Below are 57,671 nucleotides of genomic sequence, written 5' to 3'. Positions count from 1 at the left end.
GACCACCCGCTGGCTCAGCTTCTGAAAGAGGAATTTAACCGGAAGCGTCTGCGCGTCGATCTGGATGCCGTGGAGCTGGAGAGACGGATGGTGCATCTGTACCGTTCGGCCCGAGTCTCCCTTGAGGAAAATGGGGCCAATACGCTGTATCTGGCGCTGGGCCTTCTGAAATGGTATGAGACTCCGGTCAGCGAGCTGCCTCGTTACGCTCCGATTGCTCTAATTCCGGTGGATATTATCCGGAAATCCTCGCGGCAAGGCTATGTCATCCGGGCCAGAGACGAAGAGCCGCAGATGAACATTACGCTGCTGGAAATGCTGAAGCAGGATTACGGCATCGGCATTGACGGGCTGGATCCTTTGCCTCGCGACGAGAAAGGCATTGCCCTGAAGCAGGTATTCCATGTGTTCCGGCATGCGCTGATTCAGGTGCCAAGGTGGGATGTGGAGGAGACCGCCTACCTGGGCTTGTTCTCCTTTGGTCAATTCGTCATGTGGAACGATATCCGTACGCATGCCGATAAGCTTGCCCGCAATAAAATCGTAGCCAGTCTGATGGAAGGCCGGTTGAAGTGGGAGGAGCAGCCGGAGGAGACGACTCCGCTGGATCAGGATCACCCCACCCGGTTATCCATTCCGATCAGCGCGGATTCCTCGCAGTTAGCAGCTGTTCGCGCGGCGGCAGGCGGCCAAAGCTTTGTGCTTCACGGTCCTCCGGGAACGGGCAAATCCCAGACCATTACGAACATGATTGCGGGTGCGTTGGCTCAAGGAAAGCGGGTCTTGTTCGTCGCGGAGAAAATGGCGGCCTTGTCCGTCGTGCAGCGCCGTTTGGAGCAGATTGGGCTTGGTCCGTTTTGCCTGGAATTGCATTCGAATAAAAGCACGAAAAAATCCGTTCTGGATCAACTAGCTGCCGCTATTGAGGCGAAAAAAATCCCGGCCCCCGATTCCTGGAGCAGCCAGGCGGACCGTCTGTTCCAGCTCAGAAACGAGCTGAACGGTTATGTATCGGCCCTTCACCGCAAGTATCCCTCCGGCTTGACTTTATTCGAAGCGATAGCCGGGTACGAGCAGGCGGGAGACGCTCCGGCTGTCATGCGTTTCGACGATGCTTCCATAGAAGCCTTAACGCCGGAAAAGCTGATCCTCTGGAAGGATCTCGCGGCACGCCTGCAAATCGCGGGAGCGGATTGCGGAGAGCCGCATCTTCATCCATTAAGAGATGCCGAGCTTACTACCTACTCGCAAGCGATCAAATCGGAAGCCGATCAGGTGCTGAAGCGATATATTCCGATGCTGGCTCAGCTGCGTGAAGCCGCGAGCCAGGCGGCGGGACGTCTGAAGCTGAATGTGAATACGGAAAGTCTCAGCTACCAGCAGCTTCAGCTTTTAATGCAGCTCTGCGAGCTGGCGAGCCGGGTTCCCGAGATGAAGCCGGCCTTCTTTCAGGCTAAGGATATCGAAGAGGCTGGGGCGCAGGTGAGGGCAACGGCCGAGCAAGGCAAGCGCAGGGACCAGCTCCGGGCGAAGGTATTCGCCAGATTCACCACGGAGGTTGCCGTGCTGGACGCAAAGTCGGTTCTAGCGGAATGGGACCGAACGGAGCTGCAATGGTTCCTGCCGAAATGGTCGGGGCAAAAGCGTATTTTTAAAAAGCTGAAGAGTCTGGCGGCTAACGCCTCTTCCTTCTCTAAGGATCAGGTTAAGCCCGCTCTCGTGGAACTAACCGCCTGGCAGGAAGAAGAGTTGAAGCTGAAGACGATGAAGACAGCTGCATCGCCTTATCTTGGTCAGGCATGGGCGGATGCGGAGGATGGCAAATGGGAGGAGCTTGCTAGTGCCTGCGATTGGGTAGAAAAGCTGCAAGCAACGCTTGTTCAATGGTCCGGCAGCCGGACTGCGGCTCATTCCTCGAGACAGCAGATGGCGGATGTCCTTCTGGACGGCCGTCATGATCAGGCTCTGCTCACCCTCCTGCAAGGAATCGGAAGCCTTGATCAACGGATCAAGGCGGATGAGCTCGAGCTAGCCAGACAGCTGAGCATTCCGTTCGAGAAGCTGCGGACATCGGAGACCGCAGGGGAGTGGCTGGTCTATATCGCGGACAAAGCGAAGCTATGGTCCGCCCATATCGACCGGCTGCGCGAATGGAGCACATGGCGCAGAGTGCGCACGGAAGCGGTGGAAGCCGGGTTGTCGTCTCTTATTACGCCGTATGAGGAAGGGCAGGTTTCTAATGCCCAGCTGATTGCCGCCTATGAGAGAGGGCTGTACAAATCGATTGCCAACTACATGATTGCAAGGGATCAAAGCCTGCAAGCCTTCTCGGGCAAATTATTCGAGGATACGATCGAGCGGTTCAGAGCCGCGGATCAGCAGTATTTGAGCTTAACCCAGCAGGAGATTGCGGCACGTTTATCCGCCAAAATCCCGCAAATGACGGTGGAAGCCGCGCAAAGCTCCGAGGCAGGGATTTTGCAGAGGGCCATTCGCAGCGGCGGACGGAATCTTTCGATTCGCAAGCTTTTCGAGTCCATCCCGAATCTGCTGCCAAGACTGACGCCCTGCATGCTGATGAGTCCGATTTCGGTCGCGCAGTATTTGGATCCGAATGGCGCCAAGTTTGATCTGGTTATTTTTGACGAAGCGTCCCAGGTACCGACGGCCCAGGCGGTTGGAGCGCTCGCGAGAGGGCATCAAGCCGTTATCGTAGGCGATCCGAAGCAGCTGCCTCCGACAAGCTTCTTCTCGAAAAATTCGAACGAAACGGACGAGGAAGAAGCGCTGCAGGACATGGAAAGCATTCTGGATGACTGTCTGGCGCTTGGCATGCCGGAGCGGCATCTCACCTGGCATTACCGAAGCCGGCATGAGAGCCTGATTGCCTTCAGCAACGCTCATTATTACGAGAACAAGCTGATGACCTTCCCGTCTCCGGATGAGCCGGTCTCCAGCGTGACTCTTATACCGATCGAAGGCTATTATGACCGCGGACGTTCGAAGCAGAACCGGGCGGAGGGCGAAGCGGTTGTAGCGGAAATGATCCGCAGAGTGAAGGATCCGGTCTTGCGCCAGCGCAGTATTGGCGTGGTGACGTTCAGCTCCGTGCAGCAGACCTTGATCGAGGATTTGCTCGAGGAAGCGATGAAGCAGGATCAGGAGCTCGATCTGTTATTTGCGCAGCTGCCGGAGCCCGTCTTTGTGAAAAACCTGGAGAACGTGCAGGGGGATGAACGGGATGTTATTCTGTTCTCCGTTGGCTACGGTCCGGATGCTTCCGGCAAGGTCAATCTGAACTTTGGACCGCTGAACCGGCAGGGCGGCTGGCGCCGTCTGAACGTTGCCGTATCCCGTGCGAGATACGAGATGCTGGTCTACTCGACGTTAATGTCTCATCATTTGAACGCAAGCCGGATCAGCGCGCAAGGGGTGCTTGGCCTCAAAGCCTTCCTGGATTACGCGGAAAAAGGCCAGCGCGCGCTTCCGGCGAGCTCGGCCTCCGAGCAAATCTCGCTGGTGTCCAATCTACACCGCAGCCTGGTTGACGAACTGAAGGCTCTTGGTTATGAAACGGAGCAGCATGTAGGCGCGTCGGGCTACCGGATTGATCTCGGGGTGCTTGATCCGGTGAATAAAGGGCAATATGTGCTTGGTATTTTGCTGGACGGACCGATGTACCGGGATGCGGAGGCCGCCCGCGACAGGGATATTTTACGCGTGCAGGTGCTGGAGCAGCTTGGCTGGAAGCTAGTCCGGGTATGGAGTCCGGAGTGGTGGGAGAACAAGGATAACGTAATTCGACAGGTGGTCGGTGCGATTGAGCAAGCCAAGGAACAAACGCTTGTGGCGGAAAGGCTTTCTTTTTCTAAACCTGTCGTGACGATTCATTCCGAGCCGGCTCCTGTGGATGCTGCAGAGGTTCCGGAAGCTTCGGAAGAACCCGCAGCGATTGAGGAGACAGGTAAGCAGGATTCGTCGCTTTCGTATATACCGTGCCAGCTTGAGCCGGTCTCGCTTGGAACAGACCTTTTCTATTCTCCCGCATCGACGGAGCTGATCCTTGGACAGATCAGGCAGGTTATCCGCGAGGAAGGGCCAATCAGCCGCAGTTTGCTGGCGAAGCGGGTGCTGCAGGCTTGGGGCATAACCCGTCTTGGAGCTAAGCTTGATCAGCGCCTCGCCGATCTGATTGTACGGCTTAAGCCTGTGGAGACGGTCTCGGAAGGGGCTGTCTTCTACTGGCCGGAAGGCAGCGAGCCTTCCGGCTACGACCGGTACCGGGTTGCGACGGAAGAAGCAAGGCGGGCGGCGGAGGAGCTGCCTGCGGAGGAAGTCGCAGCCGCGGTGAAGGCAGTGCTTGCTGCGCAAATCAGTCTGCCGCAAGAGGATTTGATCAAGCAGGTTGTGAAGCAACTCGGCTACGCAAGATCAGGCAATGCTCTTGACCGGGTAATCCGGAGTGGCATACAGAAAGCCATTGAGCTCGATTACGTGCAGTCCGATGAACAGGAACGGATTGTTCTGAAATAAGTGGTGAGAATGACCGCATACATGATGTATGCGGTCATTTCTTTTTTGGATGATGTACGATAGTTCTAAATAGCAAGGAATACGGGAATACGGCATCGAATTGGTGATGGTTGTAATAATTCCAAAGAATTGAGGCATCCAAGTATGGAAGAAATGTATGTCAGGGAAATTAGGGTATCTGATTACCAAGATATTTATTTGCTAAATCAAGACTTCAACTCCAATCTACGTGCATTTTCTGAAGAGAAAGTAAGAGCTAAGATTGAAATCATAATAAAGAACACGAAAGATATCATATTTGTTTATGAACAAGACGCCGAGGTAATCGGATATATTCACGGAAGTCCATATGAATTACTTTTTTCCGACTCTTTAGTAAACATTCTGGGATTTGTTGTTAAGGAAGGTTATAGGAATCAGGGGATAGGAAGCACCTTGATTGATCGCCTTGAACAGTGGGGGCAGGACAATGGATTTTCCGGGATTAAGCTATTATCCCACCCAAGTCGAATACACGCTCACAGGTTCTATGAGAGACGTGGCTATAGGTTTACAAAGGATCAAAAAAATTATATAAAAAAATTCAACGACTAAACTTATGTTCGTAAATGAACCGCCTACGTAAAGGCGGTTTTATTTTGTCGAGAAACCAACATGATCGCTTTCCAAGAAAGTACTTGAACATTTCTTTTTATTATGTCATATTGATATTATCAAAACGATAATATGAAATACCGAGGGAGGTTCAGCGCTCTTGAACTTAAACGAAAACGAAACGAATTATTCCGCCAGCAACTATCGGACTCCGGACGGTGCGCCTACGGATATTGTTATTTTTACGATAACCTCTCAAGAGAAAGAGACGGCAAAAAAAACACTCCCTAACAGGGAGCTTCAGGTATTGCTCATTCGGCGGAAAGTGTGGCCATTTGCAGGCCAGTGGGCGTTGCCGGGCGGGTTTACCCGGGAGACGGAGACGGTGGAGGAATGCGCAATCCGGGAGCTGAAGGAGGAAGCCGGTGTCGAGCGTGTGCGCATGGAGCTTCTGAAGGTGTACAGCAAGCCCGGTCGCGACCCTCGGGGCTGGATGATCAGCCATGCATTTTGCGCGCTCGTTAATGAACGTTACCTGCGAGACCGGCGGGCATCGGACGATGCGGAGGATGTCCAGCTATTCTCGCTAAGCGAAGCGCTCGGGATGGATCTGGCTTTTGACCATCACGATATTATCCGTGACGCTTACCGGCGGATACAGCAGCAGATGGTGACCGAGCCAATCGCCAAGGAGTTTTTGCCGGAGGAATTTACGATCGGAGAGCTGTATCAGATCATTCAGACGGTTGTGCCAACGTTCGAGGAGAAGAACTTTATCCGCAAGGTGACCTCTACGCAAAGCCGCAAGGGTCTCATTGAGGAAGTCCGCCACGCGGACGGAAGTCTGAAGCAGTCCAATCAGTATTCGCAGCGTGCGGCGCAGCTGTACCGTTTTACCGGCTTTGTGCCGGAGCTTTCGATTTATAGTTAATGAATGCTTACGAAGTATGAATCATCACAAGCGGCCAGAATATAGCCATTTAGGTGACAATTCATTTTAGGAGGAGATTCTTATGAAGCAAAATCTATCGATGCTGGGATTGCTTGCGGCGATCTTGGCGGTCGCTTATTTTACATCGTCGAGTGCCATTGAGATTGCGGCTACAACTACCGGGCTGGCCGCCGTCTGGCTGACCGCGAAGGAGAAGCTGTGGACTTGGCCGATTAGCCTGGTCAACGTAGCCTGCTTCTTCTATATGTTCCTTGATGTGAAGCTGTATGCGGATATGACGCTGCAGGTGTTCTTTTTCGTGCTTAGCATTTATGGCTGGGTCGTATGGATGACCAAACGCGAAGGGGCGGCCGTTCGGCCAACGCGCACCTGGACTACACGGATGGCTGCGCTGCTAATTGGGTTCCTGATTGTTTTCACAGTGGTGTGGGGCTACGTTCTTGTGCGTTATACCGATGCGTCTATTCCTTATCTAGATGCTTTTATCGCTACATTAAGCCTTGTCGCCCAATTCCTGCTCTCGTACAAAATTCTGCAAAGCTGGTACTTCTGGATTGTAGTTGACGTTCTGTCGATTGGCATGTATTTCTACAAGGAGCTGTACGCGACTTCGTTCTTGTATGTTATTTTTCTCGGCATTGCGATTATGGGGCTTGTGGAGTGGAAGCGGGAATATGCGCGGAGAAGTACAGCTGTACAGTCGCAGCAGGATGAGGTGAACACGTATGTCGGCTGAAAAAGTCGGGCTGACGCTGGGCAAGTTTGCCCCGTTTCACCGCGGACACCAGCATGTGGTGGAGACGGCGCTGCGTGAAGTCGACCATCTGATTGTCGTTATTTACGACAGCCCCGAGGTGACCACGGTGCCGTTATCTGTTCGGGCACGCTGGATTCGCGAGCTGTATCCCGCCGTTGAAGTGCTGGAAGCTTGGGACGGTCCGTCGGACAGCGGGGATACGCCCGAGATCAAGCGTATACAGGAGAATTATATTTTGGGCCTTCTTGGCGGCCGGAAGGTAACTCATTTCTACTCCAGCGAATTCTACGGCGAGCATATGAGCGAAGCGCTTGGGGCGGTTAATCGTCAGGTCGATCCGCTCCGGGAGACGTTTCCCGTATCCGGGACCAAGGTTAGAGAGGCTTTGTTCGAAAATAAAAGCCTGGTAGCTCCGGTCGTTTATCGGGATCTCATCACAAATGCCGTTTTCCTCGGAGCCCCGTCTACCGGTAAAACTACAATGGCCGCCCGGATGGCCGAAGAGCTGCAGACGGTCTGGATGCCCGAGTACGGCCGGGAATATTGGGAGGAGCATCAGATCGAGCGCCGTTTGACGCTGGAGCAGCTGGTCGAGATTGCGGAGGGGCATCTGGAGCGGGAGGAGCGCTTGCTGCCCGAGGCAAAGGATGTGCTATTCGTAGATACCAATGCGATTACGACTTACATGTTCTCGCTCTATTATCATGGCAAGGCTCATCCCAAGCTGGAGGAGATGGCGGTCCGCTGCGCTTCGCGGTATGATCTCGTCTTCCTATGCGGGGATGATATTCCGTATGACGATACGCCGGACCGCTCGGGTGAGGTGAACAGGGCTATTTTTCAGAAGCGGATTGTGGCGGATCTGATTGAGCGTAAAATTCCTTTTATCCCGCTTCGCGGCAGCTTGGAGGAGAGGGTGCGGCAGGTAAAAGCCGTTCTAGGGCGCTATGAGAAATACAGAAATCCATAGGAATGGATGGGGGTGTTGCGATGATGCGAAATCGAATTCTTGGCGGTTTGTTTGGGGTTGCGGTTGGCGATGCGCTGGGCGGAACAACCGAGTTTATGAGCGAAACGGAAATCCGGCGCAAGCACGGCTGGCTGGAGGAAATCGTTGGCGGAGGCGTCTGGGGGCTTGAGGCCGGAGAGATTACGGACGATACGGCGATGACCATCGCGGTAGCGAGAGGTATTTTGCGCAATCCGCTTGATCCGATTGAGGCGATCGGGGAGTATTTTATGGCTTGGAAGGCTACCCATCCGAAAGATATCGGGAATATCATCCGAACGGTGTTGGGTCTCTATGCCGGAAGCTGGCCGGAGGCGGCCCGAAAGGCGGGCGTTCTGCTGAACGGAAAAACGGCGGGGAACGGCACGTTGATGCGTTGTTTGCCTGTTGCCCTAGCGTATAAGGATGCGGCGTTAATGGAAGAGGTAACCCGCCGCCAGTCGGAGATGACGCATGAGGATCCGTTGGCTGCGGAGGCTTGTCTCATTTATAACCGGATTGCCGCTCGACTGCTGAAAGGGGAACAGCTGGCTTCGGCTATCCGAGCCGAAACAACCGGAACCCGTTATGAACGGCTGTTAAACGGTGCAGCACCGGTATCTCCGCCGGACGGGTTTGTTGTCCACACGATGGAATGGGTTGTCCATCATCTGCTTGCGGCGGAGAGCTTCGGGGATGTGGTGCAGCGTGCGGCGAACAAAGGCGGCGACTCGGATACGATTGGCGCCATCGCAGGCGGACTTGCCGGTATCTGCTGGGGATACGACGGGATTCCGTCCAAGTATACGGAGAAAATCCTGCTGAGACAGGAACTCGCGGAGTTGGGAGACGCACTTCTCGCATTGCGAGAAAGTAAGAAGCTATAGGCGATAGGTAATTGCATGATTAGGGGCTTCCAATAGGTCATCATAGATGATCTTGGGAGCTTCTTTTCGTTTAATTAGGGCAGCTGCTTGCAGCAGGTAGTAAGGGGAAAACGCTCATCAGAATGGATATCCTCGAGTAAATTTACGCTATTCTGATGCTAGTCCACCATACGTTGGATTCCGTCCACGATTATGACTGAGTTTAAGGTCATCTGCGTGGGATTAAGCTCATTTTGCTGTACGCAGTTCAACGTAGGAACGCAAACCCGGGTAACATTGATCTATACGCTGGCGTGCATCCAACGTGGGCGGAGTTGCTGTGGAAGGCTTAACGATGTGCCACATCGTTAAGCCATCGGCTAGAGCCCGAATCCAGCCGCTTAACGATACGCGCCAGGAACGTTGTTGGCAATGACATCATTCATCGGCATATGAAGGTTATTCATCCGGATCCGCCCAATCATGCTATGTGCAATCAGGGGCCAATCGAGACCTTGAAGGCGGTTTTCCTTCGTGGCGCCCGGTTCATGCTCCAGCCAGATTTCGAATAGAATCGTTTTTTTCAATAATTCCAAATACATCTCTGCTGCTAGATTGCGCATAATCACAGTCCTTTGCATTCTTAGCGTTAAGGTAAGAATATGAACCTAGCATGAAAATGGATTGTGTATACGACCACCCGAGCGAAAAACTCAGCGCAAAACTCATAGTTTAATAGGATAAACGCGCCAGCCTTTTTTATCATTGACATAAAATTTAATATAGCATTATAATATATCCATTATAACAAATGTTAATATGATAAAGGAGTTGTTTTCATGAGCGCAATTCGTCCCCCTGCAGTCCCTCTCGTAACGGTAGATCCTTATTTCAGTGTATGGTCCCAAGCAGACCGTCTTACGGATGACTTTACCCGCCATTGGACGGGACAACGGCATGCCATGACGGGCCTGATCCGTATTGACGGAATGATCGAGCGGTTTGCGGGGCTGGTGGAGCCTAATGCGGAGCGGTACTACACGGAACCGCAGGCGATGGAGCAAAAGAGCGTATCCGTATCACCGCTCAGCACGGTCTACGTGTTCCAATCGGCAGGAATCGAATTGACCGTCCGCTTTACGTCCCCGCTGCTTCTGAATGACCTGGACGTGCTGTCGAGACCGGCTTCTTACGTGGCGTTCGAAGTGCGCTCGACCGATGGCGAGGAGCATGACGTTCAGATCTACTTCGACGTTACCGGCGAATGGTGCGTGGACCAATCGAAGCAAGCCGTGATCAGCAAGAAGCAGGAAACTGACGGCCTGATCTCGCTGCAGATCGCTCATGAGACGCAAGAGCCCGTGAACCGTTCCGGCGATGATCACCGCATTGACTGGGGCTACTTCTATCTGAACGCGGAGAAATCCGATCAAGTGAGCGGCTACATTGCGCCTGCGCATATCCGCAAAAACTTTGTTCGAAGCGAGAAATTAGCCGAATCTCCAGCACAGACGGAAGCTCAGGTTGTTGCGGACGTCCAGCCGGTTATGGCGCTTGTCTACAACATCGGCAGCGTAGGCGCCGTAACGGAGAAACGACTGGCCGTGCTCGCTTACGACGATGTGATCGCGATTGAATATTTCGGCGAGAAGCTGCAGGCTTATTGGAAACGAAACGGACAAAGCACGCAGGACATGATCGCGGCCGCATTCTCGGAATACGAGAGTCTGCTCGAGCGCTGCGCTGCTTTTGATAAGCAAATCATTGCCGAAGGCGAGCAATCCGGCGGAAGCCGTTATGCGGATCTGCTGGCGTTATCCTACCGTCAGGCTATCGCCGCGCATAAGCTGGTGCTTGATACGGAAGGCGAGATCCTGTTCCTGTCCAAGGAATGCTACAGCAACGGCTGCATGGCTACGGTTGACGTCAGCTACCCATCCGTTCCGATGTTCCTGCTATACGCACCGGAGCTGGTTGAAGGGATGATTCGCCCGATTCTGAAATATGCGGAGAGCGACGCGTGGACCTTCGAATTCGCGCCGCATGATATCGGTCAGTACCCGATCGGCAACGGCCAGGTATACAGCGAGAACCAGCGCGAAGGACAAATGCCTGTCGAGGAATGCGGCAACATGCTTTGCATGGCGGCATCCGTCGCTCTTGCAGGCGGCAACCGCGACTATCTATTCAGCCATATCGATATTCTTGGCGAATGGGCGGATTACTTGACCGAATTCGGCCTCGATCCGGAGAACCAGCTGTGCACGGACGACTTTGCAGGCCACCTTGCGCGCAACGCGAACCTGTCCGTGAAGGCGGTTATGGGCGTAGCGAGCTATTCCATCCTGAAGAAGCTGCAGGGCGATGAAGAAACGGCTGGCCGTTACATGGCCAAGGCGAAGGAAATGGCCGTGCAATGGGAGCAGCTTGCGTCGGATGGCGACCATACGAAGCTGGCTTTCGGCTCGGAGGGCACGTGGAGCCTCAAGTACAATCTGATCTGGGATGTGCTGTTTGGCACGGAGCTGTTCTCCAAAGAGATGATTAACAACGAAATCAGCTGGTATAAGAAGATGAAAAACGACTACGGCACGCCGCTAGACAACCGTGCCAACTATACGAAGAACGACTGGCTTGTCTGGTCGGCCGCGCTGTCGGATAACCAGAACGATTTCGAAGAGCTGGTAAGCCCGATCTGGGATATGCTGAACGAGACCGATGACCGCGTACAGTTCTCCGACTGGACGGATACGGTTACGGCCCGCCAAATCGGCTTCCAGCACCGGACGGTCGTCGGCGGCATCTTCATGAAGGTGCTGAAGGACAAGGGCATTATGAAGGCTTTCCAAGCGGTTTCTTCCGTCAACGGAGGAAAGTAAAATTCATTAACCTGAGACGGACAGGGGCGCATGTGAAGTGCGCCCTTGTTTTTGCTCTACACGGGAAAATAGACAATTGTTTAAATAACTGCTTTGTTAACAAACCCGATCATGGTATATTTGTTATAACCAATGAATTGCGGTCCGGATAGGAGGATTATTTGTGAGTCAAGATAGAGAGCCTCTGTATATCAAAATACAGAATCATTTCAAAGATCTGATCATTTCCAGGGAGCTCGTAGAGGATGATAAAATCCCGACGGAAAAAGATCTGATGGACGAATTCGACGTCAGTCGGATTACGGTCGTGAATGCACTTGCGGAGCTAGCGAAGGACGGGTGGATTTACCGGATTCCGGGAAGAGGAAGCTTCGTCAAAGGCATCCCGGAGAAGCAAATGGCAGTCAGTCCGATCAGCGACGCCCGTGGCGGGGAGCAGGCAGGACCAAAGGTGAAGATTGGCCTCGTGTTTCCCGTGCTTGGCGACTATTTCGCCATTCGCCTGATAGCGGGGATAACGGACGGCCTTAAGGCCAAAGGATACTCGCTTGTGATTATGCTGACCAACAACTCCAAGGAGAAAGAGAAGGAAGTTATCCGGGAGATGAAGAACACCGTTGACGGGCTTATTATTTTCCCGGTCGACGCCGAGGTGTACAACGAAGAGATTATCGCGCTCAAAATGCAGAACTACCCGTTTGTCCTGATTGACCGGTACCTGCCGGGCGTGGAGACAAACGTTGTTGCTTCGGACAGCGCGCTTGCCACGATGCTGGCGGTTGATCATTTGTGGGAGCTTGGGCACCGCAATATTGCGATCTGCTCGGATTCCCCGCTGATGACCGTCTCCGTGGACGAACGGATCCAGGGCTACCAGGAAGCCATGAAACAGAAGGAAGCGTTGATTAATCCGTCGCTTATTCTGAATGACATTCATATTAACGGCGGCGGCATGAGTGCCGAGCATCCGTTCTACCGCTTCGTGAAAAATCAAATGGCAACCGCCTATATCGCGCTCAACTGCTCGCTTGGCGTCCAGATTTTATCGATTGCCAAGGAGGTTGGCCTTCGCGTTCCGGAGGATATCTCCATCGTGACGTTCGATAATCCGACGCCGCTGCTCGAGGAATTCAGCCTGCTGACGCATATCGACCAGTCGGAATACCAAATGGGGGCCGAAGCGGTGCAGCTGCTCCTTCAGGTCATCGAGAACAAAGGCAAGCAGCCTAAATTCGAGAAGAAAATCCTGAAGCCTACCCTCATTGTCCGCAAAACAACGGCAAAAGCGAAAGCCTAAGCGCCATCCCGGCAAAAGCATACGAGAAACCCGATACCCTTGCAATTTTGGGGCGTCGGGTTTTCTTTTTTTATTTGACTAATTTAATATAACAAATATAATTAATACATAGGGTGTTTATAGCATTTGAGGAAGTCTAAAACAAGCAAGGAGGAAGATGATTATGAACGACAGGAAAGTTGTAGAAAACGCATCTTTGCATCTGCCAGTCCAAAACGCATCAACAAAGTCCTCTCTCAAAAAGTTTGCGGTCAGACACAAAGATGCATTAATCGCGGCGGCCATCTTGAGTCCGATGATTCTGTGGTGGCTTGTCTTGTCGGGGTTCCCGACGCTATTTGGCTTTTTCCTTGGCTTTTTTGATTGGATCGGCATTGCGGCCCATCCGAAATTCGTCTGGTTTGACAACTACGTTCGATTTTTTCACGATCCGCTTTATTACGAAGCTTTATGGAGATCGATCTGGCTTGGGGGACTTGTCACAGCGATTACCCTGATTGCCGGCTTTGGGGCAGCTCTGCTCATGAATATGCCGCTGTTTGGCAAAGGGATCTACCGGTCCATCTGGTACATTCCGGCGGTTACGTCAACGGTTGCGACTACGCAGATTTTTAATCTCCTCCTCGATACCAACAACGGCGTTATTAATAACTTTCTGAAATCAATCGGCAAGGAACCGATCGTATGGCAATATTCCGTCTTCTGGGGCGTGTTCTGGATCGTCGTTTACTCCGTATGGAAGGGCGTGGGCGGCGCGGCGCTGATCTGGCTCGCAGGCCTGCAGTCCGTTGACGTTTCCTTGTACGAAGCGGCGGAAATCGACGGAGCGGGACGCTGGGGCAAGCTGTGGAACGTAACGCTGCCAGGCTTGAAGCCGATTGCGACCTACATTGTCATTACAAGCTTGATCGGCGCGATTCAGATCTATGAGCAGGTGCTGTTCATGACGGGCGGCGGTCCTTACGGAAAAACGGAAGTGCTGGTATTCCGGATTTACCGCGATGCGTTCTGGGACTTCAACCTCGGCATGGCTGGCGCATCGTCGCTTATTATGGCCGTTATCGTCTTTATTGTCACCATTGCGTACTACCGCTGGTCGACCAATTCGGACAGAAGCACAACGATCAAGATCAAAGGAGTAAAAGGAGGTCCTAAAGCATGAAAGAAGCCTTTTCCAAAAAGCTCGCGTTCCAACTAAAGCCGGGCAATCTGTTCGCTCACCTGGTTCTGCTTGGTGTCGGACTTGTCCTGTTATACCCTTTGGTCTTTATGATTCTGGCCGGTTTCTTCACGAAAGACGAGTTCACAAGCTCCATCATCGGACTACTCCCGATTGCGAAAGCGCCAACCCTTCATAACTTTACGGTCCTGTTTTACGGCTCCACCGATGCAGGCATACAGAAATATTTCATTAATTCCGGCTACCGCACGATTTACAACACCTTCTGGGCGCTTCTGACTTCTTTGCTGGCCGGTTATGTGTTCGCAAGGCTGCGTTTCAAAGGGAAAGACCAGCTGTTCCTCGTTCTGCTCGGTACGCAAATGATTCCGGGAACCATTGCCCTCATTCCGACCTACTTGGAATTCGCGCGCTTTCCGTTTGCCGGGGGCAACCACATTTTTACCGGGGGCTCCGGGATTCTCGACACGTGGTGGGTGTACTTCATCGGCGGACCAAGCTTGAATATTATGGGGGCATTCCTCGTTAAGCAGTCCATTGAAAAAATACCGTTCGAGCTCGATGAAGCCGCGAAGGTGGACGGAGCGGGAACCATGCGCATTATCTTTCAGATCATGCTGCCGCTGCAGCTGCCGATTATGGCGTTTATCGCGATTACGACAGCGCTGGCTACCTGGAATGACTTTGCCACGCCGTTCTTCTATACCTCTTCGGATAAGCTGCAGACGCTGCCTGCCGCGATCACAAGGCTGTCCTCGGCTGCCGTGAGCCCGGGAGCTATTCCGAACTGGCCGCTTATCATTACGCTTGGTCTTGGCATGACGGTTCCTGCTCTGCTTATTTTCTTCTTCTTCCAGAAATACATCGTGCAGGGTCTCGCCAATACAGGTATAAAAGGTTAAGTGAAATTATTTGTTATAACATATTGAATATAACAAATAGTCATGATATATTAATCGCAAGAAGTCAGTTATCCTAATCTGGAGGGGTTCCGTGTGAAAAGGACAAAGATCACATCCTTGCTTGTAACTGCACTATTAACGGTCTCATTATCAGCTTGCGGCGGTAACAATAACGGTAATAATTCGGCAGCCACCAACTCGCCGCAAAATTCGGCGACACCGACTGAATCCGCTTCTGCTTCACCGTCTCCGTCGGAAAGCACGGACACCGGGGCGGGCAATCCGGTAACGATTACGGTTCTGAACGAAGGGGCCGTTGGCATCGGCGTTGGCAAGCTGGACGATCTGTTCGCGCCGAAAGAGAAGGAATTGAAGGGCAACGGCATTGACGTTACGTATACGCCGGGCAATCCGGTAGCGGCATTCCCGCTTCATTACCAGAAAATTATCGCAGGCAAGCTGCACGAGAAAAACATCAGCGTTAAAACCGAAGACTGGGGCTGGGGCGAGCCGCTGATCCAGAAAGAAACGGCAGGCTTCCTCGCTAAAAACGTTCCGGATATTATCGTAGGCGAGACTCAAATGCCTGGCTTTGCGCAGCAAGGGCTGCTTGAGCCGTTCCCGGACGATATGGCTGCGGATATCCGAGAGAATGTATCGCCTGCGGCATGGAAGCCAATGGAATATGACGGCAAAATTTACGGTCTTGCTTCGCAGCCTGGGGTAAGCAGCCTGTATTGGAATAAGAAGCTGGTGAAAGAAGCCGGCATCGACCCGGAGAAGCCGATTACTTCCTGGCAAGAGCTGGCCGATAACGCGAAGAAAGTAACGGAAGCGGGCAAAGGCAAGTTTTATGGCGGCGGCGTTTACGCCGGTCCTAACTTCGGCGGATACCTGCGCTACGGCGCTCTGATCGGAATCAACGGCGGTTCTTATGCCGATGCGAACGGTCAGCCGACCTTCAACTCCGACGCCAACGTAGAAACGGTTAACTTGCTCCGCGAGCTTAACGCGGATCATCCGGCGGGGCTGATGGTCAACAATACGGAAGGCACGTATTTCGACGCTTGGAACAAAGGGCAGATTGCTTATCTGATCGATGGACCTTGGCAGGTGCAGCAATGCAAAGACAACAAGCTGGAATGCGGCATGTCGCCGATTCCTCTGTCTCCTAACGGCAGCGCGGCTAACGTAACGATCGGCGCGGCTTTTCACTCGGTGCCAAAAGACGCGAAGAACAAAGACGCGGCATTCGAGTACATCAAAGCGATGTACAGCAAGGAAATTCAGCAGCTCATTGCGGACTCCAACGTTCGTTCCCCGATTCTGAAGGAAGTTGCCGAGTCTCCTGAGTATCAACAAAAGCATCCGGAAATGTACCTGCATTACCAAGCGATGAACGGCAATGTCCAAGGTCTTCCTACCTTTGCGAAAGATAACTCCAAGGTATGGCAGGTATGGGGCGACGCGGTGGTGAAATCGCTGATGACCAAAGGCGACGTAAAAGCCATTCTGGACGACGCCCAAAAGAAAGCGGAACAAATCACCAAACAATAAAAATCAAAAAAGAGGACTTTCTTAACGCGTCCTGTACGGCCGGGAGTGTTGATAACGTGGCTGAGCTCTAAGAGGAGAAGGTGTATGCTCTGGAGGAGCGTAAGCGTTCGCCTTTGCCTGAGGGAAAATTCATATAACAAATCTAATTCCATTTTTCCCTCAGGCAACAGCGGCCGGAAGAGGATACCCTTTTCCCCTAGTGCTCATAGCCAGTTAATCCAATCCTTCCGGCCACAGGACTGTTAATCAGTCCTCTTTTTTTCACAGGAGTGACTTTATGCCATACGAAACGAAACGAATCAAGCTGCAGAAAGCGAAGGAGCTCCTTCCTCGCATACGCGAAGCCATCTACCAACCTGTCTCCGCGCTGAAAGTAACCGCCTGGGTAACGAAGGAGCCGGTGTCTTACGCGGAGCGGACCTCCGGAGAGCTTGTCGAGCTTACGCCCGGCGCGAAATGGGGCAACCTGTGGGATTGCGCCTGGTTCCGGTTTGAAGGAGTTGTGCCTGAGTCTCTTAGCGGGAAAAAGGCCGTAATGTTAATCGACGTCAACGGTGAGTTGTGCCTTGTCGATAAGGAAGGCTCGCCGATGCAAGGGCTGACTAACATCAACTCCGAATTCGATTTCAGCCTTGGACTGCCGGGCAAACGCGTCGTTGATCTCGGGTATGAAGCCGCGGGCGAGCGGATTGATCTGTGGGCGGATGCCGGCTGCAATGACCTGTTTGGCAAATATCGAAGCGGCACCTTGAAGGAAGCCGATATCGCGATCTGTCACGAGGAAATCCGGCAGCTGTATTTCGATTACGAAGTGCTTCTCGAGCTCGCCGAGCATACGCCGGAGAACGGTGCCAGAAGAGAACGCTTGATTCAAAGCCTCTATGACGCGGCGCATAAGCTGCAAGTGATTAATGAAGAGACGGCTCAGGAGGCGAGAGAAATTCTGGCCAAGGAGCTAGCCAAAAAAGGCGGCGATCCCGTTGTGACGGTCAGTGCGATTGGGCATGCGCATATCGACCTTGCGTGGCTGTGGCCAATCCGCGAAACGATCCGCAAAGGCGCACGGACTTTCTCTACCGTTCTTACGAATATGGAGAAATACCCGGATTACGTATTTGGCGCAAGCCAGCCGCAGCTCTATCAATGGATGAAAGAGTATTATCCGAAGCTCTACGACCGGATCAAGCAGCGTATTGAGGAAGGACGCTGGGAAGTGCAGGGAGCGATGTGGGTTGAGCCGGATACGAATATTTCCGGCGGCGAGGCATTGGTTCGTCAGATCCTGTACGGCAAACGGTTCTTCCAGCAGGAATTCGGCCAGGAGATGAAGGTGCTGTGGCTGCCGGACGTATTTGGCTATGCAGCCAGCTTGCCTCAGCTGCTAAGAAAGTCGGGCGTCGATTATATGATGACCCAGAAATTGTCTTGGAACGTGTACAACACGCATCCGCATCATAGCTTTGAATGGGAGGGTATTGACGGAAGCAAGGTGCTGGCGCATCTTCCGCCGGAGGATACGTACAACAGCCCGGGCGCGCCAAGATCGCTCGCCAAGATCGAGAACAGCTATCTCGACCGCAACGTATCCGAGTATGCCTTGATGCTGTTCGGGATCGGCGACGGCGGCGGGGGACCGGGCGAGGAGCATCTGGAACGGCTATCGCGCGAACATAATCTGCTTGGACTGCCGCCGGTTGTTCAAGAGTTTTCCTTGTCTTTCTTCCGTAAGCTTGAGGAGGAGAGATCACGCTTCCAGACGTACCGCGGAGAGCTGTACCTGGAGAAGCACCAGGGGACGCTGACCTCTCAGGCCCGTAACAAATGGTATAACCGCAAGATGGAGAAATCGCTCCGCGAGCTTGAATTTGCGGCCTCCCTATTGCTCGCAATGGGAGAGAATGCTTACCCGTCCGAGGAGCTTGAAGCCATTTGGAAGGAAACGCTGCTCTACCAGTTCCATGATATTTTGCCGGGCTCTTCGATTACTCGCGTCTTTGAAGAATCGCTGGAGCGTTATGCCGCGATGCACGGCCGCACGCTGGAGCTCATTGCGCAAACCTATGCCAGAGTGGCGGAGCTCGCGGGAGCCCGTGATAGTCAGGCCGTTGTCTTTAACTCTTTGCCGTGGGAACGCGAGGAGGTTGTCGAGCATAAGGGCAGCCGTTATGCCGTTAAAGTGCCGGCAATGGGCTTTGCGTCTCTTGCAGAGGCGGAGCTTCGTCAGGAGCAGACGGAACAATCCGGGCTGAGCGCAGGCGAGCAGCTTCTTGAGAACAAGAATCTGCGCATTCGCTTTGGACAGGACGGAAGTATCGAGTCCATTTACGATAAATCTGCAGGCAGAGAAGCGATTATGCCTGGCCAGAAGGCCAACGTGCTGACCGTGTATCACGACAGAGGCGATGCCTGGGATTTCCCTCGGGATTACCGGGAGACGGTGGCCGGCTTCATGAGGCTTGAAGAAAGCTCCTTCTCGGTTGAGAAGGGCCAGGCGGTGCTGGAGCAGCATTACGGCTTTGGCGAATCCACGCTGCTACAGCGGATTGTGCTGGATGAAGAAGCAACGACCGTAAGGTTCGAATCGAAGGCGGATTGGAAGGAATCGGAGAAGATGCTTCGCGTCTCCTTCCCGGTTCAGGTCATGTCCGACCATGTGAACTGCGAGATTCAATTTGGCTATCTGAAGCGTCCGACAACAAGAAACACGATGATCGAATTCGTCCGCGACGAAATATGCGCGCATCAATATATCGACCTGTCGCAGCCGGACTATGGCGTAGCCCTTCTCAGCGACAGTAAATACGGTTACAGCGCGGAACGGAACGTGCTGGACATCAATCTGCTTCGCAGCCCAAGCTATCCGGATCCGATGGCCGACCGTGCCGTGCATCAATTTGTTTATGCGGTTTATCCGCACCGCGGTGATTTTATCCAGGCGGAGGTATACCGCAAAGGGTATGAGCTGAATACGCCGCTGACGGTGGCCGAGCCTTCCGGGGCGCCTTCGGCCGCAGGACGTACGGCTCCGTTTGCCTCTCTGGTTCAGTTGAATCATCCGCATGTCATGATCGAAGCGGTGAAGAAAGCCGAGGACTCGGACGATCTGATCATCCGTCTGTACGAAACGTCCGGTACTTTTGCGGAAACAGCGGTTGGTTTCGGGATTCCGGTCTCGCTCGTCGAGGAAGTGGATCTGATGGAAAACACGATAGGAGAGGCTGGAGCGAAGCTGACGTTCCAACCGTTCGAGATCAAGACGCTTCGCGTGAAGCTTTAATAGGAATAGGTGATCAGGGGGGAAGGCGTAAAGCCCCTCCTGTTTTATTTTATGCCATTAGCTGATGGATAGAGGAGGATGTCGCAGTCATGATCAGAAAGAATCGGCAGGAAGAGTTAACAGGCTTTCAGGAGGGTGGACCCTATCATCCGTCCTATGATTTGCAGACAGACTTTGTAATGGTCTATGGCATTCACGGGGATTTTCAGGAACGGATCCGGACATGGAAGGAAAAAGGCTATGTGGTTCATCTCATGACGGGCGTATCCTGGGGCGGTTATCAGGACTATCTGAACGGCAAGGTCGACGGCCGGCCGCATTGGGACGAAGCGCAGAAAAACCGAAAATACGAAAATATCATTCACGGCACCTCCGTGGATATCCCTTATATGGTTCCTACGATCGCTTACGCCGATTTTCTGACCGAACGGATCCGAATCGCCGTAGACGCCGGCGTAGAGGCGATTCACCTGGAGGAGCCGGAGTTCTGGGTGGAGGGCGGTTATTCGGATGCGTTCAAGCGCGAATGGGAGATCTATTACCGAGAGCCCTGGCAGGCTCCGCATGCTTCGGTAGACGCGCAGTACCGCGCTTCGAAGCTGAAGGCTTATCTGTATACCCGCACGCTTGACCGGATTTGCAGCACCCTCAAGGAATATGCGATGCAGAAGTACGGCCGCCGGATTCGCTTTTACGTGCCGACGCATAGCCTTATCAACTATACGCAATGGCGGATCGTCAGCCCGGAATCCAAGCTGCTTGAGCTGCCGGGAGTGGACGGCTATATCGCGCAGGTATGGACGGGAACGGCGCAAACGCCAAACGTCTACAACGGTGTCCGCAAGGAGCGTACGTTTGAGACGGCCTACCTGGAATACGGCATTATGCAGGAGCTTGTCCGCGGCACCGACCGCAGAATGTGGTTCCTGCATGACCCGATTGCCGACGATCCGAAGCATACGTGGAAGGACTACCGCAGCAATTATATCCGCACGCTGGTCGCATCCCTGCTGCATCCGCATGTGAGCCGATACGAGGTATGCCCTTGGCCGAGAAGGATCTATCTGGGGCAATACCCAAGAGAAGGCGGGAACGGCAAGGAGAGAATTCCGGCCGCTTACGCAACGGAGCTGCAAACGGTGTTAAACGTGCTTGGCACCATGGATGGGCTGGATGCGGAATGGCTGACGGACAGCCTGCAGGTAGGTCTGCTGCTCGCCGATTCGGCGATGTATCAGCGTAATCACCCGGATTGGAGCGAGGAAGCTACTTCCTTCAAATACGATGGCACGGAGGTTGCGTCGGCGCTTGGCAGCGCGTTTATGGAGCTGCTGGACTGGTCGCCGTTTTACGGCCTTGCGCTACCGCTCCTCAAGCATGGCGCAGCCGTCCGGCCGGTTCAGCTCGACAATGCCGGAAGATTCCCGGGCTACCTGGACGATTACCGCGTCCTGGTGCTCAGCTATGAATATATGAAGCCGGAATCGTCCGGTCTGCACAATGCGCTGGCGGAATGGGTGAAGGAAGGCGGCACGTTGATCTATGTCGGCGACGGCAGCGACGACTTCCACGCCGTCCGCGAATGGTGGAATCAGGGCAGCAAGAAATTCGCTAATCCGATGGAGCATCTATTTGCAAGCCTTGGCCTTGCGACCTCTCTGGCGCCGGGAGAATATGCGGTGGGCAAAGGCTGCCTGGCTTACTTGGCTCTTCATCCGTCGCAATGCGCGACCCTTCCGGAAGCGGGCGAGCAGCTGAGACAGACAGTGGCCTCCGCGATTACAAAAGCTGAGGACTCTATCCGCTGGGAGAAAAAGAACGGCATGGCGCTGCGCAGAGGCCCTTACCTTATTGCGGCCGTGCTGGATGAGTCCGTGAGCGACGAGCCTTACCGAATCAACGGCAAGCTGGTCGATCTGCTGGATGCTAATCTTCCCGTAGTCGATGAGGTCACGGTTAAGGCAGGCGAGCAAGCGCTGCTCTATGACATAAGCAAAGCGGGGGACGGCGTACAGCTGATCGCGGCCGCTTCCCGTATCGACCGTGTGGAAGAAAACGATGACGGCTTTGGCTTTACGGCTTACGGTCCTGAAGGCATTCAAGCGTCCGCCAGATTTCAATGCCCGCGCAAGCCGAAGACCGTAGCGTTCAGCGCGGCAGGTACATCAATCCGGATGCCGCTGGAGTTCAAGTGGGATGAAGGCAGCTCGACGGTGCTTTTCCGTTACGAGAATGACCCGGCCGGCGTGTCGGTGAAGGTGATTTGGTAACGGGCTATTTATAAGAGGGAGGAAGATCGAGTGAAGGGCAAAGGTAAAATCATTAGCATTTCCCTGGCCGTTATCCTCGTCGCTGCCGTAGCCTCGTATCTGGCATGGCCGGAGAAGAAGGAAGGGGTCAGTTGGCCAAGCAAGCAGGCTTTGCCGACGTTCCAGACCCCGGCCAAAACACTGGATCTCATTTATACGACGGACAGCTATTACTATCAGGCGGAGAACGAAGAGTTTGGGCATGAGATCGGCAAAGCGGATGGAGACGGCTGGGTGGCGGAAGCGGGAAGTGACGCTGCGGACAAGGCGATGTTGGACGTGACGGGACGCAAGGAAATACCGGCGGGAGAAATAAAAGCTGCGTTTAATATGCAGGTCGACAATTTTGCCGATGAGGACGGCGTTGTCGCTACGCTTGAGGTTCGGGACCAGACGGCGGATGCCGTTCTCACTTCGATGGAAGTCCGCAACTGGGATTTCCGGCTGCCGAACGCGTCGCAAAGCTTTGAGCTTTCTTTTAACGCGCCGGGAGAAGGGCATGAGCTGGAATTCAAGGTGTTATGGACCGGCAAATCCACGCTGAAGCTGTTTGATGTTGGCGTATTCTGGCCTCTCCGCAAAGACGAGAATTTATTGTTCACCTCTTTGAAAGGCATCGTGAATCAGACGAAGCCTCGCATCTATTCGTATACGGACAATGTCCGGGGCTCTACCGGTACCGCCCTGCTGGATGACTTGGGGCTGAAATATGCCGAGGTGAAGGATAACTGGGAGCTGCTGAACAAATACCGGTCCGAACTGAAGGGGCTCATCGTCTACGATGACCAGCAGCCGGATACGATCAATCTGGCAACCACGATTGCAGGGTTAAAAAACGCCATTGTTGCTCCGCCATCCCTCGTGGATAAGCTGACAAGCGAACCGTATAATCTGCCGATCCTAGAGGACCTGCGCGGCAAATTCGGCTCCAAGCTGGAGGTCTACGGTTATTTGTACGACCGCTATTGGAAGCAGACCACGCATAAAGCGATTGTGGGTCTGGATCCAGGGATCCAATCCTATCTTCGCGATTATGCAATGGGAATGGATGCCGCGGTGGTGTGGCTGAACCCGGCGGATGAGGGCGAGTCATCGCTGCTGGATAAGTTTCTGCAGGATATGCCTTACGGGACGGGGCTCTATCTCGGCTGGTGGCCGGATGAAGGGATGGGCGTCAAGAAGACGTCGGATTACGGACTTGCGACGGTGGCCAGTGACTTCTCCTCGAACCTTAGCGTGCTTAGCGGTACCTCGCGGAAGATTGCGATGCCGAAGGCGCCGGAGAAGCCGAAGCTCGAGAACAAAGTGTATGTCTCGTTTATTTTGAGTGACGGGGACAACCTGCAGTACATGGAGCATGCCTTCTGGAACGTGTGGAATACGCCAAACCGCGGGGAAGTGCCGCTAGGATGGACGATCTCGCCGCTGATGGTCGATACGATGCCGGGCCTGCTCGATTATTTGTACAAAAACGCTACGCCTAACGATGCTTTTGTTTCCGGCCCGTCCGGCGTGGGTTACACGTACCCGAACTTCTGGGAGAAGGAAGACGGACTCGACCGCTTTATCGAACGTACGAACGATTACATGAAGCAGGCGGGACTAAACGTTCTGACGGTGTGGAACTACGTAAAGGGCGAGATTAAGCCGGAGGTTGGGGAAAAACTCGCCAAGCATGCCCCGTCGCTGCTCGGTTTCACTTCGCAATTCGGCACTGGTACCATCGGAGTCTACGGTAACTCGCTGCCGGGGCAGGAGTTAAACGTCGCCTACGGCAGCGCCGAGAGCGACTTAACTAACGGCATTGCCGACGGTCTCAAGAAATGGGACGGCAAGTCGCCTTCTTTTGTCTCCATTCAGGCCAATCCTTGGCAGGTGAGCTATCAGAACTTCGTGAATGCAATGAATCTATACAAGGATAACCCTGACGTTGTATTCGTCCGCCCGGATGTGTACTTCGAGCTGATGAGGGAGAGCAAGGGTCTTCCGGTGACGCCTTGAAAAAATCCATAGAGACAGCCATGCACCTTTGGGGTGCTTGGCTGTCTTTTTTATAAGGATGTTAAGGAGGGTCTAAGGGCGAGTAGGTACAGGCCTAATGCCACCTTGCTGAAAACGCTTTCGCTTGATAGACTGAACATATCTTTCCGGGCAGGAGGAGAGGCTTACTGAAGCTATCGATTAAGACCCAGCTGATCATCAGCTTTTTCGTCGTTATGATCCCCGGCGTGCTGTTCTTCGTCGGCAATAATCTATACGCGAAAAACGTCGTCCGCGACAAGGTTACCGAGACCTACCGGAACACGCTGGATATCTTCGCCGACCATACGGACCGGACGCTGAACGACATTACGAACTATTTAAACAAGCTTGGCGTCTACGATACCGACGTAGGCGTGCTCAATTCCTTCCCTCCGGGCAGCGACAACTACGTTCTGACCAAGGTTCGCATCCAGCTTAAAATCAACCGCGACATCGGCTTATACAATGTGATTGACACCATTTTTCTCTTTAACTCCAACGAACTCATCCTGAGCACCAGCTCCCAGAACCAGTACGGCATCCTCCAGAACGTCTTAAATGATAACGTCCGGCGTATCGTGGACGAGAGTACGCCGGGCCGCTGGCTGCTGTGGTACGACCCGAGAATCGAGGGCGGCAATTTTCTCGTGCAGGTAAGCGAGGTCCCTGATACCGGACTGTACGTCGGCGCGATTATCCGCATGTCGGAGATCGCCAACCAGCTGTCGATCCAATGGTCGCACGGCGATATCGGAGAAGCCGCCATCTACCGCTCGGACGGCACCCGTCTGGGTGGGCAGGGAGCGGACAGCCATGTACAATTGAATCGGACAGACCTGATTCGCGAGAACGCGCCGTACCGGTTCGTGAAGGACCAGGAGACCGGCAAGCGGTACCTGATGATGAACCGGCCCAGCGAGGTGGCCGACATGACGACCAGCATCCTTATTCCCGAGAGTTATATTTTGCAAGGTCTTCCCTATTTCCAATTGCTGACGTATGCGATGGCGGTTGGCGTCATCTTCATCTTCTCTCTCTACCTCTTCTTCATCCGGCGCACGCTGTTCAAACCCCTGCAGCAGCTGATCGGCGGCATGAAGAAAATTTCGCTCGGCATGCTCGACGTTCGGCTTCGGACGAACAACACGCTGGAATTCGTCTTTCTCGCGAACACCTTCAATAATATGGCGGAGCAGATCAAGAGCCTGCGAATCGGGATGTACGAGGAGCAGCTAAGGGCCCAGAAGATCGAGCTGAAGCAGCTGCAGGCGCAGATCAACCCGCATTTTTATATGAACAGCCTGAACATCATTTATAATTTCGCGGCACTCAAGGATACCGATTCGGTGAAAAAGATGGCGCTCCATCTAGGCGATTATTTCCGCTTCATCATGCGGACCAACCGGGAGCTGATTACTCTTGAGGAGGAGCTGAAGCATATCGCGAACTATCTTGAGATTCAGAAGTTCCGTTTCCCGCGCAAGCTTGGCTGCGTCTATGACATTCCTGACAACATGAAGGGCAGTCCGATGCCTGCCCTGTCGATCCAACCGTTCGTGGAAAATGCGATCATCCACGGCTTCGTCAATCAACGCAAGCCTTTTGAGATCAGGGTCCGCGGCGAGCTGCTCGAGAAGGAGGACGGGCCTTTTATGCAGATTACCGTGGAGGACAACGGTGACGGTTTTCCCGAGGAGGTGCTGCAGCGGCTAAACGAGGGACAAGGACTCCCTTCCGCGGATTCGAGTCGGCTCGGCATTGCCAACGTCATCCAACGGCTCAAGCTGCGGTACGACGGTGCCGCGCGTATCGATTTCCGAAATACAGACGAAGGCGGAGCGGCCGTCACGATCAGACTGCCGGTTTCGACAGAGCCGCCCGAGCTTCCGGAACCGAAAGGAGAATGACGATGTACAATCTGCTTGTAGTGGACGACGAGGATATAGCCATCCGAGGTATTGTCGAGGGGATCGACTGGTCGTCCCTCCCCTTGGCGAATATTTTTACCGCTTACGATGCCGAGGAGGCGCGGCAGGTGTTCAGGGGGTACCCCATTCACGTCCTGATCTCCGACATCGACATCCCGCAGGAGAATGGCATCCATCTGCTCACCTGGGTTAACGAGACTTCGCCTCAAACAGAGACTATTTTCCTTACCGGCCACGCCAACTTCAATTTCGCCCAGCAGGCCGTCCAGCTCGGCAGCTTCGATTATCTGCTCAAGCCGGTTGATCATGACGTGCTGAAGAGCTGCGTGGAGAAAGCCATCGAAGCGGTCCGCCTGCGTCAGCAGGAAGAGGCGTATCTCAAGACGTACGCCTACTATTTCGACCAGTGGAACCGCCAGCTTCCGCTGCTCGTCGAGCGCCTGTGGCAGGACGTGCTGGGACTGCGCATCCCGGCCTCCGCGGACAAGCTCGAGCCGCTATTCGAGCTGTATGGCATTCCGCTTGATATCGGCAAGCGCGTACAGCCGCTCCTGATCAGCGTGGAGCAGTGGACGCAGGAATGGAACGCGCGCGACGAAGAGATTATGACCTACGCGCTGAAGAACGCGGCGGCGGACATCTTGCTGAGAGACCGCTCTGGCCATGTTATTCAAGACGCAGGCGGCATACTCTTCGCCCTCCTCTACGAGCCTTCGGAGGAAGACGAGAGTACCCTTGAGGAGCGGTGCACGGAATATATCCGCAAATGCTCGGAATACCTGTACGCCGTCGTCTCCTGCTACATTGGCGAGGCAGCTCCCGTCGCTTCGCTGCGCCTCGGGGCTCAAAGCCTCGGAGAGCTGGAGCGCTCCAATGTCTGCCAGACCGGCCGGGTATTCCGTCTATCAGACTTTAAGCGGGAGAAGAAATCAATTACCGCCCAGCCTAATTTGCAGGACTGGTCGGCCCTCATCGAGCAGGGCAAGACATGCGAGCTGAAGCGCCACATCGAGGATCTGTTCGACCGTCTCCAGCTCGACCAGGTCGGCCATGCCTATATGGTCAGCTACTATTTCGGGCTTGTCCACACGGTTTTCCAGGTGCTGCAGCGGCGCTCCGTACCCGTGGAAACGGTGTATGCAGACGAGGAATGGCACAGCGGCGAGCACGCGATGAAGTCGCTCGGCGCCATGAAGACATGGACGATCCAGTTTGCCGCCAAAGCATCGGACTGCCTGGTTAAACAGGGAAAGGACGTGTCGAATACGATCGCCAAGGTACAGACGTACATCGAAGACAATCTGCAGCACGACCTGAACCGGGAGGAGATCGCGAGGCATGTCTATTTGAACCCCGCCTATCTGTCGCGGCTGTTCCGCAAAGAGACGGGAAAGTCGCTTACCGACTACATGGTTGATCGGCGCATGCTAAGATCCATATCCGAGCTCAAGCTGACGAACCATAAAATCAGCGATATCGCGATATCCGTCGGATATGCGAGCTTCTCCCACTTCTCCAAGCAGTTCAAGCGATCGACAGGAATGACGCCGCAAGATTACCGCAAGAAATACCAGAATATTCGGTAAAAATGTCACCGGAGCAATAAGGTGGTAACGACGCCGCTAGAGTGCGGCGTCTTTTTTTGTGTACGATTATAGCCATAGTCGATAGACAAGGAGGACCTAACATGGCCAATGCGGAAGCGGCCCCGCTGCAAGCGACGGGAGCCAAGACGCGGAAAGGAACGCGGAAAAGGACGCTCACCTACCTGATCCGAAACTATTGGATGTTCTATTTGATGCTGCTTCCCGGGGTGCTGCTGCTCATTTTCAACAATTACATCCCTATGCTCGGTATTGTAATCGCATTCAAGTCGGTCCGGTTCGATATCGGTATTCTGAACAGCCCCTGGGCGGGCCTTACCAACTTCAAATTTCTGTTTCAATCCAGCGACTCGTACATCATCATCCGCAACACGCTGCTGTACAATTCAGCGTTCATCGTGCTTAATCTGATTTTCCCGCTGGCTTTCGCCCTTATGTTGAACGAGATGAAGAACCGTTTTCTGTCCAAGCTGCATCAGACGATCATGTTCCTGCCGTACTTCCTCTCGATGACGGTCATCGCTTACCTGGTATACGGCTTCATGAGCGATGAGCACGGCTATCTGAACGGCACGCTTCTGCCCGCCCTCGGTCTCGACTCGGTCCGCTGGTACTTCACGAAGGAGGTATGGCCGTTCGTCCTGCCGCTCATCAATACATGGAAGAGCATGGGCTACTATACGGTCGTTTACATGGCGGCGATTATCGGCATCGACGACGAATATTACGAGGCGGCGACGATCGACGGAGCCAGCAAATGGCAGCAGATGACGAGTATCACGATCCCTCTCATTATGCCGGTTATCACCATCATGACCCTGCTGCAAATCGGCCGGATATTCAACGCCGACTTCGGACTGTTCTTCCAGGTTCCGCGGGAATCCGGCACTTTGTTCCCCGTGACTAACGTCATCGACACCTACGTCTACCGTACGTTTCTCACCGTCGGCGACATCGGCCTCTCGTCTGCCGCCGGGCTGTTCCAATCCGTTGTAGGCTTCACGCTCGTCTTTCTATCCAACTGGGTCGTTCGCCGCATCAACAGCGACAACGCCCTATTCTAGGAGGGAACCGGATGGCTGCCATCTCCGACAAAAACACTGCGGGCTCAAATCCGAAAAACCGGTTGTCCGCCGCAGCTTCAAGCGGCATCAATATCTTCTTCATCCTCTATTCCGCCCTATGCGTCATCCCGCTGCTGCTGCTGCTTTCGGTATCGTTTTCCGACGAGAGGTCCGTCCTGACGCACGGCTACCGGTTCATCCCGGAGAAGTTCAATCTGGCCGCCTATGCCTTCCTGTACAAGGACATAGGACAGATCGCGTATTCCTACGGAATCTCGATTACGGTTACGATCGTCGGCACGGTGCTCAGCATGCTGATCATCGCGCTTTACGCCTACCCGATATCGCGCAGCCAATTTCCCCATGCCCGATTCTTCACCTTCTTCGTCTTCTTTACGATGCTCTTCTCCGGGGGGCTTGTTCCCTGGTATCTCGTCTACGTGCAGATGCTGAACCTGAAGGATACGCTCTGGGCGCTCATTATGCCGCTTTTGGTGTCCTCCTTCTGGGTACTGATCGTAAGGACATTTTTCAAGGAGACCATTCCCGCGGCGGTACTGGAGTCGGCGAAGATCGACGGAGCCGGCGAGCTGCGGATCTTCATCCGCATCGTCCTTCCGCTCTCCATGCCGGTGCTTGCGACGGTGGCGCTCTTCCAGACGCTGACGTATTGGAACGACTGGTTTCTAAGCCTCGTCTTCATCACCAACGACCACAACATCTCGGTTCAATATCTGCTCTATAAAATGCTTGCGAATATTCAGTACCTCTCCAGCAATCCGACGGCTGCGGCCGAGATTGCCAGGGCGGGCGGCATGTTCAACTTTCCCAGCGAAACCGTGCGGATGGCCCTCGTCGTGGTTGGTATCGGCCCGATCGTGTTCGCTTACCCGTTCTTTCAGAAATATTTCGTCCGCGGCTTGACGGTCGGTGCGGTGAAGGGCTGATCCATTCACCGTTATCCCACCGGAACATCTGCCTTGCATTAGGCTGTAACCGGCAATCCGGTTAAGCATACAATCGACTATTGGGAGGTCCATCTGTTTATGAAGCAGACGAAAAAAACAATTTCGCTGGTAGTCCTGCTCCTGCTCGTTATCGCCCTCTTCATGTCCGCCTGCAGCAAAAACCAGCCATCCGCTTCCGGCGGCAATGAAGCGTCTGCCAGCAACGCCGGAGCCAGCGCGGCGGCGAATGACGGCGCGGACGCGCCGGCCGATCTAAAGCCCTACAAGCTGAAGCTCGTGTACGAAGGGCCGCCTCAGGCGGACGAGGCGATGGTGGAGGATGCTCTGAACAAAATTTTGACGGAGAAAATCAACGCCACCATCGACATCGCTCCGATCGACTGGGGGGCATGGGACGACAAGGTGAACCTGATGATTGCCTCCCGCGAGCCGGTAGACATTCTATTCACGGCGCAGTGGAACGGCTATTCGAAGAATGTCGCCAAAGGCGCCTATAAGGAGCTCGGCGATCTGCTGAGCAAATACGGCCAAGGGATTGTCAGCTCGCTTGATCCATCGTTCCTCGAGGGCTCCAAAATCAACGGTAAAAACTACGGCATACCGACGAACAAGGAGCTCGCGTTCGCAGGCGGAGTCGTCTACCGCAAAGATATTGCCGATGAGCTGGGCCTTGACATGAGCACGGTGAAGACGGCGGAGGATCTGGACGCCATCTACAAGGTGGTGAAGGAAAAGAAGCCGGACATGACTCCTCTCTATATGCAAGGCGGTTCGTTCGGGCAGCTGACCGAATTCGACTCCTTAGGCGACGGCACGATTCCCGGCGTCATCTCTAAGGAAGACAGCGACACGACGGTCAAGATGATGGAGGACTTCGATATTTACAAGCGTTATCTGAAGCTCGCCCGCGACTTCTTCCAGAAAGGTTATATCAACAAGGACGCCGCGACCACGCAGCTCTCGAGCGGCGATGCCTATAAGGGCGGCAACGTCTTCTCGACGATCGAGCCGCTCAAGCCCGGCAAAGCGGCGGAAATCGCCAATGCAGCCGGTATCGGAGGGAAGCTGGATCAAATCTATTTGACAGGTAAAACGGTCTCTACCTCCGAGACGGCGGGTGCCATGCTGGCGATCTCGACGACGTCCAAGAACCCTGAACGGGCCATGATGTTCATTAACCTGCTTCACACCGACAAGGATATCGTCAACCTGCTGAACTTCGGCATCGAAGGCGTTCACTATACGCTCAGCGGCGACGTCATGACGCCTACCGATAAATCCGGCCAATACGCCCCAGGCGTCGCTTGGGAACTCGGCAACCAGTTCCTCAACCATGTGTGGAACACCGAAGCACCCGACAAGTGGGAGCAGTTCAAGGCGTTCAACGAGGGAGCCAAACCTTCGCCTGGTCTCGGTTTTGTCTTCAACAGCGATTCCGTAAAGGCGGAGGTCGGCGCGCTCGCGAACGTCATCAAGCAGTACCAGAAAGCTCTGGAGACCGGCTCGGTAGACACCGACAAGGTCTTGCCCGAATATATCGCGGCGCTGAAATCCGCCGGCGTCGAGAAGGTCATCGCCGAGAAGCAGAAGCAGTTCGACGCCTTTCTGGCTGCGAAGGGCGAATAAGAACGCAAGTCACTCCGGGCAGCGGACGCGCAGCCCAGTCCGCCGAAGCTTATCCGGTGTGTACGCATTGCAAGCACAAAAAAACCGTTGCCCCTGCTGCCTCGAGCGGTAGGAGCAACGGCTTTTTTTGCGGCGATCGCCGGACCTAATGTTGACATCTCTTTCCAAAGAGATTATTCTTATCACAAATGTTAGTGAGTACTAACATACAGTCGGGTAAGGGTGATTGGTTTGGACAATAAGGTAAAACTCATGCAGGCCGCAATTGATTTGATGGCGGAGAAAGGGTATAAAGGCGTATCCACCAAGGAGATTGCGGCGGCGGCGGGCGTTAGCGAGATGACGTTGTTCCGGAACTTCGCCAATAAGCTGAATCTGCTCGAAAAGGCTGTTGAGCATTTTCATTATTCGATGGAAATGACCCGTATTTTTCAAGAAGAAGTGGTATGGGATATGCGGGCAGACCTGCTGCTTATAAGCGAAATGTATCATAAGGTGATGGGACGCAACCGCAAGCTGTTTCTTATTGTTCTGGCGGACAATGATTTGGCTGGCATCAGGCAGGAAGCGCAGAAGCATCCCCGGATTTTGCTCGAGCTTCTGACGGATTATTTCAAGGAAATGCAAAGACAACACAAAATGATCGACACGGATGCGGAAACGCAAGCCATCACGTTTATGTGGATGCATTACGGGGCTTTTATCTCAAGCTTGTATACAGCCGAGGCTGTTACTAAAGTTACGAGAGAGCAATTCGCGGAATCCAGCGCTGATCTGTTCGTACGCGCTTTAAGCCGATAAATTCGAGGAGGATGAGGAATGGGACATTCCGAAAAAATCGTTGGCCGGACGGCTTCGGCCGGTTTTCAGATCGGGGTTCGTAGGACGCTGCCTATCTCTCCTGAGCGAGCCTGGTCCTTTCTTGCTTCGGCCGAAGGCTTGAGGCTGTGGATCGGCAGCGTTGACAATTTAACGATTGCGGCAGGCGAGACGTTTCATAGCGCCGAAGGGATCCGGGGAGAGTTTAGAGTTGTGAAGCCTCGGCAGCAGCTGCGCCTGAAGTGGGCAAAGCCAGGCTGGGAGAAGCCTTCGACCTTGCAAATCCGGCTCATCTCCAGCCATCCGGAGAAAACGACGGTCAGCTTCCATCAGGAAAACCTGGACCATGCGGCTACGCGGGAGCAAATGAAGCTGCATTGGGAAGAAGTGCTGAGCGAGATGCTGAAGCAAACGAGAGCACACTAAATACTATTATCCCCAAAAATAACAGGGTCATGACGATCGATCGTCATGGCCCTGTTATTGCTGAAGCACGTTGCTCTTGTATATCAAGCATCGGCGGCCGCCCATACATCCGGGCGTATTCGCGGCTGAATTGGGATGGGCTTTCGTAGCCTACGCGGAAGGCGGCTTCGGAAGCATGCACCGTTTCCGTCAGCATTAAGCGTCTCGCTTCCTGCAGGCGCAGCGTTTTCTGGTATTGCAGCGGGCTCATCGACGTTACGCGCTTGAAATGCTTATGAAAAGCCGAAGTGCTAAGGCTTGCTTCCCTAGCCAGCTGATCGATGACAAGCGGCTCCGCGTATTGCCGGTTAATCATCCGAATCGCTTGCGCAATGTTATGCGAATGGCTGCCAGCCATGGCAAAGGAGCGGATCAGCGAGCCATGCTCGCTTTGGAGCACGCGGTACAGGATCTCGCGTACGATAAGCGGAGCGAGAACCGGAATGTCCTCCGGCGCATCCAGCAGCTGAACAAGCCTGACGGCCGCTTCGAGCAAGCCCGGCGACGTGCGGTTCATCGTTATGCCGGGTGAGGCTTCCGCGGGGGCGTCGGAGACGCGGCTGCTTTCTTTTACGATATCGAGAATGACGTCGGGGTCGAAGCTTAGCTTCAGGCTTAAATACGGAACCCCGGGCGAAGCTTCCACGATTTTGCTTATAATCGGCAGTTCCGCGGCAATAACGACAAAAGTCATCGGGTCGTACCGGTAAGTCTCGTCTCCCAAAGTGGCCGTCTTCGCGCCTTGCGCCACAAGACAGAGGGAGGGCTTATATACGGATTCCAAAGGCTCCGACATATGCGCGGCATTCATCAATGACAGGTTGGGGACGGGTGTAGAAAACGTACCGCTTGACGGAGCATGGCGCAGGATCAAATCCGCTAGCTGCCGCAAAGCGTGCTCCATTCGCAAGGTTTCGTCCATGGCTTATGCATTCCTTTCCGAGATAGTGGTTATGTTTATTTTAAAATATAATTGCGCGAGTTTCACTATACTAAGCTTATCTTTCAACCGCGAAGAGAAATAGGCAAGGAACGAACGGTTCTGTTCTAACGGTTTTCCCCTTGTATTCCCTATAATCAATGTTGTAGCCACACCATTAAATATCCAAAACATAAAGGAGCGAATGAATGATGAGTCTTCAAGGAAAAGTCGCTATTGTCACCGGTTCTTCAAGAGGAATAGGACGTCAAATCGCCATTCAGCTCGGCGAAGCCGGCGCGAAGGTTGTTGTCAATTACTCCTCTAATCAAGAGAAAGCAATGGAGGTTGTTCAATTAATCGAGCAAGCGGGCGGTGAAGCTGCTGCCATCCGCGGAGATATCGGTAAGGTCAGCGATGTGGAGGGATTGTTCTCGGAGACGCTTGAACGGTTCGGACGCGTGGATATTCTCGTGAATAACGGAGGGATTATGGACCTCGCGCCGATTGCGAGCGTAACGGAGGAAATGTTCGACCGGCAGTTCATGATTAATGTGAAAGGGACGTACTTCGCCTGTCAGCAAGCGATGAAGCATATGGCAGGCGGCGGGACGATTATTAATTTCTCAACCTCCGTATCCGGCGCGATGCTTCCGACTTACAGCGTCTACGCCGCTACCAAAGGGGCTGTCGAGCAGTTAACCCGTCAACTGGCGAAGGAATTCGGGCCAAAAGATATTATTATTAACTGCATCGCACCCGGTCAGGTATCGACGGAGCTGTTCCTGAACGGTAAATCCGAGGAGCTAGTGGATTCGTTCCGCCGCATGAACGCGTTCGGGCGTCTTGGAGAGCCTAACGATATCGCCAATGCCGTTGAACTCCTCGTCAGCGATAAAGCCCGCTGGATTACCGGGCAAACGCTTCGCGTGAACGGCGGCTTCAACTAATAGCAAATCGCCAGCGCCTGCTTGGATCAGGCTGCTGGCGATTTTTTAATTTTCCAACCGGACCCCCGCCGCGCGGAATGCGGCAGCCGTATCTTCAGGGAGGCCTTTATCGGTTAGGAGAGCCGTCAGCTCGGATAACCTCGCAAACGTGCGGAGCGCGCTGTGGCCGAATTTATGGTGGTCGGCGACCCCGTAGCATTCGCGGGCGGTCGACATTAGCGCCTGCTTGAAGTCAATCAAGTCGCCGGTATACACGGACAAGCCATGCTCGAGATGTACGCCGGTGGCGGAAATAAACGCTTTATTAATGTTAAGGCTGCGGACGTAAGCGACCGCCTCCGGACCTGCTAGAACGTTGCGGACGCGGTACCCGCCGGGGACGACGAGACGGACGTTTTCTTTTCCCGCCAGCTCGCTGATGATATACACATCGTTGGTAATGACGGTTACCGGAAAATCGCTCAGCCGCTTCGCGATTTCAAGGGTTGTGCTGCCGCCGTCCAGCGCAATGATGTCATTGCCGGAGATGAACCTCATCGCCGTATCCGCGATGTCGGTTTTCTCGTCGGCATGCTTCGCAATCGGCTCCTTTACGGGCAGAATGCCGAATTGATCGCTGTTTGCCAGCACGGCGCCGCCGTGAACCCGTTTGACCAGCCCCTGCTCCTCCAGCTTCGTCAGATCCTCCCGGATCGTCTTGCCTGTTACGCTCAGCCGCTCGCTGAGCTCCGCAACCGTTACTTCCCTCTGCGTCAGCAGAACCTCCATAATACTCTCGTATCGGCGTAAATGGTTCATTTCCTGTTCATCCGTTCTCATTGGTATTGTCATTATTTTAAACGTAGCCTGTCTTCCCGTCCATAGCGGCGCAATGTTTAAATGGGTTCATATACAATTTTATTAATGATTATTTCTAATAAATGAACTAAAATAAACATAAATGAACTTTGCAGGCAGATGGGGAGGAGTAAAACGATGAACGGACAACAGCAGCGCCAAAAAGAGATAATTCGGGCCGTAGCCTTAACCGCGCAGAGCTTGCCTATGCTTGCCGGAGGATTATGGTTCCATCACGATATTCGGGATAACTTCTATTATGCCTCCTACTTATTTGCGGCAGCGTTGGACGAAGAGATTCAGCCCTTATTGGACAATTCGTCCGAAGCGAAAAAGAAAGCGGAAGGCGTGCTCGCCCGGGTGCTTCAGCTTCAGCAGCAGGACCCGGCAGCGCCGCTCTATGGCCATTTTCCGCTGAATTTGAACCCTTCGCCGGAGGAGGCGAAAGCCCATGAGCTCCCGGTTGAGCTGATGGGCAGCTTGATGGTTTATTTCTATACCCGATACGGACAACATATGGGTGCGGAATTAAGCGATGGCTTCGAGCGTGCGCTCCGTCATATTTATGAAGGAGGCTTCTATAGAAAGCCCCTGCAGCTGTTTAATCACCATGAGGCAAAATATACGGCGGCTAAGTTGATTTTTGGGCATTGGTATGAGGATCAAGAGCTGCTGGAAGACGGTATCGCTTCCCTGAAGCGTACCATCGGGCGGGTAACAACCCAAGGGATGCCCGAATACGGGGCTTTGCCATGGTTCTGGCATTGGGTTCAGGCGTTTACCTGCGCGTGGGAGCTGACGGCGGAGCCGGCGTTAAAGCAGCGGCTTGCCGAGCTTCTCGATTACCTATGGCGGGAGAGAGCGTTATTTTACCTGAAGGGTGCCTGGGTTGGCGCCCATTCCCGGGGATGGCCGCACGATGCGCCCGCTGACCGCAACGTTTTGCATGATTATGTGCAATTTGGAGATTTTCCGCGCGAGGATCGTATGCCTCGTACAGAGTATGCAGGCTTTCTCTGTTACCCGGCTCCGGAGGATGCTCTGCGGAGAGCGCTGGAGCGCAGCCAGCCCGAGGTGGTCGCAAAACAAATGACCAAGATGGATACCGGGGAAGAAATTCCGCTTCATTCCTATGCGTATGTGACGAAGGACTATGCGGCCGGCGGCATGTGGGAGCGGGTAAAAGAGTTTGATAACGAGCAGATCCGTTGGATGGTCTCGTTCCCGGTTACGGGAGAGGCTAGCGTAAACCAGCTTTACTTCTTCCATCCGGGAGATGGCTGGAGAGAGGGCGATCCCCGGCACCAGAGCGAATACGCGGAGGTATTGTATGACAAGAACCGGATTCTGACGTTATTCCCTATCCCGGAGCAGGCCGAACAGCAGGAGATCATCGGCGTTCTTCCGAAAGGTGCTTGGATAACGAAGGAAACCGGCTTGTTCGGCCAGGTGCAAAACGGCTTTGTTTCCATTTTGCTGCATGGGCGTTATACCTTCGAGGAGCTTGAGGAATACAATGTGGTTCGTTTGCAAGGAGAGCCCGCTGCGGTAGCGGTAGAAATATTGGGGCGGCAAGAAGCGGAAAAGCTCGCAATCGAAAGCCTGCCCGCTTTCGCGGAACGGATGGACGGGGTAGACTTTACTTTGCGGCAAGCCTCCCGGCTTGGCGGCAAGCTTGCGTACACCGGTATCAGCCAGCAGGATCTGCTTGAGCTGATAGTCGCTGGCCCGGGTCAATCGGTCGCGAGACTAAACCGGGAAGAGATGAATGATTTCCGCTAATAAATATTTAGAGGCGAGTGGACTCCTCACGGAGCTTCACTCGCCTCTTTTCTGGATCAGCTGGCTTACCCAGCGGTAGCACTCCTTGAGCTGCTCGTCGGATGCATGCTCCGAGCGATGCTCGAACATGATTTTGAAATCCGGATTCTTGCCGGAAATAATCCGTAAATACCGTTCAATGGGAGCCCAGCCTTCGCTTGGCCGCTGACTTGGATGAACCGGAATACGGCTCTGGATTATTCGCCCTCCGACGATCTGTACGTTGGACAAATGAACGGTTGCGGCATATCCGGCATATTGGCGAAGGACGGTCTCGGAATTGAAACGCGGATCGACCCGATCCTGGATGTACAGCCTTGCCGTATCGAGACAAAGCTTGATGCCGCGATACTCCTCCAGCTTGCGCTGCAAATAGTCGTCCTCATAGACGTAACGGTTCAGGGCATCAAGCTCTAAGACAGGCGTAAAACCGTACTTGGCGCGCATAAGGGACAACCATTCAAACAAAGCATCGCTATATTTCCGAAATTGGTTGAAGGCATAAGCGCTTTCGAATTCGTATTCCGTCCGGTTGTCGAATCGCCAGCTCGTCCAATCCGTTCGATCATCAAGAATAACGGGCTTTGGGTAATGAAAGAGAACATAGTCCGGCTGCATTCGCGAATGGATATAAGCAAGCTCTTGCTCGGCTATGGAGTAAGCATCCGATCTTGCGTTATTATCCTTCGCGATAAACAGCGCATCCCTGAGAGGGGATATCCCCGCCCGAAGCGGAAAATGAATCCCAATCCTGAAGCCTGTTGCATGAGATTCCCGGATCAGATTCTCAATATCTTGCTCGCTCCGGAACAGGCAAGCTTCAATGCCGTAAAAATCGTCCCGAAAATCCCGGTTATATTTGTTGTAGTCGAATTGCCCATACTGTCCGATAAGGAAGCGAGGATTCATAAGCGTATTGCCCTTTATCTGCCGAAACCGAGTATGAGAAGGAGGAGCGACAAAAGCATCTCCAGAAACGAAGGTTTGTATGACATTTCGGGACATCCTTTCTTTTTGTTTCTGGAATTATTCTCCATCAAGCGATACAGATCCTTTTGAGGAGTGAAAAAAAAGACTGACCTGTGACGGTCAGCCATGTTTCATCCTTATTTTTGCGCCGCAAGCTCGGCAAGGCGCTCCATAACCCGCCGGTTGTATAATCCGCCATGGTAACAGATTACGGTCTGAATATCAAAGTCAAGCAGTCCGGCGAGGGAAGCTTGGGCGGTCGACGGATCTAGTGTGGTAGCAGGGTCGGCTCCATATAACTCGCCGTCTCTTACCATAAGAGCATCACCGGCAATTAGAGTGCGGGAGGGCTCGTGATAAAGACTGATATGTCCCGGCGTGTGGCCCGGGGTATCAATAACGGTGATTCCTCCGGCTAGAGGAAGAAGCTCGCCGCCATTCACTTCCCGGTCGACAGCTGCCCTTGGCGGATTCAGCATCAGGCGTTTTAGACCGTTTCGGAACGATTCGGGCACGGAGTCCGGCATCCTGTCGATACTGGCAATAGCCTCGTCCGTGAATCGGATAAGCCTTTTGTCGCCTTGGATGTACGGTTTCTCGAGCGGATGCGCCGACACTTCTAGTCCGGCCCCGGAGGTTAATTCCGGCAAGTTGCCGATATGATCGATATCTTGGTGGGTAAGAATAATATGAGTAAGCTTACCTGGCCTGCCGCCAGCAGCTTCAATCGCGGCATGGAGTTGTGGGAGCTGGGCGGGATAACCGGTATCCAGCAAAATTTGATGTTGATCGTCCCATATAAGAACCGGGTGAACGGTGTCGATTGCGCCCATCACGGGGGCGCTTATGGACAACATGGCAAGTTGGGCTTTCATGAAGGTCACTCTCCTCGTACAAAATGAAGGGGACCCGGCCGAGGTCATGTGACTATATTACAGACTCCTGGGATAAGTGTAAATAGCAAATTTTTTATTATAACACATAAAAATATTTTTGTCAATACCCTCATTCTGATTTCGATAAATGGATTAAATGAGGTTATGTTGTTAGAGATACACATTGGAATTGATGCAGTAAAAACGAATCTTTTTGGGCCAATAGAAGCGCTGCATTGGATGGCATACAGTATAATGGGCCAAATAAGCGATCGGAAGGACAAAATAGTTATTTTTACTGGACTGAATACAGCGTAAATCATTCAACCACTTGCCGTGGGTGGCACTTGACTTTTCTTTTCGTTGTAACTATTATTGTTACAACGACCAATGATTCTTAACCCGGCCAGCGGAGTGTTGTTTCGAGTTGAGTGTGACTTTGTAGTTTTGTTCCAACCCTTGAAAAATTTAATCCGAGGAACAAACGACATGGAGCAATCAACCGAAACAACCGGAGCCCCAACCGGAGCGTCCTTGACTTCTACCCCAGTTGTAACTACAATTGTCACAACAATATTGGCTTTGTGTTCGGTTTTGTGCTGGGCCTTGTTTTCTAAAACGGCCAACGGCGAGTGTTGTTTCGAGTGGACTGAAACAACCTGAGCATCAATCGGAGCCCCAAGAAGGTGACAAACATGAAAATCAGCAGCCGCTTCTCCATAGCGGTCCATATTTTATCCCTGCTGGAGATTTCCAAGGACGCTCATAACACTTCCGAATGGATTGCCGGCAGCGTCAACACGAACCCGGTTATTATCCGCCGGCTGCTTGGACAGTTGAAAAAGGCTGGCCTCGTACAGGTTCGGGCCGGAACCGGCGGTGCCTTTCTGACCAAGGAAATGAGCGAGATTACGTTGCTGGATATTTTCCGGGCGGTAGACGTCGTTGAGGAGGGACAGCTTTTTCATATTCATGAAGAGCCTAATCCCGAATGTCCGGTAGGAGCGAGCATACAGGTTGTGCTGGAGCTTGTGCTGAAGAAGGCGCAGCATGCCATGGAGAGCGTTCTCTCGGAGATTACCCTAGAGGAACTGGTCGCGGATCTGATCAGGAAGAATCAAAACAAATAAGTTCATTTAATTCAGGAGGTTATTCATATGAAAATGGCAGTTGTAGGAGCTACTGGCAAAGCAGGTCAGTTTATCGTGAAAGAAGCGCTTAGCCGCGGACATGAAGTAACGGCCGTTGTACGGAACCGCGCCAAGGTAACGGAGGAAGGCGTTCAAGTGATCGAGAAGGAAGTTTTTGACCTGACAGCGGCGGACTTGCAAGGCTTTGACGTCGTCGTGAACGCTTTTGGCGCGCCGCTTGGCCATGAGCATCTGCACGTAACGGCGGGCAAAGCGTTGATCGATGCCTTGTCCGGAACGGATACGCGCCTGATCGTAATTGGCGGGGCAGGCAGCTTGTACGTGGACGAAGCCAAAACGGTTCAGCTCTTTAACACGCCTGATTTCCCCGAGATGTTCCTCGCTACGGCAAAGAATCAAGGTCAAAACCTTGAAGATCTGAAGCAATCGACAGATCTGAAATGGACCTTTGTCAGCCCGTCCGCTTTCTTTGATCCGGCAGGCCAACGTTCCGGCTCCTATATACAAGGCAAAGACCATCTGCTTGTGAATTCGAAAGGCCATAGCTATGTCAGCTACGCGGACTTTGCGATCGCCATTGTGGATGAGGCCGAGAATGCTGCTCATGTCAAAGAACGTTTTACCGTGGCTTCCGAAAAGTAAGCAACAAAGAAGAGGCTGCTCCGGAGAAGGGAGCAGCCTCTTTTTTGTCTAACCCTATCGTTCCTCACAGCAGGGCACCGCGTTTTTTCAAATGACGGTAAAGCGCAATCGACATGACCGAGCACAACAGGGCGCATGCCCCGATGAAAATATAACCCGCTTGCAGGCCGGCAATGAGACCCGCCTTCGGATGAGCCTCTTCCGCAAACCCGTCCTTGAACAGCTCGATAATGAGCCCGATCACATAATTCCCCGCAACCGTAGCAATGCCCATCAAAGTAACCGTAAACGTAATGGCCGTATCGCTTTCCTTCGAATAACGCCTGGCAATCAGGGCCATCACCGTCGGGTAGATCGGCGCAATGCCGATGCCCGCTGCAGCAAACAGGAAAGCTCCGGGCTCCCCGAGAATAACGGCGGCAATCGAGCAAAGACCGGAGAAGGCCGACAGCACGATGAGAGACATCGTATAACCGATTTTATCGGTGACCGGTCCAAGAACAAGCCGCGCAAAGGTGAAACAGAGGAAAAAGGCGGACAGCATCGCCGCGGACGTATCGCTGCTCCAGCCGTAGGCCTTCTCCAGAAAGTTGACGAGCCAGCTTCCGATCGACATCTCGGATACGACGCCGAGGGACAGGACGCCCACCAGAAGCCATGCGGCTTTATCCCGCACATATTCCCGCAGCGAGAGACGCTCGCCCTGCTTCGCTTCTTGCATGGGTGCTTTGGCGAAGATCGTGGGAATCATCGGCAGCAATGTCAGCGAGAGCACCAGGCAATACATCCCCCTCCAGCCAAGCTCGGAGCTTGCGCCAAACCAATGAATCCCCATCAGATTGGCAGCCAGAAGCGGGGCGACAATGGAGCTTAGCCCATAGAAGAAATGGGCCAGATTCATCATCGTGCCGGTATTCCGGGTAAAGATCTGCGCGGCCAGAATCGCAAGGGCGATCTCTAGCAATCCGTTGCCGATATACATGAAGAAGTAGGACAATACCATCGTGGAATAGCTCATAGAGAAGTACAGGCAGAAGCCGGATACAACCATCGAGCCAAAGGCGATTAGAGTCGTCAGCTTGATGCCGATTTTTTTCACCAGCCAGCCCGTAAAGCTGCAAGCGATCAAATAGCCGAGCGAATTTAGGGCAAGCAGCATGCCGATCTGCGCTTCGTTCAGCGAGAAGTCGGCCTGCATGCGCGGGATGGCGGGACCTTTAATATTTTCCGAAAAGCCAAATAGGAGAAAGCCGCCAAATACGACGGCGAGTAGCAGCGTGTAGTTGCTGAACAAGGACCGTTTCGGCCGGGCTTCTAGTTCGGTTTGCATGTTATCCTCCTGGGTATGCGTCTAATTAAGTTTTCTAAATCGGTGAAGTCCGTCTATCGTCTCTTACTGTACCATTGATAGGGCCTTGGGGAAATATTTTCAGGAAGGAAATCGGGAGAAAAAAGCGAATATATGTACGGTTACGGGTATCGGAAACGATCGGATACATAAGTAGCGGAAGGGAATGTTCATAGAGTGAAATTTTTTCATACTGCAGACTGGCATTTAGGCAAGCTTGTGCAGGGTGTATATATGACGGAAGACCAGCGGTACGTGCTGGAGCAATTTGTAAGCGCGGTAGAGCTGGAACGGCCGGATGCCGTTATTATCGCGGGCGATTTGTATGACCGGGCGATCCCGCCGACGGAAGCGGTGGATCTGCTGGACGAGCTGCTGGAGCGTATTGTCGTTGGGCTGGATACGCCGGTGCTGGCGATCTCGGGCAATCATGACAGTCCGGACCGGATCGACTTCGGAACGGCCATGATGGAAAGCCGCGGGCTCCATATCGCCGGAAGGCTAAGGAAGGAGCATAAGCCGGTTGTGCTCAAGGACGCGTTTGGCGAGGTGCACGTGCATCTGGTGCCTTATGCCGACCCTGCCCAAGTGCGGATAACGTTCGAGGACGAGAATATCCGGACGCATGATGAAGCCATGCGCGCGATCACGGAACGGATTGCTGCGCAGATGGACCCGGCTGCGAGACATATCGTGGTCGGGCATGCTTTCGTCACGGCAACAGGCGCGGCGGAGCCCAATACAAGCGACTCGGAACGCCCGCTGTCGATAGGCGGAGCCGAGCATGTGCGGGCGGATTATTTTGCCCCGTTTCATTATACCGCTCTTGGGCATCTGCATCAGGCGCATTTTGTCGGAAGCGAAAAAATCCGTTACGCCGGTTCTCCGCTCAAATATTCGATCTCCGAGGAGCATCACAACAAAGGCTACCTCGTGGTGGAGATGGACGCGGACGGGAATGTGGCGATTGAGAAAAGAGAGCTGAAGCCGCTGCGCGATATGCGGCGTATTGCCGGTCCGATTGAGGAGATCGAGACCCATCCGGTGAACGAGGATTATGTCTTCGTTACGCTGCTGAACGATAACCCCGTCTTGTTCCCGATGGAGAAGGTCCGGGCGGTTTACCCGAATGCCCTTCATGTGGAGCGCAGGGTGACGGCTGTTCGCGCCATTGGCGAGGAAGGCGATGTCCCCGGGGAGACGGTGCGGAGGAGCGAAGCCGACCCGGTCAGCCTGTTCGAAGCCTTTTATCTCGAAGTGAAGGGCGTAGCGCTGGATGAACCGAAAAAACGGCTGTTCGCGGAGACGTTTGACGGCTTACTGCGTGAGGAGGGAGTCGCGCGATGAGACCTCTTAAAATTACGATGACGGCCTTTGGCCCGTACCGCGATGCGGAGACCGTGGATTTTAGCGGACTTGGGGAGCATCGCCTGTTTGTGATATCGGGCAGTACCGGTGCCGGCAAAACAACGATTTTTGATGCGATCTGCTTTGCTCTTTACGGAACCGCAAGCGGCGAGGACCGTTCGGAGCCCCGCATGCTGCGGAGCCATTTCGCCGATGACGAGAAGCATACGGCCGTCGAGCTGGATTTTGCCGTGGGACGCCGGATGTACCGGGTATTCCGTCAGCTTCCTCACCGGAAGGGCGCGAACAAAAGCGAGACGGGCGGCAAAGCCGAGCTGTACGAGCTGACGGGCGGCGAGGCCGTTCCGGCGGTGGACCGGTTTATGGTCAGCGACGTCAACGCCAAGCTGGAGACGATCATTGGCCTGACGAAGGAGCAGTTCAATCAGATCGTGATGCTGCCGCAGGGCGAATTCCGCAAGCTGCTCACTTCGGATACGGATAATAAAGAAGAGATTTTGCGCCGGATATTCCGGACGGAGCTGTATCAGCGGCTCGAGACGCGCTTCCAGCAGCAGAACCGGGAGCTTGGCGACCAGCTGAAGGAAGCGAAGATCCGCGTGGAGCATTTCATGAAGCAGGCGGCGGATAACTTGCCGCGCAGGGAAGACAGCCAGCTTGCGCTGACGCTGGCCCAGGAGCATTACAGCGCGGCCCAGCTGTCGGAGGCGCTGGAGCGGGAGATTGGCTATTACCGCCAGCTCGTGGCGGAAGGCGAATCGGGCAAGCGCGAGCTGCAGCTGCAGCTTGGCGAGCAAGAGCAAGCGCTGCAAGGCGAGCTGGCGCTGCACGCGCGGTTTGCGGAGCTGGCAAGCGAGCGGGCGAAGCAGGAGCGGCTCGCGGCGCAAAGCGGCGAGCATGCGGAGCGGGAGCGCCGGCTGCTGCTCGCGGAGCGCGCGGCGCAGCTGGCGCCGTACGCGGAGCAGGCGGCCCGCGCCGAGCGGGATGCCGCGGCGAAGCAGCAGGCCCGCGATATGCGGCGCCAGGCGGCGGAGGCCGCGAAGCAGGCGCTCGCGGCAGCCGAAGAGCGGCATCGCCGCGAGGAGGAGCGCGGCGCGGAGCGGCAGGCGGCGGAGCGCGAGCTGCACCGCCTCGCGGAGCTGGAGCCGGCGGTGCAGACGCTGGACGCGCAGCGCGTAGCGGTCGAGCAGCTTGCCGCTGCGGAGAAAAGCGGCGCGGCGAAGCTGGCTTCGGCGGAGGCATTGATCGCCGAAGCGAAGGAAGCCAAGCTTACGCTGGCCGCGCAGCTTAAGCAGATTGAAGGCGCGGTCGAAGCGCTGCCTGGCGTCGTTGAACAAAGAAACCAGGTTCTTCAGACAGGCAAATATATTTCCAAGCTAATCGAGCTGGAGAAAGAACTTGTTTCCCATGCATCCGTGATAGAAGAGCGGGCATTATTGTTTGCCCAAATCCGCGAGGAGCACGACCGGCTGGAACGCAATTGGATTGAAGGGCAGGCAAGCCTCTTGGCCGCCCATCTTCATGACGGTCAGCCTTGCCCGGTCTGCGGCAGCCAGGAGCATCCGGGCAAAGCGGTTGCGGCGGAGGACGTACCGTCCAGGGAGCAGCTCCAGCAGGCGAAGGAGCAGCTGTCCCGTTACGAACGCGAGCTGAACGAAGCGAAGCTGCAGGCGGCGGCGACGCGTTCGAGCTGGGAAGGAAGCGCGGCGGAGCTTGCGGAATACGGGGCGGAAGCTTCCGGGCTTGCCGAGCAGCAAGCCGAGCTTCGGAAACGTTGGAAACAGCTGAACGACGAAGCGGAACGGCTTGGCGCGCAGGTCGAGCAAGGAAAGCAGCTGAAGCAGCGGGCGGAAGAGATCGAGCAAAATCTGGAGCAGCTTCAACAAGCGAAGGATAAGCTGCAGGCAGAGCAGCAGCGGATTGCGGTCGAGCGCGGCGCCAAGCAATCGGCGCTCGAGAAGGAGCTCGAGCGTATTCCGGAGGAGCTCCGTTCTCCGAAGCAGATGGAGCTGCGGCTGAGACAGCAGCGCAGCCTGGCGGAGTCGCTGGCCGCAGCCTGGAAGGAGGCGCAGGACGGGCTGCTGCGGATGCGCGCGAAGTTTGCCGAAGAGCAGGCTCATGCGGAGCAGACCGAGCGGCAGTTTGTTGAAGCCCGAGACAATGCGGCACTTGCTGCCGCACGGTTCGGGGAGGAGCTTGCGAAGGCGGAGTTTAGCTCCGTTGAAGCTTTCCGCGAGGCTCATCTGCCGGATCAGGAGAGCCGGATTCTGAAGGAGCAGCTCGAGGCGCATAAGACGGCCGTAGCAGCCGCCGGGAAACGAATTGAAGAGCTGGAGCAGGAGCTGTCGGGCAAGCAGCAGGCGGATATAGGAGCGCTGAAGGCAGCTATTGCCGAATTGAAGGATCGGATTGACGCGGCGGCGAATGCCCTGCAGGTTGCTTCCCGGTTCGCCGAGGACGCAAGCAAGCTGAAGACGTCTATTGACCAGGCAGCGGCGAGGGTGAAGGAGCTGGAAGCGAAGCTTGAGCAGGTGCTGGATTTGTACCAGATGCTCAAAGGCGACAATGCACTCAAAATTTCATTCGAACGTTATATTCTTATCGAATACCTGGAACAGATTCTGCATGCCGCAAACGTCCGGCTTCGTCAGTTGTCCGGCGGCCAGTTCGTACTGCAGCGGAGCGACCGGCTCGAGACGCGGGGCAAGCAAAGCGGGCTTGGCCTTGACGTCTACGATGCCTATACCGGGCAGAACCGGGATGTGAAGACGATGTCGGGCGGCGAGAAGTTTAATGCTTCGCTTTGCCTTGCGCTTGGCATGACCGACGTCATTCAATCCTACCAAGGCGGCGTCTCCATCGAGATGATGTTTATTGACGAAGGCTTTGGCTCGCTGGATGAGGATTCTCTTAACAAGGCTATCGAGGCGCTGGTGGATCTGCAGCGTTCGGGCCGGATGATAGGCGTCATCTCCCACGTGCAGGAGCTTAAAGCAGCCTTCCCGGCTACGCTAGAAGTGTACAAGACGAAGGAAGGCTACAGCCGGACATCCATTGCAGTAAGGTGAGCCGCCGGCTTTTGCTGGTCGATGTAAAATAATGGGTTGACACTTTTGCCGGCAAAGCCGTATAGTGAAAGGACATATTCGGCAACGCCATTTTCTATTCAAACGGGAAGCACCCTTCGAACCGGCCCTTTGGGCTTGGTTTGAAGGGTGCTTTTTTGTGTTTTCGGCTGCCGCTATGAATATTCTACAAGGAGGATTTACACGCATGACATTTCGAATGCCGGCCGCGGCCTTGCTGCTAGCCCTGCTGCTGTCTGCCATTCTCCCGGCGGCGGTTGCGGAGGCGGCCGTTCATTCCTTGTCCGCAACGGCGCAGAAGCAGTTCGACAAGACCAAAGCCGGGCTGCCCTCAACCGACGCGGCGAAGCTTCAATCGCTTTATCAAAGCTTCGTCCAGCAGCAGAATGTTATTGGAGACAAGGATGCGCGGCTCAAGACCTCTGCCCAAGCGAATGATGACAAGGAGTCTGAGCTTCGGCAGAAAATCAGGCTGATCGACAAAGCGAAGCTGGACGCGCTGGACAAGAAGGTTACGCAATTAAAGAATTATTATCAGCCTTTGTTTACTCAGTACGATGCTGCCCGGGCGGAGCTGACGGCAGCGCGTAAGTTCGGCATCAAGGAGCTGACGGCGGCCGTACAGCTGAAGGTTGACCTGCTGGAGATTTCCGTGAAAAGCGCCAAAGAGGAGATTAGAGCGGCTCAGAGCGCGTTAAGCGCGGCCAAAGCATCGGCGAACGACAAAATGAAGCGGCTGCGCGGCCAGCTTGACGCCATTAACGAAGAGGAACGGAAAATCGCCGTAGCGAAGTCCGCGATCAGTCAACTGAACAAGCAAAAATCGGCGGAATGGAGCGATTTGCTGTACGCGCTTCGAAGCTATGACGGCAAAACCGCCATTCGCTCGCTTACTACGCTGACTACGGTCGTGAAGCAAATTACGGACCAACAGGTGAAGATAGAGAGCTGCGAGAAGAAGATAGCCGACATTAACAAGACCGTTTCATCCCAATTGAATTAAGCCGGATATACAAGAAGAGGCTGTTCCCCGCGGAACAGCCTCTTCTTTACCAACATAAAGCTTAGCGATAAAACCTGCCTGTAAACGCGGTCGATTATCTTCGATAGGCCTCAAATGAGGTTTTCTCACCCCAAGGCTGCTCCTTTGTTGCTAAATTGTCGATTGCGCGGCGGCGGAGACAAGGCCTATAATGACAAGGCCGGCTGTTCCGAGCACGATCAGGCCGTTCAGCACGATGCCGATAATCGCAAACACTTTGCGGCGGTTTTTCTGAACGGCGCCAACAATACCGAGGATCAGGCCAATAATGGCAACGCCGATCGATGCGATAATGCATAATCCGGCGATCATGATCGGTACCAGGTCGGACGGAAGCGTGCCTTCGCTCTCCATGTTCTCTACTTCATTCAGAAACCCTTGAGCGTCGCCGGTTACATTGCTGACAAACACGGTAGCGCTGATCACGCAACCAACGACAAGTAATAACGTAACAAGTGCCAGTATGAAGGAAGCGATGCCAAGTCCCGATTGCTTCGCCGGACCGTTCTCCCTGACCGGAGCAAACGGAGTGGAAGGCCTTGATGCGTATGGGTTATCATAGGGCTGCTCGGGATTTGCGGATGAGCCGGTTTGCGGATCTGGCTGTGACGGATTGCGCGGTTCTTCCAAGAATATTCGACTCCTTTGTAATAAGTGGATTTACTTGTAAGATTATACACAAACAAGAAAGGGATGAAAACAAGATGGCTAATAAATATTTCGCTTACGGAGCCATTGGCGCTGCATTAGCGGTTGCTCTCGGGGCATTTGGCGCTCACGGCCTGAAGGATACGTTGTCGGAGGATATGCTGGAGGTCTTTGAAACCGGCGTTCGCTATCATATGTATCACGCTATCGGCTTAATGCTGGTGGCTCTTCTGGCTGACCGGATCGGCGAGGCCAAGCTTGTGAGAGTAGGAGCGCGACTCCTTATCGCAGGGGTCATTCTGTTCAGCGGCAGCTTGTATGTGCTGGCGTTAAGCGATCTTAAGATATTAGGCGCGATCACCCCTCTCGGCGGGGTAGCCTTCCTGGCGGGCTGGGGCTGCATTGCGGCCGCGGCGCTGCGTGCAGGGAAAAAAGCATAACCGAATATAATAGGCATGGCCGCTCCCGGATGACTTGGAGCGGCTTTTTTGCGATATTCCCGCGCTCCGCCAAGGACGCGAGAACCGTTGCGCCTTGCGCCGAAGTATGAATGAAACTTGTCAAATATAGGACTGTAAAGCTACATGATTTCTGCAGATAATGGCGAAATGCCTTGTTTTTCGACATAAAACGCCTTTATTCTACAAGAATTATTTATTGTTTTAGTAAATATTTCTATACCGCAAAGACCATTTCGTTTATAATGAATCTAACCTTGCTTGACCTGACAAGAGGAAGGAAGTTGTGCGTGACGAAACGGATGGACGGTTCGCCTAATAGACGGTATAGGGCCTCGCAGCTGCAAGTCATGCTGCGGACAGCCGCTCTTGCGATTGCCATTGTGGCTGCGCTATTCTGTGCAGCAGCCTTGTATAGGAATGCCGACCCCGTGTTGGAATGGACTTCGTCGATGATTGCCGTATTGGCGGCAGCATTAGCGGCAATCTTGTTTGCCAGGAACGGGCAAATGATCGGTTTCCGGAATTTCCATACGCCGATAGTTGAGACACTGCTTCAGTCGGAAGCCGTTCCTTTGGCGATATTGGACCGGGATGGCGTCATCATGGAGATGAACGTTGCATCCAGCAATACGCTGGGATACATACGCCAGGACCTGCTGGGCAAGCCGCTTGCTCCGCTGCTGGAGCCGGGCAGCCGCAACAGCCTGCAGGAGATGCTTGAACATGCGCTTCAAGGAAAATCGGAGCAGCGCAATATCAATATTACGCATCGTTCCGGATTTCCGCTTGAGCTTCAACTCATCAGCTCTCCGATGCTGAAGGACGACGAAGTGATTGGAACCGTCATCGTCAGCCAGGATTTAAGCGACCGGAAGCGGAATATCGAGCGGATCCGTTATATGGCTTATTACGACGATATGACGGGACTGCCTAACCGTACCTTATTCCATATCCGGATGAATGAAACCCTTGCTTTTGCCAGAGAGCACGGCCGGATGATAGGCCTTTGTTATTTGGATCTGGACCGTTTTAAGCTGGTTAACGCCTCGTTTGGACGCGAATTCGGCGATATGCTGCTTCTGCAGGTGGCCGAGCGTCTGACGACAGCGATCGGAGAGCAAGGAATCGTAGCCCGGATGGAAGGCGATGAATTCGCCTTCCTGCTCCAGGATATCGAGTCGGAAGAGCAGCTGATCGGATTATCCCGCGGCTTGCTGCACGCCATTGACGAGCCGTTTGAGCTGAAGGGCTTCCCGCTGCATATTACCGGCAGTCTCGGAGCGGTAACCAGCCTTGTCAAAGAGGATGACGGCTACTCGCTGCTGAAGAAAGCCGACATTGCCCTGGTCAAGGTGAAGGAAAGCGGCAAGAACGACTGCATGCTCTACTCTGAAAGCTGGAGCAACTCTTCCTTCGAGCGGCTGACGCTCCAGCATGAGATGTACCGCGCCATCCAGCGCAAAGAATTCATTCTTCTCTACCAGCCGCAATACGATTTGGTGTCCGGCATGATGGTAGGCGTCGAAGCGCTGGTCCGCTGGAGACATCCGGTCAAAGGGATGATTCCGCCGGGCGATTTTATTCCGATCGCGGAAGAGAGCGGAATGATCGTCCAGATCGGCGATTGGGTGCTTGAGGAAGCCTGCAGGCAGAACAAAGCATGGCAGGATGCGGGCCTTCCGCCGATGCCGGTATCGGTGAATCTCTCGATCCGGCAGTTCGTGCAGCAGGATTTGGCGAGCAAAGTAGCTTCAGTGCTGGAGAAGACAGGGTTAAAGCCGGAATATCTAGACCTGGAAATCACCGAATCGATGACGATGGATACCGGCCACGTATCCCGTTGCCTGCTTGAGCTTACGGACATGGGAATCGGCATTAGCGTGGACGATTTCGGAACGGGCTACAGCTCCTTCCATTACTTGAAGAACTTCCCGATTGACCGTCTGAAGATCGATCGTTCCTTCGTAAGGGATATTCAACAGGACCCTAGCGACGCGGAGATTGTAGCGGCTATTATCGCGATGGCTCATAACTTGAATATTCAGGTCATTGCCGAAGGCGTCGAGAACGAAGAGCAGATGGAGTTTTTGAGGAAGCATAACTGCGATGAGATGCAGGGCTACTTCTGGAGTCCTCCGGTGTCAAGCACCGACATAGAGCAAATGCTGGGAGCGGCCTTTATACAATAATGCTTGTAAGGAACAAAGAAGCTGTCCTTTCGTCTATTGCGAGAGGGCAGCTTCTTTCATTAATCTTGGAAATCCTCGATTTCATTAAGCCTGAACGAATAAACCTGCTTCTCGTCCACGTGATAGACCGTAATCAGATTTCCTTCTTCGTCTATATTCAGAATACGGCAAGGGATGCTGAGCTTGATGCCAAGTCCTTTGTTAACGATGAGGCGAATCAATTTATTGCTCTTCATAAAAGCACGGATCGAATCAAGTCCGGTGCCGGACACGGGAGCGGAAGAAGCGGCTGGAGGTACGGGCGCAGAAGCGGCCTGAGCAACTGGCTTCGATGCGGCAGCCTGCGGCACGGGAACGGGCTGTCTGCCGGGCAATTCCGTTTTTCGCTGATCGATAAGCTGTCCGAGCTGAATGCCGTTCAGGATTCGATAGTCGGCATAAGCGCCTTGGTTAAGCGATTTCAAAAGCTGCTCCAGGGCTGCAGCGTTGCTGTCCCCTTCTACGAGCAATTCAACCTGGAATACGTATGAGTGTGTGCGGGCCGGTTGTGTTGGTTTCATAGTTCCTCCGGACTAATAATTAATAATCTCTATATAAATATATCATCAATAAGGTGGGACACATAGTCCTAAAAATAAGCAAGTAACCAACACTGCTTTGCTGCTCCTGCATATAATGTTGTTGCGGTTCGAACTGACCTGTCATGACCTGTAGTGAAGGAGGTGTCCAAAATGATTAGAATGGTTCCTATACCGCTTCGGGACGGTATTGTCGCGCTTGGCGTCGAAGTGAAGCTGCCGAAAACAACCCTGCTCTCCATCTCCACGGATAAAGGTTACATCATGTGCGGAGCGCTTGACGTGGGGCTGCTTAACGATCGGCTGAAAGACAGAGAGATAATCGCGGGTAGAGCTGTTGGCGTAAAAACATTGGAGGAACTGCTTGCGGCGCCTCTTGAATCCGTAACAACTACTGCGGAAACGCTTGGCATCACTGTCGGGATGAATGGCGCAGATGCGCTCCGCTTAATGATATAGCACTCGAGTGCATGAACGAAGAGGCAGCCTCCTTCAAGGGAGACTGCCTCTTATTGCGTTATTGCTCGAACAGCTTTTTAAGATTGACGTCAAAAGGAGCTTCGATAATGCCCTTCTCCGTAATAATCGCCGTTACGTATTCGTTAGGCGTAATATCGAATGCCGGGTTATAGACCTTCACGCCTTGCGGAGCGGTGCGTTTGCCGAAGCCTTCCGTAATCTCTTCCGCATTGCGCTCCTCGATCGGAATCTCAGCCCCCGTTGGGGTATTCAGATCGATCGTCGAGAGCGGGCAGGCTACATAGAACGGAATGCCATGGGCTTTCGCCAATACCGCAACGCTGTACGTGCCAATCTTGTTCGCCACGTCGCCGTTCGCGGCGACGCGGTCCGTGCCTACGATTACGGCGTTTACCCAGCCTTTGGACATGACGTGGCCGGCCATGTTGTCGCAAATGAGAGTAACGTCAACGCCTGCCTGCTGCAGCTCGAACGCCGTGAGGCGCGCGCCTTGCAGAACCGGACGCGTCTCGTCGGCAAATACGCGGATGTTCATGCCGCGTTCCTTGGCCAGATAGAACGGCGCAAGCGCAGTACCGTATTTCGCCGTAGCGAGCCCGCCTGCGTTGCAATGCGTAAGCACGCCGATATCGTCCCGGAACAGGGATAACGCATGCTCGCCGATCAGGCGGTTGGTTTCTTCGTCCTCGCTTTGGATGGCGATGGCTTCGCTCAGCAGCGCCTGCTTCAAGGCTTCAAGCGTGTGGTCTTCGGAAGCAAGAGCTTCAGCGCGTGCTTTCATCCGGTCCAGCGCCCAGAACAGATTAACGGCGGTAGGGCGGGAAGTAGCCAGATATTCGGCTGCTTTGCGTACATCCGCGAGCCATTCCTCGGCGGTACCCGCATCCCGGCTTCCCAGCACAACGCCGTAAGCGGCGGAAATGCCGATAGCCGGTGCGCCTCTAACCTTCAGATGGCGAATGGCTTCCCATACGTCTTCCTGCGTGACAAGCGGCAAATATACGATTTCTTCCGGCAGCAGCCGTTGGTCGAGCAGATCCAGCTTATCGTCATGCCAGATGACGGATTGCAGGCCCGCGTAGTTTTCTGTAGTCATCTTGTAAATCCTCTCTTGATTCAGTATAGCCGTTACTGCTTAGCTTCGGCAGTCAGAACAACGTCAATGGCTTGTTCGATGGATACCGCGCGGCGGTTCAGATGGATGAGGGATGTACCGATCTCCAGGGCAAGACGCTGCGCGCGCTCGCGTGCGGCCGCATCCGGAATCGTATCGATATCGGCAACATGCGCCAGGCCGACAACGCGGCGTACGACCTTGCAGCCGGCATAACCGATCGCGTCCTGAAGCAGACGGTTCATGTACAGATCCTGGTAGCCCGGTGTTTCGTTCGCCATGCGGTCCACGCCATGCTCGTTCCACAAAGCGCGGAATTTCTGGTCGAACTTCGTCCATGTATCGCGGATCGTCTCAAGAAGGTAGCTGCGGAAATCGGCAAGCTCTTTCTCATCGGGAGTCCAGTGGCCTTGTCCCGCGTAGTTCAGCAGGAGATTGGCGATAACCGCGCCGATATCGAAGCCGATAGGGCCATAATAAGCGAATTCGGGGTCGATTACTTTTGTCGATTCCGGCGTAGCGAAGACGCTTCCGGTATGCAGATCGCCATGCAGCAAGGCTTGCGCGCTTGTCAGGAACTTCTCGCGGAGCAAAGCAACTTCAAGATGAAGGGCTTTATCTTCGCGGAGCGCTGCCGCAGCATCCTCGATGGCGGGTTCGATATTATTGTTGGAAGACACCGTATATGGATCGTCGAAAATAAGATCTTCCGTTATTTTGCACAAATCCGGATTGATGAACTCCTTCACGCGTTGCTTTTTGTCCTGCTGGTTCATGCCGAGATCCGAAGTGAAGAACAGCGTATTGGCCATAAAGGTCGAAATGTCTTCCGCGAATTTCGGATAACGGATACCCTTGATAAGACCTTGGCGCATAATCAGGTGATCGCTCAGATCCTCCATGACCGTAAGCGCAAGCTCGGCGTCATACCGGTAAACGACGGGCACAAGGCCGGGAGCAAGCTTGTTCTGGAGAATCAGGGATTCGCTCTCGATCCGGGCGCGGTCGAGGGACAGCGGCCAGGATTCGCCGACAACCTTCGCATAAGGAAGGGCCTGCTTCATAATGAGACTTTTGCCGCTTGCCGGATCGGTAATGTGGAAGACGAGATTCAAGTTCCCGTCGCCGATCTCGCGGCAGTTCAGCTTTGCACCTGCAGGGAAAAAGCCTTCGATGCCGCCTGCGATTTCAATCGCTTCTTGTTCGGTTAATGCATGATAAGCAGACATGGTTCGTCCACCTCCGGTTTCGTATTTGAAAAGGCGTCTTAATGCCTAGTAAACTCCTCAACATAGTATAGCGGATATTATTTCGCCTTGGAATACCTCCAAATGATATAATGTTACATGATTAAGGACAACGGGCAATGCGTGGAAGCTCGTCTGAGCAAGAATCAACACATTTTCAATCGAAGGGGGTCCTGTCATGTCGAATAACGAACGGGAGCCGGTTGCGCTCAAGGAATGGGCCGTTACGGTAAAAGCGCTGCAAGAAGGGCATCTTATCCTTGTTATGCGCAAAGGCGGCATTGTCGAGGAGACGCGGGATTTTCAGCTGGTGAGCAAAGGCTTCTATTTAATGCCGGCATATGAGCATCAGAAGGAGCATTTGCTGAAGGAGGCTTATCGGGGGCGGATTGAAGGCACGATGCACGGCTGGTCGCCCGACATGCCGTCCATGAAGCTGGATGCTTACGCGGAGGCCGTAGAGGATATCGAAATTACGGACCAGGAGACCTTGGACCGAATCCGGGATTTCCATATTTGGACGGATACGTTCGCCGAGGAGCGGCTCAAATGGAAGCGCACGAAGCCGCTGCATTTGCTTTTGCTGAGAGTGTACCGTCTGGAGGAGCCGGTAGAGCTGCCGATGCAGCCTGCTTATAACGGATGCAAATCTTGGGTAAAACTGGATGAGGGGATGCTTCAGCCTGCCATGACCCCGGTGATTCCGGATGAACAATTCCATGAGCAGGTTAAATTAATCAAACAAGCATTAATAGGAAGAAATATTTCGGAGGGCACCTAATTCCGGCCGCTAGACGTTCCCGCATTGATTAATAACAAAACTTATAATAAAATAATTATTGAGAATCAATGAGAATCACTCTATAATATTCCCATTTGGAAAGCTTTTATAGGGATGAGCCTAAAAACCGATTACCAACCTTGGAGGGATAAGTATATTATGGCAACGCATTTTGTCATCGATGGCCTGAAAGCAGAGATCGAAGGAAAAGAGATTTTGAAAGGCATTAACCTTGAAATCAAAGGCGGAGAAATCCATGCGATCATGGGCCCTAACGGTACGGGCAAAAGTACTCTTGCATCCGCGCTGATGGGTCACCCGAAATACGAAGTAACGGAAGGCTCCGCTACGATTGACGGCGAAGACCTGCTGGAGATGAGCGTTGACGAGAGAGCGCGCGCAGGCCTGTTCCTCGCTATGCAATATCCTAGCGAGATTCCAGGCGTAACCAACTCCGACTTCCTGCGCAGCGCAATCAACGCGCGCCGTGAAGAAGGCAGCGAAATTTCGCTTATCAAATTCATCCGTCAAATGGAAAAGAAAATGAAGGAACTGGAAATGAACCCTGAGTTCGCTCACCGTTACCTGAACGAAGGCTTCTCCGGCGGCGAGAAAAAACGCAACGAGATTCTTCAAATGGCCATGCTTGAGCCCAAAATCGTTGTTCTTGACGAAATTGACTCCGGCCTTGACATTGACGCACTGAAAATCGTATCCAATGGCGTTAACGCTATGCGTTCCGAAGACCGCGGATTCTTGATCATCACTCACTACCAACGTTTGCTGAACTACATCACGCCTGACTTCGTACACGTTATGATGCAAGGACGCATCGTGAAATCCGGCGGTCCTGAGCTTGCTGAGCGTCTCGAGAACGAAGGCTATGATTGGGTTAAAGAAGAGCTCGGCATTGTTGACGAAACAGTAGGCCAAGCTTAATCGGCGGAGAAGGGAGCATAACGGGATGAGTACACAATTAACGACTCCGACGGACCGTCAATCGGCCGAAGCGCTTGCACGCAGCAAAGGCGAACCGCAATGGCTCGTCGATCTTCGCGGTGAAGCGGCTGAGCTGGCTGGCACATTGGAATGGCCGAAGCCGGAGAAAATGCGCATTGACCGGTGGAATTTGACGGCTGTCGGCGCTTACGAGCAAGGGAAAGCGGTAGGTTCGGTTGCCGAACTGCCGGAAGTAGTACGCGAGCTGGTCGCTGAAGGAACGGAGAATATCGTCGTTCAGCATAACTCGAGCGCGGTTCTGAAGCAATTGTCTGCAGAGCTTGCAGCTAAAGGCGTAATTTTCACGGATCTCGAGACAGCATGCAAAGAGCATGCCGATCTCGTAAAACCATATTTGTTCCAAGCGGTATCCGCTGGCGAGAACAAGCTGACTGCCATGCACGCGGCGCTATGGAACGGCGGCGTATTCGTATACGTGCCTAAGAATGTAGAAGTTGAGCTTCCGCTTCAAGCGGTGCTGTTCAACAACAAAGCGGAAGCTGCCTTTGCTCCGCACATTCTGATCGTTGCGGAAAGCAACAGCTCGGTGACTTACGTGGATTACGTCGTATCCGAACCGGGTTCGATCGATGCGCCATTCGTCCATCATTCGGTTGTTGAAGTATTCGTGAAGCCGGGCGCGCATGTTCGTTTCGGTTCCATTCATCATATGGCCGACAATGGCGTGGATATGACGCTCCGCCGTGCCGTTATCGAGAATGACGGTCAGATGGAATGGGTTATCGGCGATCTGAACGATGGCTATACCGTATCGGATACCGTGTCGCTGCTAAAAGGCAATGGCTCGAACTCCGATGCGAAAGTAATCAGCATCGGCGGCAACGAGATGAAGATGAGCCTTACGACGCAAGCGACGCATTTCGGCCGCAGCTCGGAGTCCAACATGGTAACCCGCGCGGTGATGAGAGACAACGCAACGGCGATCATCAACGGCATCACGAAGATTGAGAAGGGCGCTACCAAAGCGAACGGCGTGCAAACGGAAAAGGTTCTGATGCTCAGCCCGAAAGCGCGCGGTGACGCCAATCCGATTCTTCTGATCGATGAGGATGACGTAAAAGCAGGCCACGCGGCAAGCGTAGGCCAGGTTAACCCGGAGCAGGTGTATTACCTGATGTCCCGCGGAATCAGCAAGCAAGACGCTGAACGTTTGATTATTTACGGATTCTTGGCGCCTGTCGTATCGGAGATTCCGATTGATGCGGTACGCGAGCAGCTTCAGCGATTGCTCGAAAGGAAGCTTGAAGGATGAATATAGAAGCGGTAAGGGAGCAATTCCCGATACTGCATCAGCAGGTAAACGGGCATCCGCTCGTTTACCTCGACAGCGCGGCGTCTTCCCAGAAGCCGCGTTCCGTCATTGATGCGGTTAGTCGTTATTACGAACTGGATCACTCCAACGTGCACCGCGGCGTCCACACGCTTGGTTCCCGGGCGACGGATGCTTACGAAGGGGCACGTGAGAAGGTAGCCAAGTTTCTGAATGCGAAGTCGGCGGAAGAGATCGTGTTCACGCGCGGTACGACGACGGCGCTTAATCTGGTCGCATCGAGCTATG

The 57,671-nt window shown here is 53.8% G+C and carries 46 protein-coding genes (2 of these 46 running past the window's edge); 35 read left to right on the top strand and 11 right to left on the bottom strand.

The genetic code is table 11. From position 1 onward, the window contains the following. The 6 genes from EV294_RS13755 to EV294_RS13730 all read left to right on the top strand — a co-directional run. Positions 1-4,533, top strand: the 3' portion of a protein-coding gene (locus tag EV294_RS13755) for a DUF3320 domain-containing protein (protein ID WP_132307637.1). Its footprint begins 1,344 nt before the window's first position; only the last 4,533 of its 5,877 coding nucleotides appear in the window; its start codon lies beyond the left edge, outside the window; its stop codon occupies positions 4,531-4,533. Between the two features lie 144 nt (positions 4,534-4,677). After that, positions 4,678-5,127, top strand: coding sequence for a GNAT family N-acetyltransferase (locus tag EV294_RS13750; RefSeq protein WP_132307635.1), 450 nt, complete (start codon positions 4,678-4,680; stop codon positions 5,125-5,127). 160 nt (positions 5,128-5,287) lie between these two features. Beyond that, entirely contained in the window at positions 5,288-6,058 is a 771-nt protein-coding gene (locus tag EV294_RS13745; protein ID WP_132307633.1) for an NUDIX domain-containing protein, read from the top strand. An 82-nt stretch (positions 6,059-6,140) separates the two neighbouring features. After that, positions 6,141-6,815 (top strand): nicotinamide riboside transporter PnuC, encoded by a 675-nt coding sequence (gene pnuC, locus EV294_RS13740; RefSeq protein WP_132307631.1) that lies wholly within the window; start codon positions 6,141-6,143, stop codon positions 6,813-6,815. Beyond that, positions 6,805-7,806 (top strand): AAA family ATPase, encoded by a 1,002-nt coding sequence (locus EV294_RS13735; protein ID WP_132307629.1) that lies wholly within the window; start codon positions 6,805-6,807, stop codon positions 7,804-7,806. Before pnuC ends, EV294_RS13735 begins: the two co-directional genes overlap by 11 nt. 20 nt (positions 7,807-7,826) lie before the next feature. After that, the gene (locus EV294_RS13730) at positions 7,827-8,711 is read left to right on the top strand and encodes an ADP-ribosylglycohydrolase family protein (RefSeq protein ID WP_132307627.1); all 885 of its coding nucleotides are present in this window, start codon (positions 7,827-7,829) and stop codon (positions 8,709-8,711) included. Between the two features lie 380 nt (positions 8,712-9,091). On the opposite strand, the gene EV294_RS13725 is transcribed toward EV294_RS13730, so the two are convergent. Further along, positions 9,092-9,286, bottom strand: a complete 195-nt coding sequence (locus EV294_RS13725) for a TylF/MycF/NovP-related O-methyltransferase (protein WP_481856074.1) — start codon at positions 9,284-9,286, stop codon at positions 9,092-9,094. Between the two features lie 243 nt (positions 9,287-9,529). Here EV294_RS13725 and EV294_RS13720 point away from each other — a divergent pair, with 243 nt between their 5' ends. From EV294_RS13720 to EV294_RS13650, 15 genes are all read left to right on the top strand, one after another. Further along, positions 9,530-11,569, top strand: coding sequence for a glutaminase family protein (locus EV294_RS13720; protein WP_132307625.1), 2,040 nt, complete (start codon positions 9,530-9,532; stop codon positions 11,567-11,569). Positions 11,570-11,732: 163 nt separating this feature from the next. After that, positions 11,733-12,866 (top strand): GntR family transcriptional regulator, encoded by a 1,134-nt coding sequence (locus EV294_RS13715; protein ID WP_132307623.1) that lies wholly within the window; start codon positions 11,733-11,735, stop codon positions 12,864-12,866. A gap of 163 nt (positions 12,867-13,029) precedes the next feature. Beyond that, on the top strand, positions 13,030-14,028 hold the full coding sequence (locus tag EV294_RS13710; RefSeq protein ID WP_132307621.1) for a carbohydrate ABC transporter permease: 999 nt from the start codon (positions 13,030-13,032) through the stop codon (positions 14,026-14,028). After that, the gene (locus tag EV294_RS13705) at positions 14,025-14,948 is read left to right on the top strand and encodes a carbohydrate ABC transporter permease (protein ID WP_132307619.1); all 924 of its coding nucleotides are present in this window, start codon (positions 14,025-14,027) and stop codon (positions 14,946-14,948) included. Before EV294_RS13710 ends, EV294_RS13705 begins: the two co-directional genes overlap by 4 nt. 93 nt (positions 14,949-15,041) lie before the next feature. After that, complete coding sequence (locus tag EV294_RS13700) at positions 15,042-16,505, top strand: extracellular solute-binding protein (RefSeq protein ID WP_132307617.1); 1,464 nt, start codon at positions 15,042-15,044, stop codon at positions 16,503-16,505. Positions 16,506-16,782: 277 nt separating this feature from the next. Next, entirely contained in the window at positions 16,783-19,782 is a 3,000-nt protein-coding gene (locus EV294_RS13695) for an alpha-mannosidase (RefSeq protein WP_132307615.1), read from the top strand. A gap of 89 nt (positions 19,783-19,871) precedes the next feature. After that, positions 19,872-22,052: a DUF4350 domain-containing protein gene (locus EV294_RS13690; RefSeq protein WP_207918145.1), complete on the top strand. Its 2,181-nt coding sequence runs from the start codon at positions 19,872-19,874 to the stop codon at positions 22,050-22,052. A 30-nt stretch (positions 22,053-22,082) separates the two neighbouring features. Then, on the top strand, positions 22,083-24,092 hold the full coding sequence (locus tag EV294_RS13685; protein WP_132307613.1) for a GxGYxYP domain-containing protein: 2,010 nt from the start codon (positions 22,083-22,085) through the stop codon (positions 24,090-24,092). 215 nt (positions 24,093-24,307) lie between these two features. Next, positions 24,308-26,020: a sensor histidine kinase gene (locus EV294_RS13680; protein WP_132307611.1), complete on the top strand. Its 1,713-nt coding sequence runs from the start codon at positions 24,308-24,310 to the stop codon at positions 26,018-26,020. Between the two features lie 2 nt (positions 26,021-26,022). Then, the gene (locus EV294_RS13675) at positions 26,023-27,627 is read left to right on the top strand and encodes a response regulator transcription factor (protein WP_132307609.1); all 1,605 of its coding nucleotides are present in this window, start codon (positions 26,023-26,025) and stop codon (positions 27,625-27,627) included. Positions 27,628-27,728: 101 nt separating this feature from the next. After that, positions 27,729-28,709 carry an ABC transporter permease gene (locus EV294_RS13670; protein WP_116394297.1) on the top strand — a complete coding sequence of 327 codons (981 nt, stop codon included), beginning with the start codon at positions 27,729-27,731 and terminating at the stop codon, positions 28,707-28,709. Positions 28,710-28,720: 11 nt separating this feature from the next. Next, positions 28,721-29,656 carry a carbohydrate ABC transporter permease gene (locus tag EV294_RS13665; RefSeq protein ID WP_132307607.1) on the top strand — a complete coding sequence of 312 codons (936 nt, stop codon included), beginning with the start codon at positions 28,721-28,723 and terminating at the stop codon, positions 29,654-29,656. Between the two features lie 99 nt (positions 29,657-29,755). Then, the gene (locus EV294_RS13660; RefSeq protein ID WP_132307605.1) at positions 29,756-31,303 is read left to right on the top strand and encodes an ABC transporter substrate-binding protein; all 1,548 of its coding nucleotides are present in this window, start codon (positions 29,756-29,758) and stop codon (positions 31,301-31,303) included. Between the two features lie 222 nt (positions 31,304-31,525). Further along, the gene (locus tag EV294_RS13655) at positions 31,526-32,104 is read left to right on the top strand and encodes a TetR/AcrR family transcriptional regulator (RefSeq protein WP_243711659.1); all 579 of its coding nucleotides are present in this window, start codon (positions 31,526-31,528) and stop codon (positions 32,102-32,104) included. 18 nt (positions 32,105-32,122) lie between these two features. After that, the gene (locus tag EV294_RS13650; protein ID WP_132307603.1) at positions 32,123-32,548 is read left to right on the top strand and encodes an SRPBCC family protein; all 426 of its coding nucleotides are present in this window, start codon (positions 32,123-32,125) and stop codon (positions 32,546-32,548) included. A 43-nt stretch (positions 32,549-32,591) separates the two neighbouring features. Here EV294_RS13650 and EV294_RS13645 read toward each other — a convergent pair whose 3' ends face one another. Next, the gene (locus EV294_RS13645) at positions 32,592-33,509 is read right to left on the bottom strand and encodes an AraC family transcriptional regulator (protein ID WP_132307601.1); all 918 of its coding nucleotides are present in this window, start codon (positions 33,507-33,509) and stop codon (positions 32,592-32,594) included. A 206-nt stretch (positions 33,510-33,715) separates the two neighbouring features. On the opposite strand from EV294_RS13645, the gene EV294_RS13640 reads away from it, so the two are divergent. Beyond that, entirely contained in the window at positions 33,716-34,456 is a 741-nt protein-coding gene (locus tag EV294_RS13640; protein ID WP_207918144.1) for an SDR family oxidoreductase, read from the top strand. A gap of 45 nt (positions 34,457-34,501) precedes the next feature. On the opposite strand, the gene EV294_RS13635 is transcribed toward EV294_RS13640, so the two are convergent. After that, the gene (locus tag EV294_RS13635) at positions 34,502-35,254 is read right to left on the bottom strand and encodes a DeoR/GlpR family DNA-binding transcription regulator (RefSeq protein WP_132307597.1); all 753 of its coding nucleotides are present in this window, start codon (positions 35,252-35,254) and stop codon (positions 34,502-34,504) included. A gap of 177 nt (positions 35,255-35,431) precedes the next feature. Here EV294_RS13635 and EV294_RS13630 point away from each other — a divergent pair, with 177 nt between their 5' ends. Further along, positions 35,432-37,075 (top strand): hypothetical protein, encoded by a 1,644-nt coding sequence (locus EV294_RS13630; protein ID WP_132307595.1) that lies wholly within the window; start codon positions 35,432-35,434, stop codon positions 37,073-37,075. Between the two features lie 36 nt (positions 37,076-37,111). On the opposite strand, the gene EV294_RS13625 is transcribed toward EV294_RS13630, so the two are convergent. The 3 genes from EV294_RS13625 to EV294_RS13615 form a co-directional block, all read right to left on the bottom strand. Next, positions 37,112-38,023, bottom strand: a complete 912-nt coding sequence (locus tag EV294_RS13625) for a sugar phosphate isomerase/epimerase (protein WP_132307593.1) — start codon at positions 38,021-38,023, stop codon at positions 37,112-37,114. A gap of 197 nt (positions 38,024-38,220) precedes the next feature. Further along, the gene (locus EV294_RS13620; protein ID WP_132307591.1) at positions 38,221-38,958 is read right to left on the bottom strand and encodes an MBL fold metallo-hydrolase; all 738 of its coding nucleotides are present in this window, start codon (positions 38,956-38,958) and stop codon (positions 38,221-38,223) included. Between the two features lie 323 nt (positions 38,959-39,281). Beyond that, positions 39,282-39,689 carry a hypothetical protein gene (locus EV294_RS13615; RefSeq protein WP_132307589.1) on the bottom strand — a complete coding sequence of 136 codons (408 nt, stop codon included), beginning with the start codon at positions 39,687-39,689 and terminating at the stop codon, positions 39,282-39,284. Between EV294_RS13615 and EV294_RS13610 the strand changes: the two genes are divergently transcribed. Together EV294_RS13610 and EV294_RS13605 are read left to right on the top strand one after the other, a co-directional pair. Then, positions 39,654-40,088 carry an Rrf2 family transcriptional regulator gene (locus EV294_RS13610; protein ID WP_132307587.1) on the top strand — a complete coding sequence of 145 codons (435 nt, stop codon included), beginning with the start codon at positions 39,654-39,656 and terminating at the stop codon, positions 40,086-40,088. The two genes, EV294_RS13615 and EV294_RS13610, sit on opposite strands and share 36 nt — an antisense overlap. A gap of 27 nt (positions 40,089-40,115) precedes the next feature. After that, positions 40,116-40,751, top strand: coding sequence for an NAD(P)-dependent oxidoreductase (locus EV294_RS13605; RefSeq protein WP_132307585.1), 636 nt, complete (start codon positions 40,116-40,118; stop codon positions 40,749-40,751). A 64-nt stretch (positions 40,752-40,815) separates the two neighbouring features. Here the strand turns inward: EV294_RS13605 and EV294_RS13600 are convergent, their stop codons facing one another. Then, on the bottom strand, positions 40,816-42,081 hold the full coding sequence (locus EV294_RS13600) for an MFS transporter (protein ID WP_132307583.1): 1,266 nt from the start codon (positions 42,079-42,081) through the stop codon (positions 40,816-40,818). 195 nt (positions 42,082-42,276) lie between these two features. Between EV294_RS13600 and EV294_RS13595 the strand changes: the two genes are divergently transcribed. From EV294_RS13595 to EV294_RS13585, 3 genes are all read left to right on the top strand, one after another. Continuing rightward, positions 42,277-43,446, top strand: coding sequence for an exonuclease SbcCD subunit D (locus EV294_RS13595; RefSeq protein WP_132307581.1), 1,170 nt, complete (start codon positions 42,277-42,279; stop codon positions 43,444-43,446). Then, positions 43,443-46,535 carry an AAA family ATPase gene (locus EV294_RS13590; RefSeq protein WP_132307579.1) on the top strand — a complete coding sequence of 1,031 codons (3,093 nt, stop codon included), beginning with the start codon at positions 43,443-43,445 and terminating at the stop codon, positions 46,533-46,535. Before EV294_RS13595 ends, EV294_RS13590 begins: the two co-directional genes overlap by 4 nt. Positions 46,536-46,740: 205 nt before the next feature. Beyond that, positions 46,741-47,556, top strand: coding sequence for a hypothetical protein (locus tag EV294_RS13585; RefSeq protein WP_132307577.1), 816 nt, complete (start codon positions 46,741-46,743; stop codon positions 47,554-47,556). 150 nt (positions 47,557-47,706) lie between these two features. Here the strand turns inward: EV294_RS13585 and EV294_RS13580 are convergent, their stop codons facing one another. After that, positions 47,707-48,225 (bottom strand): hypothetical protein, encoded by a 519-nt coding sequence (locus tag EV294_RS13580; protein WP_132307575.1) that lies wholly within the window; start codon positions 48,223-48,225, stop codon positions 47,707-47,709. 74 nt (positions 48,226-48,299) lie between these two features. On the opposite strand from EV294_RS13580, the gene EV294_RS13575 reads away from it, so the two are divergent. After that, positions 48,300-48,683 (top strand): DUF423 domain-containing protein, encoded by a 384-nt coding sequence (locus EV294_RS13575; RefSeq protein ID WP_132307573.1) that lies wholly within the window; start codon positions 48,300-48,302, stop codon positions 48,681-48,683. 308 nt (positions 48,684-48,991) lie between these two features. After that, positions 48,992-50,893, top strand: a complete 1,902-nt coding sequence (locus EV294_RS13570; RefSeq protein ID WP_132307571.1) for a putative bifunctional diguanylate cyclase/phosphodiesterase — start codon at positions 48,992-48,994, stop codon at positions 50,891-50,893. A 59-nt stretch (positions 50,894-50,952) separates the two neighbouring features. Here EV294_RS13570 and EV294_RS13565 read toward each other — a convergent pair whose 3' ends face one another. Further along, positions 50,953-51,453 (bottom strand): hypothetical protein, encoded by a 501-nt coding sequence (locus EV294_RS13565; protein ID WP_132307569.1) that lies wholly within the window; start codon positions 51,451-51,453, stop codon positions 50,953-50,955. A 171-nt stretch (positions 51,454-51,624) separates the two neighbouring features. Between EV294_RS13565 and EV294_RS13560 the strand changes: the two genes are divergently transcribed. Further along, on the top strand, positions 51,625-51,930 hold the full coding sequence (locus EV294_RS13560; RefSeq protein ID WP_132307567.1) for a YunC family protein: 306 nt from the start codon (positions 51,625-51,627) through the stop codon (positions 51,928-51,930). A gap of 58 nt (positions 51,931-51,988) precedes the next feature. Here the strand turns inward: EV294_RS13560 and mtnA are convergent, their stop codons facing one another. After that, a complete protein-coding gene (mtnA, locus tag EV294_RS13555; RefSeq protein WP_132307565.1) occupies positions 51,989-53,047 on the bottom strand; it encodes an S-methyl-5-thioribose-1-phosphate isomerase in 1,059 nt (352 codons plus the stop codon). A 32-nt stretch (positions 53,048-53,079) separates the two neighbouring features. Beyond that, positions 53,080-54,294, bottom strand: coding sequence for an S-methyl-5-thioribose kinase (mtnK, locus tag EV294_RS13550; protein WP_132307563.1), 1,215 nt, complete (start codon positions 54,292-54,294; stop codon positions 53,080-53,082). Between the two features lie 196 nt (positions 54,295-54,490). Here mtnK and EV294_RS13545 point away from each other — a divergent pair, with 196 nt between their 5' ends. The 4 genes from EV294_RS13545 to EV294_RS13530 all read left to right on the top strand — a co-directional run. Then, positions 54,491-55,093 (top strand): DUF1802 family protein, encoded by a 603-nt coding sequence (locus EV294_RS13545; RefSeq protein WP_132307561.1) that lies wholly within the window; start codon positions 54,491-54,493, stop codon positions 55,091-55,093. A gap of 159 nt (positions 55,094-55,252) precedes the next feature. After that, positions 55,253-56,032, top strand: a complete 780-nt coding sequence (sufC, locus tag EV294_RS13540) for a Fe-S cluster assembly ATPase SufC (protein ID WP_015846171.1) — start codon at positions 55,253-55,255, stop codon at positions 56,030-56,032. Positions 56,033-56,057: 25 nt separating this feature from the next. Next, positions 56,058-57,365 carry a Fe-S cluster assembly protein SufD gene (gene sufD / locus EV294_RS13535; protein ID WP_132307559.1) on the top strand — a complete coding sequence of 436 codons (1,308 nt, stop codon included), beginning with the start codon at positions 56,058-56,060 and terminating at the stop codon, positions 57,363-57,365. Beyond that, positions 57,362-57,671 carry the start of a cysteine desulfurase gene (locus EV294_RS13530; protein ID WP_132307557.1) on the top strand. It continues 917 nt past the right edge of the window, so the window shows 310 of its 1,227 coding nt (coding positions 1-310); its start codon is at positions 57,362-57,364; its stop codon lies off the right edge, out of view. The genes sufD and EV294_RS13530 overlap by 4 nt, the downstream gene beginning before the upstream one ends.

Source organism: Paenibacillus sp. BK033 (genome assembly GCF_004345425.1).
Classification (GTDB): Bacteria; Bacillota; Bacilli; order Paenibacillales; family Paenibacillaceae; genus Pristimantibacillus.
The sequence above is the reverse complement of the archived record's forward strand: the minus strand, read 5'-3'. Positions and strand labels throughout refer to the sequence as shown.

Excerpts from the sequence above, each read along its gene's own strand:
- EV294_RS13560 (WP_132307567.1), top strand. The coding sequence starts at position 51,625 with ATGATTAGAATGGTTCCTATACCGCTTCGGGACGGTATTGTCGCGCTT.
- EV294_RS13585 (WP_132307577.1), top strand. The coding sequence starts at position 46,741 with ATGACATTTCGAATGCCGGCCGCGGCCTTGCTGCTAGCCCTGCTGCTG.
- EV294_RS13625 (WP_132307593.1), bottom strand. The coding sequence starts at position 38,023 with ATGAATCCTCGCTTCCTTATCGGACAGTATGGGCAATTCGACTACAAC.
- EV294_RS13565 (WP_132307569.1), bottom strand. The coding sequence starts at position 51,453 with ATGAAACCAACACAACCGGCCCGCACACACTCATACGTATTCCAGGTT.
- EV294_RS13690 (WP_207918145.1), top strand. The coding sequence starts at position 19,872 with ATGATCAGAAAGAATCGGCAGGAAGAGTTAACAGGCTTTCAGGAGGGT.
- EV294_RS13615 (WP_132307589.1), bottom strand. The coding sequence starts at position 39,689 with ATGGACCGCTATGGAGAAGCGGCTGCTGATTTTCATGTTTGTCACCTT.
- sufD (WP_132307559.1), top strand. The coding sequence starts at position 56,058 with ATGAGTACACAATTAACGACTCCGACGGACCGTCAATCGGCCGAAGCG.
- EV294_RS13630 (WP_132307595.1), top strand. The coding sequence starts at position 35,432 with ATGAACGGACAACAGCAGCGCCAAAAAGAGATAATTCGGGCCGTAGCC.
- EV294_RS13620 (WP_132307591.1), bottom strand. The coding sequence starts at position 38,958 with ATGAAAGCCCAACTTGCCATGTTGTCCATAAGCGCCCCCGTGATGGGC.
- EV294_RS13635 (WP_132307597.1), bottom strand. The coding sequence starts at position 35,254 with ATGAACCATTTACGCCGATACGAGAGTATTATGGAGGTTCTGCTGACG.
- EV294_RS13735 (WP_132307629.1), top strand. The coding sequence starts at position 6,805 with ATGTCGGCTGAAAAAGTCGGGCTGACGCTGGGCAAGTTTGCCCCGTTT.
- EV294_RS13675 (WP_132307609.1), top strand. The coding sequence starts at position 26,023 with ATGTACAATCTGCTTGTAGTGGACGACGAGGATATAGCCATCCGAGGT.
- EV294_RS13645 (WP_132307601.1), bottom strand. The coding sequence starts at position 33,509 with ATGGACGAAACCTTGCGAATGGAGCACGCTTTGCGGCAGCTAGCGGAT.
- EV294_RS13545 (WP_132307561.1), top strand. The coding sequence starts at position 54,491 with ATGTCGAATAACGAACGGGAGCCGGTTGCGCTCAAGGAATGGGCCGTT.
- EV294_RS13705 (WP_132307619.1), top strand. The coding sequence starts at position 14,025 with ATGAAAGAAGCCTTTTCCAAAAAGCTCGCGTTCCAACTAAAGCCGGGC.
- EV294_RS13650 (WP_132307603.1), top strand. The coding sequence starts at position 32,123 with ATGGGACATTCCGAAAAAATCGTTGGCCGGACGGCTTCGGCCGGTTTT.
- EV294_RS13720 (WP_132307625.1), top strand. The coding sequence starts at position 9,530 with ATGAGCGCAATTCGTCCCCCTGCAGTCCCTCTCGTAACGGTAGATCCT.
- sufC (WP_015846171.1), top strand. The coding sequence starts at position 55,253 with ATGGCAACGCATTTTGTCATCGATGGCCTGAAAGCAGAGATCGAAGGA.
- mtnK (WP_132307563.1), bottom strand. The coding sequence starts at position 54,294 with ATGTCTGCTTATCATGCATTAACCGAACAAGAAGCGATTGAAATCGCA.
- EV294_RS13665 (WP_132307607.1), top strand. The coding sequence starts at position 28,721 with ATGGCTGCCATCTCCGACAAAAACACTGCGGGCTCAAATCCGAAAAAC.
- EV294_RS13710 (WP_132307621.1), top strand. The coding sequence starts at position 13,030 with ATGAACGACAGGAAAGTTGTAGAAAACGCATCTTTGCATCTGCCAGTC.
- pnuC (WP_132307631.1), top strand. The coding sequence starts at position 6,141 with ATGAAGCAAAATCTATCGATGCTGGGATTGCTTGCGGCGATCTTGGCG.
- EV294_RS13610 (WP_132307587.1), top strand. The coding sequence starts at position 39,654 with ATGAAAATCAGCAGCCGCTTCTCCATAGCGGTCCATATTTTATCCCTG.
- EV294_RS13750 (WP_132307635.1), top strand. The coding sequence starts at position 4,678 with ATGGAAGAAATGTATGTCAGGGAAATTAGGGTATCTGATTACCAAGAT.
- EV294_RS13590 (WP_132307579.1), top strand. The coding sequence starts at position 43,443 with ATGAGACCTCTTAAAATTACGATGACGGCCTTTGGCCCGTACCGCGAT.
- EV294_RS13670 (WP_116394297.1), top strand. The coding sequence starts at position 27,729 with ATGGCCAATGCGGAAGCGGCCCCGCTGCAAGCGACGGGAGCCAAGACG.
- EV294_RS13640 (WP_207918144.1), top strand. The coding sequence starts at position 33,716 with ATGATGAGTCTTCAAGGAAAAGTCGCTATTGTCACCGGTTCTTCAAGA.
- EV294_RS13730 (WP_132307627.1), top strand. The coding sequence starts at position 7,827 with ATGATGCGAAATCGAATTCTTGGCGGTTTGTTTGGGGTTGCGGTTGGC.
- EV294_RS13575 (WP_132307573.1), top strand. The coding sequence starts at position 48,300 with ATGGCTAATAAATATTTCGCTTACGGAGCCATTGGCGCTGCATTAGCG.
- EV294_RS13695 (WP_132307615.1), top strand. The coding sequence starts at position 16,783 with ATGCCATACGAAACGAAACGAATCAAGCTGCAGAAAGCGAAGGAGCTC.
- mtnA (WP_132307565.1), bottom strand. The coding sequence starts at position 53,047 with ATGACTACAGAAAACTACGCGGGCCTGCAATCCGTCATCTGGCATGAC.
- EV294_RS13660 (WP_132307605.1), top strand. The coding sequence starts at position 29,756 with ATGAAGCAGACGAAAAAAACAATTTCGCTGGTAGTCCTGCTCCTGCTC.
- EV294_RS13680 (WP_132307611.1), top strand. The coding sequence starts at position 24,308 with ATGATCCCCGGCGTGCTGTTCTTCGTCGGCAATAATCTATACGCGAAA.
- EV294_RS13600 (WP_132307583.1), bottom strand. The coding sequence starts at position 42,081 with ATGCAAACCGAACTAGAAGCCCGGCCGAAACGGTCCTTGTTCAGCAAC.
- EV294_RS13605 (WP_132307585.1), top strand. The coding sequence starts at position 40,116 with ATGAAAATGGCAGTTGTAGGAGCTACTGGCAAAGCAGGTCAGTTTATC.